At 62.8% G+C, this 57,372-nt stretch carries 51 protein-coding genes, 2 tRNA genes and 2 pseudogenes (1 of these 55 only partly in view); 42 read left to right on the top strand and 13 right to left on the bottom strand.

Going from position 1 to position 57,372, the window contains the following annotated elements:
• From recC to WBF69_RS09505, 8 genes and pseudogenes are all read left to right on the top strand, one after another.
• A protein-coding gene (gene recC / locus WBF69_RS09540; protein WP_424263544.1) for an exodeoxyribonuclease V subunit gamma crosses the window boundary here: on the top strand, positions 1-1,450 show its 3' portion. It extends 2,117 nt beyond the left edge of the window; only the last 1,450 of its 3,567 coding nucleotides appear in the window; the start codon falls outside the window, past its left edge; its stop codon occupies positions 1,448-1,450.
• Positions 1,447-5,139, top strand: a complete 3,693-nt coding sequence (gene recB / locus WBF69_RS09535; RefSeq protein ID WP_424263542.1) for an exodeoxyribonuclease V subunit beta — start codon at positions 1,447-1,449, stop codon at positions 5,137-5,139. The genes recC and recB overlap by 4 nt, the downstream gene beginning before the upstream one ends.
• The gene (gene recD, locus WBF69_RS09530) at positions 5,132-7,111 is read left to right on the top strand and encodes an exodeoxyribonuclease V subunit alpha (protein ID WP_424263540.1); all 1,980 of its coding nucleotides are present in this window, start codon (positions 5,132-5,134) and stop codon (positions 7,109-7,111) included. The genes recB and recD overlap by 8 nt, the downstream gene beginning before the upstream one ends.
• Positions 7,112-7,181: 70 nt before the next feature.
• Complete coding sequence (locus tag WBF69_RS09525; protein ID WP_424263538.1) at positions 7,182-8,828, top strand: acyl-CoA synthetase; 1,647 nt, start codon at positions 7,182-7,184, stop codon at positions 8,826-8,828.
• Positions 8,825-10,318: an NAD(P)H-hydrate dehydratase gene (locus WBF69_RS09520; RefSeq protein WP_424263536.1), complete on the top strand. Its 1,494-nt coding sequence runs from the start codon at positions 8,825-8,827 to the stop codon at positions 10,316-10,318. The genes WBF69_RS09525 and WBF69_RS09520 overlap by 4 nt, the downstream gene beginning before the upstream one ends.
• 3 nt (positions 10,319-10,321) lie before the next feature.
• The gene (locus WBF69_RS09515; protein ID WP_424263534.1) at positions 10,322-11,170 is read left to right on the top strand and encodes an HAD family hydrolase; all 849 of its coding nucleotides are present in this window, start codon (positions 10,322-10,324) and stop codon (positions 11,168-11,170) included.
• Positions 11,163-11,696 (top strand): annotated as a pseudogene (tadA, locus tag WBF69_RS09510) (tRNA adenosine(34) deaminase TadA); the annotation flags it as partial. The gene WBF69_RS09515 and the pseudogene tadA, both read left to right, overlap by 8 nt.
• A 42-nt stretch (positions 11,697-11,738) precedes the next feature.
• Positions 11,739-12,746 (top strand): LD-carboxypeptidase, encoded by a 1,008-nt coding sequence (locus WBF69_RS09505; RefSeq protein ID WP_424263594.1) that lies wholly within the window; start codon positions 11,739-11,741, stop codon positions 12,744-12,746.
• A 19-nt stretch (positions 12,747-12,765) separates the two neighbouring features.
• Here WBF69_RS09505 and WBF69_RS09500 read toward each other — a convergent pair whose 3' ends face one another.
• Positions 12,766-13,173, bottom strand: coding sequence for a DUF2231 domain-containing protein (locus WBF69_RS09500; protein ID WP_424263532.1), 408 nt, complete (start codon positions 13,171-13,173; stop codon positions 12,766-12,768).
• A 4-nt stretch (positions 13,174-13,177) separates the two neighbouring features.
• Positions 13,178-13,516, bottom strand: a complete 339-nt coding sequence (locus tag WBF69_RS09495; protein WP_424263530.1) for a hypothetical protein — start codon at positions 13,514-13,516, stop codon at positions 13,178-13,180.
• Positions 13,517-13,702: 186 nt separating this feature from the next.
• Between WBF69_RS09495 and WBF69_RS09490 the strand changes: the two genes are divergently transcribed.
• Complete coding sequence (locus tag WBF69_RS09490) at positions 13,703-15,304, top strand: ABC-F family ATPase (protein WP_424263528.1); 1,602 nt, start codon at positions 13,703-13,705, stop codon at positions 15,302-15,304.
• 16 nt (positions 15,305-15,320) lie between these two features.
• Entirely contained in the window at positions 15,321-15,911 is a 591-nt protein-coding gene (locus WBF69_RS09485) for an IMPACT family protein (RefSeq protein WP_424263526.1), read from the top strand.
• Between the two features lie 15 nt (positions 15,912-15,926).
• Here WBF69_RS09485 and WBF69_RS09480 read toward each other — a convergent pair whose 3' ends face one another.
• A complete protein-coding gene (locus tag WBF69_RS09480; RefSeq protein ID WP_424263524.1) occupies positions 15,927-17,240 on the bottom strand; it encodes an arsenic transporter in 1,314 nt (437 codons plus the stop codon).
• Between the two features lie 44 nt (positions 17,241-17,284).
• Positions 17,285-18,019: an ABC transporter substrate-binding protein gene (locus WBF69_RS09475; protein ID WP_424263522.1), complete on the bottom strand. Its 735-nt coding sequence runs from the start codon at positions 18,017-18,019 to the stop codon at positions 17,285-17,287.
• A gap of 176 nt (positions 18,020-18,195) precedes the next feature.
• Here WBF69_RS09475 and WBF69_RS09470 point away from each other — a divergent pair, with 176 nt between their 5' ends.
• The 3 genes from WBF69_RS09470 (at position 18,196) to WBF69_RS09460 (ending at position 21,319) form a co-directional block, all read left to right on the top strand.
• Positions 18,196-19,173: a chemotaxis protein gene (locus WBF69_RS09470; protein WP_424263520.1), complete on the top strand. Its 978-nt coding sequence runs from the start codon at positions 18,196-18,198 to the stop codon at positions 19,171-19,173.
• A gap of 178 nt (positions 19,174-19,351) precedes the next feature.
• Positions 19,352-20,533 carry a beta-ketothiolase BktB gene (gene bktB, locus WBF69_RS09465; RefSeq protein ID WP_424263518.1) on the top strand — a complete coding sequence of 394 codons (1,182 nt, stop codon included), beginning with the start codon at positions 19,352-19,354 and terminating at the stop codon, positions 20,531-20,533.
• A 15-nt stretch (positions 20,534-20,548) separates the two neighbouring features.
• Positions 20,549-21,319 (top strand): spermidine synthase, encoded by a 771-nt coding sequence (locus WBF69_RS09460; protein ID WP_424263516.1) that lies wholly within the window; start codon positions 20,549-20,551, stop codon positions 21,317-21,319.
• Positions 21,320-21,408: 89 nt separating this feature from the next.
• On the opposite strand, the gene WBF69_RS09455 is transcribed toward WBF69_RS09460, so the two are convergent.
• A tRNA-Val gene (locus WBF69_RS09455) sits at positions 21,409-21,485 on the bottom strand.
• Positions 21,486-21,763: 278 nt separating this feature from the next.
• Between WBF69_RS09455 and thrS the strand changes: the two genes are divergently transcribed.
• The 7 genes from thrS to WBF69_RS09420 all read left to right on the top strand — a co-directional run bounded on the left by thrS (position 21,764) and on the right by WBF69_RS09420 (position 29,698).
• On the top strand, positions 21,764-23,710 hold the full coding sequence (gene thrS / locus WBF69_RS09450; protein ID WP_424263514.1) for a threonine--tRNA ligase: 1,947 nt from the start codon (positions 21,764-21,766) through the stop codon (positions 23,708-23,710).
• Positions 23,710-24,288 (top strand): translation initiation factor IF-3, encoded by a 579-nt coding sequence (gene infC, locus WBF69_RS09445; protein ID WP_424263512.1) that lies wholly within the window; start codon positions 23,710-23,712, stop codon positions 24,286-24,288. The genes thrS and infC overlap by 1 nt, the downstream gene beginning before the upstream one ends.
• A gap of 61 nt (positions 24,289-24,349) precedes the next feature.
• A complete protein-coding gene (gshB, locus tag WBF69_RS09440) occupies positions 24,350-25,312 on the top strand; it encodes a glutathione synthase (RefSeq protein WP_424263510.1) in 963 nt (320 codons plus the stop codon).
• Complete coding sequence (locus tag WBF69_RS09435) at positions 25,309-25,722, top strand: PTS sugar transporter subunit IIA (RefSeq protein WP_424263508.1); 414 nt, start codon at positions 25,309-25,311, stop codon at positions 25,720-25,722. Before gshB ends, WBF69_RS09435 begins: the two co-directional genes overlap by 4 nt.
• A gap of 15 nt (positions 25,723-25,737) precedes the next feature.
• The gene (locus WBF69_RS09430) at positions 25,738-26,007 is read left to right on the top strand and encodes an HPr family phosphocarrier protein (protein ID WP_424263506.1); all 270 of its coding nucleotides are present in this window, start codon (positions 25,738-25,740) and stop codon (positions 26,005-26,007) included.
• A gap of 91 nt (positions 26,008-26,098) precedes the next feature.
• Entirely contained in the window at positions 26,099-27,802 is a 1,704-nt protein-coding gene (gene ptsP, locus WBF69_RS09425) for a phosphoenolpyruvate--protein phosphotransferase (RefSeq protein WP_424263592.1), read from the top strand.
• 201 nt (positions 27,803-28,003) lie between these two features.
• A complete protein-coding gene (locus WBF69_RS09420; RefSeq protein ID WP_424263504.1) occupies positions 28,004-29,698 on the top strand; it encodes a diguanylate cyclase domain-containing protein in 1,695 nt (564 codons plus the stop codon).
• On the opposite strand, the gene WBF69_RS09415 is transcribed toward WBF69_RS09420, so the two are convergent.
• Complete coding sequence (locus WBF69_RS09415) at positions 29,686-30,915, bottom strand: ammonium transporter (RefSeq protein ID WP_424263502.1); 1,230 nt, start codon at positions 30,913-30,915, stop codon at positions 29,686-29,688. The genes WBF69_RS09420 and WBF69_RS09415 overlap by 13 nt on opposite strands.
• Positions 30,916-30,932: 17 nt before the next feature.
• Complete coding sequence (locus WBF69_RS09410) at positions 30,933-31,271, bottom strand: P-II family nitrogen regulator (protein WP_424263500.1); 339 nt, start codon at positions 31,269-31,271, stop codon at positions 30,933-30,935.
• A gap of 459 nt (positions 31,272-31,730) precedes the next feature.
• Between WBF69_RS09410 and WBF69_RS09405 the strand changes: the two genes are divergently transcribed.
• The 9 genes from WBF69_RS09405 (at position 31,731) to WBF69_RS09365 (ending at position 39,106) form a co-directional block, all read left to right on the top strand.
• Entirely contained in the window at positions 31,731-32,138 is a 408-nt protein-coding gene (locus WBF69_RS09405; protein WP_424263498.1) for a hypothetical protein, read from the top strand.
• Between the two features lie 116 nt (positions 32,139-32,254).
• Positions 32,255-33,769 (top strand): YifB family Mg chelatase-like AAA ATPase, encoded by a 1,515-nt coding sequence (locus tag WBF69_RS09400; RefSeq protein WP_424263496.1) that lies wholly within the window; start codon positions 32,255-32,257, stop codon positions 33,767-33,769.
• Positions 33,770-33,808: 39 nt separating this feature from the next.
• Complete coding sequence (locus WBF69_RS09395) at positions 33,809-34,057, top strand: accessory factor UbiK family protein (protein ID WP_424263494.1); 249 nt, start codon at positions 33,809-33,811, stop codon at positions 34,055-34,057.
• A 209-nt stretch (positions 34,058-34,266) separates the two neighbouring features.
• Entirely contained in the window at positions 34,267-34,464 is a 198-nt protein-coding gene (gene rpmI, locus WBF69_RS09390; RefSeq protein WP_424263492.1) for a 50S ribosomal protein L35, read from the top strand.
• 13 nt (positions 34,465-34,477) lie between these two features.
• Complete coding sequence (gene rplT, locus WBF69_RS09385) at positions 34,478-34,837, top strand: 50S ribosomal protein L20 (RefSeq protein ID WP_322998929.1); 360 nt, start codon at positions 34,478-34,480, stop codon at positions 34,835-34,837.
• A 78-nt stretch (positions 34,838-34,915) separates the two neighbouring features.
• Positions 34,916-35,938 carry a phenylalanine--tRNA ligase subunit alpha gene (pheS, locus tag WBF69_RS09380; protein WP_424263490.1) on the top strand — a complete coding sequence of 341 codons (1,023 nt, stop codon included), beginning with the start codon at positions 34,916-34,918 and terminating at the stop codon, positions 35,936-35,938.
• Between the two features lie 26 nt (positions 35,939-35,964).
• Positions 35,965-38,370 carry a phenylalanine--tRNA ligase subunit beta gene (gene pheT, locus WBF69_RS09375; RefSeq protein ID WP_424263488.1) on the top strand — a complete coding sequence of 802 codons (2,406 nt, stop codon included), beginning with the start codon at positions 35,965-35,967 and terminating at the stop codon, positions 38,368-38,370.
• A gap of 11 nt (positions 38,371-38,381) precedes the next feature.
• Positions 38,382-38,690, top strand: a complete 309-nt coding sequence (locus tag WBF69_RS09370; RefSeq protein ID WP_424263486.1) for an integration host factor subunit alpha — start codon at positions 38,382-38,384, stop codon at positions 38,688-38,690.
• The gene (locus WBF69_RS09365) at positions 38,687-39,106 is read left to right on the top strand and encodes a MerR family transcriptional regulator (protein ID WP_424263484.1); all 420 of its coding nucleotides are present in this window, start codon (positions 38,687-38,689) and stop codon (positions 39,104-39,106) included. Before WBF69_RS09370 ends, WBF69_RS09365 begins: the two co-directional genes overlap by 4 nt.
• Before the next feature lie 9 nt (positions 39,107-39,115).
• Here WBF69_RS09365 and WBF69_RS09360 read toward each other — a convergent pair whose 3' ends face one another.
• Together WBF69_RS09360 and WBF69_RS09355 are read right to left on the bottom strand one after the other, a co-directional pair.
• The gene (locus WBF69_RS09360) at positions 39,116-39,589 is read right to left on the bottom strand and encodes a hypothetical protein (RefSeq protein WP_424263482.1); all 474 of its coding nucleotides are present in this window, start codon (positions 39,587-39,589) and stop codon (positions 39,116-39,118) included.
• Positions 39,586-40,113 carry a sigma factor gene (locus WBF69_RS09355; RefSeq protein ID WP_424263480.1) on the bottom strand — a complete coding sequence of 176 codons (528 nt, stop codon included), beginning with the start codon at positions 40,111-40,113 and terminating at the stop codon, positions 39,586-39,588. The genes WBF69_RS09360 and WBF69_RS09355 overlap by 4 nt, the downstream gene beginning before the upstream one ends.
• A gap of 113 nt (positions 40,114-40,226) precedes the next feature.
• Here WBF69_RS09355 and WBF69_RS09350 point away from each other — a divergent pair, with 113 nt between their 5' ends.
• The 9 genes from WBF69_RS09350 (at position 40,227) to WBF69_RS09310 (ending at position 48,648) form a co-directional block, all read left to right on the top strand.
• Positions 40,227-42,029: an ABCB family ABC transporter ATP-binding protein/permease gene (locus WBF69_RS09350; RefSeq protein WP_424263479.1), complete on the top strand. Its 1,803-nt coding sequence runs from the start codon at positions 40,227-40,229 to the stop codon at positions 42,027-42,029.
• 115 nt (positions 42,030-42,144) lie between these two features.
• The gene (locus tag WBF69_RS09345) at positions 42,145-42,579 is read left to right on the top strand and encodes an RrF2 family transcriptional regulator (protein ID WP_424263477.1); all 435 of its coding nucleotides are present in this window, start codon (positions 42,145-42,147) and stop codon (positions 42,577-42,579) included.
• A complete protein-coding gene (sufB, locus tag WBF69_RS09340; protein ID WP_424263475.1) occupies positions 42,576-44,024 on the top strand; it encodes a Fe-S cluster assembly protein SufB in 1,449 nt (482 codons plus the stop codon). Before WBF69_RS09345 ends, sufB begins: the two co-directional genes overlap by 4 nt.
• Positions 44,025-44,036: 12 nt before the next feature.
• Positions 44,037-44,858, top strand: coding sequence for a Fe-S cluster assembly ATPase SufC (gene sufC / locus WBF69_RS09335; RefSeq protein ID WP_424263473.1), 822 nt, complete (start codon positions 44,037-44,039; stop codon positions 44,856-44,858).
• On the top strand, positions 44,855-46,162 hold the full coding sequence (gene sufD, locus WBF69_RS09330) for a Fe-S cluster assembly protein SufD (RefSeq protein WP_424263471.1): 1,308 nt from the start codon (positions 44,855-44,857) through the stop codon (positions 46,160-46,162). Before sufC ends, sufD begins: the two co-directional genes overlap by 4 nt.
• Entirely contained in the window at positions 46,159-47,448 is a 1,290-nt protein-coding gene (locus tag WBF69_RS09325; RefSeq protein ID WP_424263469.1) for a cysteine desulfurase, read from the top strand. Before sufD ends, WBF69_RS09325 begins: the two co-directional genes overlap by 4 nt.
• A 3-nt stretch (positions 47,449-47,451) precedes the next feature.
• Positions 47,452-47,904: a Fe-S cluster assembly sulfur transfer protein SufU gene (sufU, locus tag WBF69_RS09320; RefSeq protein ID WP_424263467.1), complete on the top strand. Its 453-nt coding sequence runs from the start codon at positions 47,452-47,454 to the stop codon at positions 47,902-47,904.
• Positions 47,905-47,927: 23 nt separating this feature from the next.
• A complete protein-coding gene (sufT, locus tag WBF69_RS09315) occupies positions 47,928-48,485 on the top strand; it encodes a putative Fe-S cluster assembly protein SufT (RefSeq protein ID WP_424263465.1) in 558 nt (185 codons plus the stop codon).
• An 86-nt stretch (positions 48,486-48,571) separates the two neighbouring features.
• Positions 48,572-48,648, top strand: a tRNA-Pro gene (locus WBF69_RS09310).
• A gap of 773 nt (positions 48,649-49,421) precedes the next feature.
• Here the strand turns inward: WBF69_RS09310 and WBF69_RS09305 are convergent.
• Entirely contained in the window at positions 49,422-49,601 is a 180-nt protein-coding gene (locus tag WBF69_RS09305) for a hypothetical protein (RefSeq protein WP_424263463.1), read from the bottom strand.
• Between the two features lie 874 nt (positions 49,602-50,475).
• Here WBF69_RS09305 and WBF69_RS09300 point away from each other — a divergent pair.
• Positions 50,476-51,894 carry an aspartate ammonia-lyase gene (locus WBF69_RS09300; RefSeq protein ID WP_424263461.1) on the top strand — a complete coding sequence of 473 codons (1,419 nt, stop codon included), beginning with the start codon at positions 50,476-50,478 and terminating at the stop codon, positions 51,892-51,894.
• A 102-nt stretch (positions 51,895-51,996) separates the two neighbouring features.
• Here WBF69_RS09300 and WBF69_RS09295 read toward each other — a convergent pair whose 3' ends face one another.
• Positions 51,997-52,569, bottom strand: coding sequence for a YceI family protein (locus tag WBF69_RS09295; RefSeq protein ID WP_424263459.1), 573 nt, complete (start codon positions 52,567-52,569; stop codon positions 51,997-51,999).
• Between the two features lie 240 nt (positions 52,570-52,809).
• On the opposite strand from WBF69_RS09295, the gene WBF69_RS09290 reads away from it, so the two are divergent.
• Entirely contained in the window at positions 52,810-53,160 is a 351-nt protein-coding gene (locus WBF69_RS09290) for a GFA family protein (protein ID WP_424263457.1), read from the top strand.
• 35 nt (positions 53,161-53,195) lie between these two features.
• Here WBF69_RS09290 and WBF69_RS09285 read toward each other — a convergent pair whose 3' ends face one another.
• Together WBF69_RS09285 and WBF69_RS09280 are read right to left on the bottom strand one after the other, a co-directional pair.
• Positions 53,196-53,786, bottom strand: coding sequence for a response regulator transcription factor (locus WBF69_RS09285; RefSeq protein ID WP_424263455.1), 591 nt, complete (start codon positions 53,784-53,786; stop codon positions 53,196-53,198).
• Positions 53,787-53,833: 47 nt separating this feature from the next.
• A complete protein-coding gene (locus WBF69_RS09280; protein ID WP_424263453.1) occupies positions 53,834-55,846 on the bottom strand; it encodes a sensor histidine kinase in 2,013 nt (670 codons plus the stop codon).
• Positions 55,847-56,049: 203 nt separating this feature from the next.
• Here WBF69_RS09280 and WBF69_RS09275 point away from each other — a divergent pair, with 203 nt between their 5' ends.
• Positions 56,050-57,042 (top strand): TRAP transporter substrate-binding protein, encoded by a 993-nt coding sequence (locus tag WBF69_RS09275; RefSeq protein WP_424263451.1) that lies wholly within the window; start codon positions 56,050-56,052, stop codon positions 57,040-57,042.
• A 127-nt stretch (positions 57,043-57,169) separates the two neighbouring features.
• A pseudogene (locus WBF69_RS09270) lies at positions 57,170-57,372 on the top strand (C4-dicarboxylate ABC transporter); the annotation flags it as partial.

Here is a 57,372-nt window from a genome sequence, read left to right as displayed (position 1 = left end):
GATGCAGGATGGTGCCTTTCCCCGGATCCGGCCGCCATCCGATATGGATCTGATGGCGACGCATCCCCGGTCGGGGGATCGATCGCGCCGGGAAGACGACCGCTATCTGTTCCTGGAAGCCCTGTTGTCGGCGCGCGAACAGCTCAGCATTTCCTGGGTCGGACACAGTATTCAGGATAATGCCGAGCAGCCGCCGTCGGTGCTGGTCGCCCAGCTGCGCGAACACCTGGATCGGGGGTGGCGCGGGGCGGATGCACAGTCTTCGCTGGCCGAGGCGCTGACCTGTCATCACCCGCTGCAGCCGTTTAGCCGCCGTTATTTTCCCCTGCAGCCGGCGCGGGGGCCGCAAGGCCTGTTCACTTATGCCGTCGAATGGCGCACGGCGCAACAGGACGCGGTTGGGCGGACGCAGGCGGCAGCGGATGCCCAGGCCGATCTGCCGCCCCTGCCGCCGTCTGACGCACCGCTGAATCTGGGCCGGCTCAGCGCCTTTCTGGCGCATCCCATTCGGCATTTTTTCCAGCAACGGCTGCAAGTCAGCTTCCAGGATGCTCGCACGGCGCTCGACGAAGACGAGCCCTATGTGCTCGATCAGCTCGAACGCTGGCATGTGTGTCAGGAATTGATGGACGCGGCAGCAGCGGCGCAACAGGGCGTCTCGGCCCAGGATGCCCGACAGGATTTACTGGCGCCCAGGATCGAAGAGGCCGTGGAACAGGGCCTGCAGCGTCTGCAGCGCCGTGGCGATCTGGTGGACGGGGCCCTGGGTCGCGTGGCCGTCGATGTCTTGCGCCGCACCCTGGACCAGCCGTTGACGGCCTACGCGCAGGCCTGCGAAGACTGGCCCATCCAGACGGCGGAATCCTTGCGCCTGCAGACGGCGCCGGAGGGCGGCATGTCTTTCGAAGACACACTCGGCGGCTGGCGGTGCAATGCGCAGGGCGACTGGTGTCGCGTGCTGCTGCAGGCCAGCCAGTTGGTCAACGATAAGAACCGCTATCGTTTCAAGGCCCTGCTGCGGGCCTGGGTGGAACACGTGGCGGCGCATGCCTTGGGCGGTCGCGCGCTGACGACGCGGCTGATCAGCCCCAAGGGACAGCTCAGTTTCGCGCCCCTGCCGATGGACGTGGCGCAAGCCGTCTGGCGCGATTGGCTGCGATATGAACACCTCGGCCTGCAGACAGGATTGCCGGTCGAAATCCACGCCGCCGGCGCCTGGCTGCGTTCGGGGGCTGATCCGCATGACGACAGCGCCGCCTGGCAGGTGGCCCAAGAAGCCTATGCCCAGGCCGTCGAGCGCGATCTCTACCTGCGCCGCAGTCATCCCGATTTCGATTCCCTGACCCGCGACCGGCAGTTCTTTACCCTGGCCCAGGCGCTGTATGGCGCACTGTCCGACAGTCTGCCCTCGGATACCCGTCAGCGGGCGCCCAGGAAAAATTCGACATGACAGCCGGTTCTTCTCTGATTCCACGCGCATTGCCCCAGGTAGATCCCTTGCGGTTTGCGCTGCAGGGCAGCCATCTGATCGAGGCCAGTGCCGGCACCGGCAAGACCTGGACGATTGCCGCGCTGTACACGCGCCTGGTGTTGGGCCACGGAGGCCAGCCAGCCTGCCTGCCCGGCCAGATCCTGGTGCTGACTTTCACAGACGCCGCCGCTCAGGAATTGCGTGACCGTATCCGCCGTCGCTTATCCGAGGCGGCAGCCGGTTTTGCCGTCAGCGCACAGGCGGCCCCGGTGCAGGATGATCCCTTCCTGGATGCTTTGCGGGCCGATTATCCGCAGGATCTGTGGCCCGCCTGCGCCCGCACCCTGGATCTCGCAGCGCAGTCCATGGACGAGGCCGCGATTTCCACCATTCACGCCTGGTGCGCCCGTGTGCTGAAAGAACACGCTTTCGATAGCGCCAGCCAGTTCGAGCAGGAATTGTTGACCGACCTGAGCGAAGCCAAGCGCCAGGTGGCCTGGGATTACTGGCGGGCCTGCGTGGCCGCGCTGGACGACAAGGCGTTGAGCGAGCTGTTGACGATCTGGGCCACTCCGGATGCGCTGCATCAGGCCCTGTCCCACGTGCTGACGCAAGAAGGTCTGCCGGTCCCCTCAGGCGATACGCTGGCGCAGGTCTGCGAGCAGGCGCTGGCGGATCGTCTGGCTGCGTTGCAGGCCTTGAAAGCGCCGTGGGCCGATCTGGCGGACGCCTTGCAGGATTGGCTGGCATCCCAGGGCAAGCAGATCAAGATCCGGTCCAATGATGCGAACAATTGGCTGCAGACCTTGCGGGACTGGGTCGCGCAGCCGGAGCAGATCGAACCGGCGCTGAGCAAGACGGCCTGGACGGCACTCTTGCCCGAGGGGCTGCAGGCGCGCTGGCAGGGAGACGGCCCGGCGCCGGAGCCGCCGGCAGCCAGTGTGGCCTTGGAACAATTGCAGCGGGATCTGCAGGGTTTGCCGGGTGTCCAGCTGCCGGCGCGCCGGCATGCGCTGGCCTGGATGGCGGATCGCTTGCAACAGACCCTGAGCCGCCGTGCCGCGATGGGCTTCGACGGCTTGTTGACTGGCCTGGACGCCGCCTTGCGGGGCGCGCGCGGCGAGCCGCTGGCGCAGACCTTGCGGCAGCAGTTTCCCGTGGTGCTGATCGACGAATTCCAGGATACGGACCCCGTCCAGTACCGGATCTTTGATCGCATCTACCGTGTCGCGGCGCCGCAGCCCCAGACGACGCTGATCTTCATCGGCGATCCCAAGCAGGCCATCTATGGTTTCCGGGGCGCTGACGTGCAGACCTATCTGCAGGCGGTGCAGGCCTGCGGCGACAGGGTGCAGACCCTGGATTGCAATTACCGCTCTGCGCGCGAACTGGTGCAGGCCGTCAATCACTGCTTTGACCGGCAAGGCGGCGAACCCGTGTTTCCCACCGGACAGAAAGGCGAAAGCATCGCCTTTCATCCGGTGCGGGCACAGGGCCGGGATGAGCGCTGGACGATAGCCGGCCAGGTGCCGCCCGCCCTGCAAGCCTGCTGGATCGAGGCCGATGACGAGGGGCCCGTGGGCGTCGGCGCCTATTGCGCCCAGGCGGCGCAGGCCTGCGCCCGGCAGGTCGCCGCCTGGCTGCGGCTGGGGCGGCAGGGGCGGGCGGGATTCCGCTCGGCTCAGGGACTCAGAGCGGTTCAGCCTTCGGATATGGCCGTTCTGGTCAACAGCCGGGACGAGGCCGGCTTGATCCGGGATGCCCTGGAAGCGCTAGGCGTGCGCAGCGTCTATCTGTCCGACCGGCGTTCCGTCTACGAATCCGGGACCGCCCTGGAATTGGGTTTCATCCTGAAGGCCTGCGCGCATCCGGATGATGAGCAGGCCATTCGCGCCGCGCTGGCCACGCCTTTGCTGGGGCTGGATATTGCCCGCCTGGCGGCGCTGGCCGAGGACGAATGGGTGTGGGACGAGCAGGTGGAACGCTTCCAGGTCTATCACCGGCGCTGGCAGCAGCGCGGCGTGCTGCCGATGTTGCGCCAATTGCTGCATGATTTCACCGTGCCCTCGCGCCTGCTGGCCCAGGGCGCGTCTGGAGAGCGTCAACTGACCGATTGCCTGCACTTGGCCGAATTGCTGCAACAGGCCAGCGTGCAACTGGATGGGGAAGAAGCGCTGCTGCACTATCTGGAACGGCAGCGCGAGTTTCTGGATGCCGACGCCGATGCCGAAGGCGCCCGCCGCTTGCGGCTGGAAAGCGACGAGGCGCTGGTGCGCGTGGTGACGGTCCATAAATCCAAAGGCCTGGAGTACCCCCTGGTATTTCTGCCTTTCGTCTGTCGCGGTCGTTCCGCCAAGCCCAAAGCCGGGCCGCACGTCCTGCACTGGGAAGGGCGGCGCCAGTGGTTGCTGCAGTTGGATGCCGAGCAGACGCAGCAGATGTTGCGCGAGCAATTGGGCGAGGAAACCCGCAAGCTGTACGTTGCCTTGACGCGCGCCCGGCACGCGGTCTGGTTGGCCTTGGGCGATACCGGTCGCGAGAGCGGCATGTCGCACGTGCTGGGGGGCGATGTGCAGCAAGCCTGGGCGCAGCGCTGTGACGATTATCCGGCGCAGTTCGCCTGGGAGGTGGCGCACGCGGATGAGCCGCCAGCGGCAGAGGGCATGACCGACGCGATATCCACCCTGTCTGATGAGATCGGTCCGGCTCGGCGTCTGTCGGGATTTGCCGTGGACGAGTCCTGGTGGGTCGCCAGCTATTCCGCCCTAGCCCTGGCGGATCGGCCTGCGCAGCACGCGGATCATTCGGAAAGAACATCGGATACGGCTCTGGAGGACGTGTTGCGGGAAGAGCAAGGCGCTCGTCTATCCGAGGCATTCGGGGCGCGCCTGCTGCAAAATGGGGTGGAGGATGACACGGCGGCGGCGCTCTTGCCGCCGGACGGACTGTCCGGATTCCCTCGGGGCAGCGAGGCGGGTACCTTTTTGCATAGCCTGCTGGAATGGGCTGCACAGCGGCGTTTTCGCCATCTGGAGGGGATGCGGGACATGATTGCGCGCCGCTGCGCGGTGCGCGGCTGGGAATCGCAGATCGACGACTTGCATGCCTGGCTGTCGCGTTTCGTGCAGATCGACTGGCGACCGCCGCTGTCCGGCGATCCCGTCATCCGCTTGGATGATTTGTCCGCCAGCCTGCCTGAAATGGAGTTCTGGCTGCCGGCGCAGCAGGTGTCGGTTGCCGAACTGGACCGCCGGATCACGGCGGGGGTATTCCAGGGAATCCCCCGGCCCGCCTTGGCGGCGCAGACTTTGAATGGACTCTTCAAGGGCTTCATCGACCTCAGCCTGCAGGTCGGCGAGCGCTATTACTTGATCGACTACAAGTCCAACGACCTGGGGCCGCGTTTGGGTGACTACGCATTGCCGGCCTTGCAGCAAGCGGCGTGCGCCGCCCGTTACGATGTGCAGATGCTGATGTACGTGCTGGCCTTGCACCGGCAGCTGCGCCTGCGATTGCCCGATTACGACTATCAACGCCACATGGGCGGCGCGGTCTATATGTTCCTGCGCGGTCAGGACGCGCCGGGGCAGGGGCTGCTGTCCCTGTGTCCGCCGCAAGGTCTGATCGAATCTTTGGATGATCTGCTGGCAGGAGCCGGACATGACTGATCGGACACGGACCTGGCCAGCCTGGCTGTCCTATGGGCAGGCGAACGCCGTTCAGGATCTGGATGTGGCCTTGGCCCGCCTGCTGCTGGAACAATGCCCGGATGCGCCGCAGTCGGCGGTCCGTCTGGCCATGCTGTGCTGCGCGCAACTGGCCCAGGGCCATCCCTGCCTGGACTTGCAAGTCATGCAGGATCGGCTGCCTCTGCCGCTGGACGAGTGTCTGGCGCAACTGTCCGATGCCCCGTTCGTCGGCGAGGGGCAGGGCGCCGAGCCGCTGGTGCTGCATGGCGCCCGCCTGTACCTGGCCCGCTATTGGCGGGCCGGTGAACGCATCCGCCAGGCGGTCTCCGAGCGCCTGGATGCAGCGACGGATGCGCTGGCAGATCCCTCGCTGGCGCGGCACTGGCTGGATCTCTTGTTTCCGCCCGAAGCCGGCGTCGTGCTGGATTGGCAGAAATTGGCCTGCGCCGTGATGCTCAGACGGCGATTTGGCCTGATCACCGGAGGGCCGGGTACCGGCAAGACCACGACGGTGGTCCGCCTGCTGACCTTGCTGCAAGGGCTGGCGCAAGCCAGGGGCCTGGCTCAGGGTCTGCGTATCCGCCTGGCTGCGCCGACGGGCAAGGCGGCGGCGCGCTTGAATGAATCCATTGCGGGCAAACTTCGAGAACTGGACGACGAGCGCGCGCCGGCGCTGCATGCCGCGCTGGCCTGCGTGCCGTCGCAGGTGGTGACGCTGCATCGCCTGCTGGGCAGCCGCCCAGGGTCGCGGCGCATGCATCATCATGCAGGACGCCCGCTGGACCTGGATGTCCTGGTGATCGATGAGGCCTCGATGATGGATATCGAGATGGCGGATGCCGTGCTGGCGGCCTTGCCTGTCACCGCGCAGCTGGTGCTGCTGGGGGACAAAGATCAGTTGGCGTCGGTCGAGGCCGGCGCCGTGCTGGGGGAACTCTGCGCCCGCGCCGAAGGCGGCCACTACACTCCCGCTACGTGTGAACGATTGGCGGATCTGTGCGGCCAGGATCTGCTGGCCGCTGCGGCCAACCCTGCCCAGGCCGATGTGGATCCCCATGCGCTGCGTTGGCCCGATCCGGCGGGCACCGCGCTGGATCAAACGGTCGTCATGCTGCGTCGCAGCCGGCGCTTCGGCATGGACAGCGGCATTGGTCGCTTTGCCGAAGCCGTCAACCGGGGACAGACCGCGCAGGTGCGCACCTTGTTGCGCGCCGGATTGCCCGATCTGACTTGCATCGCCCTGGCCGATGTTCCTCAGGATGGGCGGGCCGCCGGCCGGGATGGCTGGCTGCAGGACGCGGGGATTCTGGCTGACGCCGGCTATCCGGCGGTGTTCGCCCATGTGCGGACCCGGCGGCCCGCACCGGCGGCACCGCAGCCGGATTGGGATCAGTGGGCGCTGGATCTGCTGCGCATCCAGGCACGCTTTCAAGTGCTGTGCGCCGTGCGGCAGGGACCTTGGGGCGTTCAGGGGCTGAATCGTTTGATCGAGTCGCGCCTGCGGTCAGCGGGCCTGATCCAGACCGCGCCCGGACTCTGGTATCCAGGGCAGCCGGTGCTGGTGCGCCGCAATCTTCCTGTTCTGGGCTTGGCCAACGGCGATATGGGGGTGGTGTTGCCCGTACCGGGCTCCGGCAAGGCGGGCGATCGCCTGCGGGTGGCTTTCCCCGGCGCCAGCCAGGGAGAAGTCCGCTGGGTGTCTCCGGCCCGCCTGGGGGATGCCGAGACTGCCTATGCCCTGACCGTGCATAAATCCCAGGGTTCCGAATTCGAGCGGGTAGTGCTGGTGTTGCCGGATCGGCCTGGACCTTTGGTGACGCGGGAATTGCTGTATACCGGCGCCACCCGGGCGCGTCGATCGCTGACGCTGGTGCTGCCGCATGACGAGGCCATCATCCATCACGCCGTGCGCCACCCGACCCAGCGCGCCGGCGGCGTCTGGAATCCCTGACGATTTGCGCCAGCGCAGATGGATCATCCGCGTCGCGCCGCTAAAATGACGCTAGCTGAAGGAGACCGTCATGACTTCAATCTACGATCAGGATCTGCCACAAACCGCCGCCAATTTCTCGCCCCTGACGCCGCTGCTGTATCTCGAACGCGCCGCGGATATCTACCCGCAGCGCCTGGCGGTGGTGCATGGCCTGGGCGCATCGACCATCCGCCGTACCTGGGCCGATCTCTACAGCCGCTGCCGCCGCCTGGCCAGCGCGCTTCAGGGCAGGGGTATCGGTCGCGGGCAGACGGTGGCCGTCATGCTGCCCAATGTGCCGGCTATGGTCGAAGCCCATTTCGGGGTGCCTATGTGCGGGGCGGTGCTCAATACGCTGAATACCCGCCTGGATGCCCAGGCTCTGGCCTTCATGCTGGATCACGGAGAAGCCCGCGTCGTCATCGTGGATCGGGAGTTTTCCCGTGTCATGGCACAGGCGCTGGCGCTGCGCACGCGCGCTGACCCCATCCTGGTCATCGACGCCGATGATCCCCTGTACGACGGTCCAGGCGAGATCATCGGCTCGCTGGATTACGAGACACTGCTGGCCGGGGGCGATCCCGCATACGCCTGGCATATGCCCATCTCCGAATGGGATGCGATTTCCCTGAATTACACCAGCGGCACCACTGGCAACCCCAAAGGTGTGGTTTATCACCACCGGGGCGCCGCCATCAATGCGGTCTCGAATATCCTGGAATGGGACATGCCCAAGCATGCCGTCTATCTGTGGACGCTGCCCATGTTCCATTGCAATGGCTGGTGCTTCCCCTGGACCGTGGCTGCCCGCGCCGGGGTCAATATCTGCTTGCGGCGGGTGGAAGCCGCCGCCATGATCGATCGCATGGTGGAACATGGCGTCACGCATTATTGCGGCGCCCCCATCGTGCAGAGCATGCTGGTCAATGCCCCGCAGGCGCTGCGGGACCGGATTCCCGCCGGCATCAGCGCCATGGTGGCCGGCGCTGCGCCGCCCGCGTCGATGATCGAGGGCATGGAATCCCTGGGCATCGATCTGACCCACGTCTACGGCCTGACCGAAGTCTACGGGCCGGCGACTGTGTGCGCCAAACACGCGGATTGGGATGCGCTGGATATAGGCGAACGGGCGCGCCTGAATGCCCGCCAGGGGGTGCGCTACCACCTGGAAAAAGCCGCCAGTGTGCTGGATCCGGCCACGCTGCAACCGGTCCCTGCCGATGGACAGACCATGGGCGAGATCATGTTCCAGGGCAATATCTGCATGAAAGGCTATCTGAAGAATCCTCAGGCCACCCAGGAAGCCTTCGCGGGTGGCTGGTTTCGCAGCGGCGATCTGGCCGTCATGGATCCGGATGGCTACATCAAGATCAAGGACCGGTCCAAGGACATCATCATTTCCGGAGGGGAAAACATTTCCTCGATCGAAGTCGAGGACGTCCTGTACCGGCATCCCGCCGTACTGGCCGCTGCCGTCGTGGCGCGGCCCGACGAACGTTGGGGGGAAACGCCCTGCGCCTTCGTCGAGCTCAAGGCGGATGCGCAGGTCAGCGCCGAGGACATCGTGGCGCATTGCAAGGCCCACCTGGCGGGCTACAAGGTGCCTAGGCTGGTGATCTTCGGCGAATTGCCCAAGACATCCACCGGCAAGATCCAGAAGTTCGAACTGCGTCAGCGAGCCGTCGGCGCCGCATGAATACGCCCGCTGACTCTGCCGGCATCCTGCTCAGTCCCACCCAGATGACGGCGGCGGACCGGGCGGCTGCGGCTGCCGGGGTGCCGGGGACGCGTCTGATGGAGGCTGCCGGCGCCGCAGTAGCGCAGGCGATCCAGCGCCGTTGGCAGGCAAGACCGGTTCTCGTGCTGTGCGGTCCCGGCAATAACGGCGGCGACGGTTTCGTCGCCGCCCGGCTGCTGCAGGCGGCTGGCTGGCCGGTGCGCGTCGCGTTGATGGGGGACCGCGCTGCCTTGCGGGGGGATGCAGCCTGGGCGGCTCAGCGGTGGACCGGGCCGGTCGACGCTATCGATCCCGCTGTCGTGGCGCAGGCCGGGCTGATCGTCGATGCGCTCTTGGGGGCGGGGCTTAGCCGTGCGCCCGACGCCGCGCTGGATGCGGTGATCCAGGCCGTCAATGCCTCCGGCGCGCCGGTGTGCGCGATCGATGTTCCTACGGGCCTGGACGGCGCCACCGGCCAGTGCCCAGGCGCGGCCATTCGGGCCGACCTGACCGTCACTTTTTTCCGCCGCAAACCCGGCCATTTGCTGCTGCCGGGCCGCACGCTGTGCGGCGAGCTGCATTGCGCCGACATCGGCATCCCCGACGCAGTGCTGGGACCGATTGCCGCGCAGGTCTGGGCGAATGCCCCCGATCTGTGGCTGTCGCGCTTTCCCTGGCCGGGGGCGGGCGATCACAAATACCGGCGCGGCCATGTGCTGGTGATCGGCGGCGCCGTGATGCTGGGCGCCAGCCGCCTGGCTTGTCTGGCGGCTGCCCGTATCGGCGCCGGCCTGGTGACGCTGGCCGTGCCGCCGGCAGGCTGGGCGGTGCAGGCGGCGGCGCTGACGTCCGTGATGGTGGAACCCCTGCCTCAGGACGAGCGCCTGGATCAGGCCTTGGCCGACCCCCGGCGCAATGCGCTGCTGATCGGCCCCGGCCTGGGGCGCTCCGATGCGGCCAGGCGGCAGGTTCTGGCGCTGCTGGCGACCGGGCGGCCCTGCGTGCTGGATGCGGATGCGCTCAGTGTGTTTGCGGATCATCCTGCCGTGCTGCTCGACGCGCTGCATGCCCGGTGCGTTCTGACGCCACACGAAGGCGAATTCGCCCGCCTGTTTGCCGTGTCTGGTGACAAGCTCAGCCGCGCACGCGCCGCCGCGCAGCGCAGCGGCGCTATGCTGGTACTCAAGGGCGCCGACACCGTCATTGCCGCAGCAGATGGGCGGTGCGCGATCAATGACAATGCGCCGCCCACGCTGGCGACAGCGGGGGCGGGGGATGTGTTGGCCGGTTGCATTGCGGGCTTGCTGGCCGCCGGCATGCCGGCCTTCGAGGCGGCGTGCGCTGCCGTCTGGCTGCATGGCCTGGCCGCCGATCAATTGGGCTGGGGGCTGCTGGCGGAAGATCTGCCCGCTGCGTTGCCGTCCGCTCTGGCATCCCTGGCGCGGCTGGCCGACTATCGAACGGAATGACTCATGGCTGATGTGATTGCACTGGTTTTCGATTTCGACGATACCTTGGCGCCGGACAGCACCTCGGGGTTTCTGCAGGAAATGGGGGTGGATGTCACCGCTTTCTGGCGTGACAGCGTGGGGCCCTTGTTAAGCCAACACGACTGGGACCCGGTCCCTGCCTATCTGTACCGCATGCTGGAACTGTCCCGCACCGATCCGCAGCATCGCATTACCCGCGAGCGCTTGCAGGACTGGGGGCGCCGCCTGCCGCTGCACGAAGGGGTGGAAACCTTGTTCGAGCGGCTGCGCGTGCGCCTGCGCCAGGCGCACCCCACGGTGCAGCTGGAGTTCTACCTGATTTCCAGCGGCATTGGTGATGTGCTGCGCAGCACCCGGATTGCCGGGCAGTTTGCCGACATCTGGGCATCCGAATTCCACTATGATGCAGCGGGCGCGATCGATTTTCCGCGTCGCATCGTCAGTTTCACGGACAAGACCCGCTACCTGTTTCACATCCAGAAGGGCATGATCGGGCCGGGATCGCGCAATCAACCTTTCGAGGTCAATCGCAAAATCGACGCCGACAAGCTGCGCGTGCCGTTCGATCAGATGATTTTCGTGGGCGACGGCTATACCGACATTCCCTGCTTTTCCCTGATCCGCCGCTCGGGCGGCGTGGCCTTCGGCGTCTGGGACCCGCGCCACAAGGAAAAGCGCAGCCGCGCCTGGGGGTTCATCGAAGACGGTCGGGTATCGAATCTGAATCAGGCCCGCTTCGGCGAAGACGCCGAACTCTATCAATGGCTGGAGGCCGCCGTCGAAAGCCTGGCGTCCAAGATCGTGCTGAAGGCGCGCACCTATCGTGGCTAGGCATCCTGCTCGAACCGCGTCGGACGTGGCCGTCGTCGCAGCCAGCGGCGGCCCTGGCGAAGTCGGCCCCCTGCTGGATGATGCCGCCGCCATGTCTCTGGCCCTGGGGCAGGCCCGTTTGGCCGCCGATCTGGGCGAGGTCCCGGTCGGGGCCGTGGTGCTGGACGCGGAAGGCCGTCTGCTGGCGATCGGCCATAACCGCACCATCCTGGATCGCGACCCGACGGCGCATGCTGAAATCGTCGCCTTGCGGGCTGCTGCCCGCAGCCTGGATAATTACCGTTTGTCCGGCGCGCGGCTGTTTGTCACGCTGGAACCCTGCGCGATGTGCCTAGGCGCCATGTTTCATGCACGGCTGGCGGACATCGTCTATGGCGCTGCCGATCCCAAGACAGGCGCCTGCGGCGGGGTCGTGGATCTTAGCCAGCAGTCGCGCTTGAACCATCATGCCGTCGTGCGCGGTGGTATCCAGGCCGATGCCTGCGGTGAATTGCTGCGTGAATTCTTTCGCGTTCGGCGCAAAGCTGCCCGCGCGATCCCTTCTTCTCCTTCCCAGGATCATTCTGATATGCCCAAACAGAAACCAGCGCCCGCCCAGCCGGCGTCCAGTCCGGTCATTGCTAGCGAACACACGCACCTGGTCTGTGGCGATCCCGATTGTGGCGAACATCACGTGCACGAACAACCTTCGGGTATTTATCTGTTCTCGCCCTCCGGCGCCGTCGCCGATCCCGCCATGCTGGATCTGGCCATGGAGCGGCTGCGCGCCATGGGCTTTCGCGTTGCAGTCGACCGCACGGCCCTGGCTGTACACGAACGCTTCGCTGGCACTGACAACCAGCGTCTGGCTTCCATCCAGCGCGCCCTGAAGCAGAAGCATCCGGTCGTCATGGCGACCCGGGGCGGCTATGGCCTGAGCCGTCTGCTGCCGTACATCGACTGGCAAGCCGTGGCGGACAGCGGCAAGACCTTCATCGGCCAGAGCGATTTCACCGCCTTCAGCCTGGCCTTGCTGGCGCGCACCGGCGCGGTCAGCCTGGCCGGTCCGACGGCGATCTTCGACTTTGGCGGCAAGAAAGTGGACGATCTGACCCAGGCTCTGTTCCAGGAGACCCTGTCAGGTGAACTGGAAATTCTCAGTTTCGAATCTCCGGACGCTGATCCGGTGGATGCGCGCGGCATCCTGTGGGGCGGTAATCTGGCCATGGTGGCCTCTCTGATCGGCACGCCTTATCTGCCGGACATTCAAGGCGGCATCCTGTTCCTGGAAGACGTCGGCGAACACCCTTATCGCATCGAGCGCATGTTGACCCAGCTTTGGCACGCCGGCGTGTTGGAAAAGCAGCGCGCCATCGTGCTGGGCCAGTTCACGGACTATCGCCTTGCACCGCACGACCAGGGCTACGACATGCATTCCGTCGTGCGCTGGCTGCGCGCCACGGTCAAGGTCCCCGTCATCACCGGTCTGCCATACGGGCATGTCAAAGTCAAAGCTACTTTGCCGGTGGGCGCCCGCGTCGGCATCGCGACCGAAGATGGCATGGCGCATCTGGTGCTGCAGGAACACGAGCACTGATCGCAGCCAGGCCTTGTAGTTAGCGTCCGATGCCGTGGCCGTACACCAGGCGGCCTCCGAGCCACCCGCCGATGGCCAGTGCGATGAAGCCGGCCACGTCCAGCAGCAGCGCCGGCCATCCCGGCGCCAGCGGCTGCAATTGATCCAGCCCGGTCAGCAAGCGAGCGGTGAACAGGGCGAACGCGGCCAGCATGATGCCCATGTGCCAGTAGGTGTCGCGCAGCGCGGGACCATCGGGTATGCGGGCAAGCTCCATGAGACCGGCCAGCATGGCGGCCAGCGCCGTGACGCAGCCGATCGCCAGCAGGCCTGCCGACCAACGCCAGGCGGCTTCGCCCACCCACAGGCTGGCCAGATCGCTGACGACGGCCAGCGACCAACAGGCCACAGGGAAGTGGACCAGGGCGGGGTGCAGAGGATGGCGCATGGCGTTACAGCACCAGGCTGAACAAGGTCAGGAAACCGATGACGGCCAGCGCGGCGTGCAGGATGACAACGGCTTTCGGCGGCAGCTGTTTGCGCAGGTGGAAGGACGCCAGGAAAAACCCGCCCAGGGCGGCGATCAGCAAAATGACGAAACCTGCGAGAACCTGTTGGGCGGTGTTGCCCTGCACCAGCATGATGATCAACAGGATCAGGCCGATGGCGCCCAGCAGCGCGTGCAGCGCTGATAGGGCCCAGGGAGCGAATTTGTTGCGCAGCACGTGCGCGGCAAGCACCAGGCCGCCCAGAGCGGCAATGGCGAAAATGATAAGGGCGGCAGTCAGCATGTGAAATCTCCTGAGTCGGGTTTATTGAGCGGCACACTGCTCGGCGCCGCGTTCTTGCACAATAGATGCAAGATGAAGCCGAAATGTTTCAGGATTCCAGCCTTGGCTGCGGTTTGTGCTGGGGTCTGTAGAATCGTCAGTTAGAATGCCAGGTTATCTTGATTCTTATTTTCCAAGCCATCCACCGTGATCTCCACCAATAATCTCACCATTCAGTTCGGTTCCAAACCCCTGTTCGAGAACGTCAGCGTCAAATTCGGCGACGGCAACCGTTATGGCCTGATCGGCGCCAACGGCTCGGGCAAATCCACGCTGATGAAGATCATCGGCGGCGATCTGGAAGCGTCTGCCGGCAACGTCGCGCTGGACCCTGGCGTGCGCCTGGGGAAATTGCGCCAGGACCAATTCGCCTTCGAAGAAGTGCGCGTGCTGGACGTCGTCATGATGGGGCACGTAGAAATGTGGCAGGCCATGGCCGAACGCGATGCGATCTATGCCAATCCGGATGCCAGCGAAGACGATTACATGCGGGCCGCCGAACTGGAAGGCAAATTCGCTGAATACGACGGTTACACGGCTGAAGCGCGGGCGGGGGAACTGCTGCTGGGTCTGGAAATTCCCGTCGAGCAGCATCAGCTGGCCATGAGCGAAATCGCTCCTGGCTGGAAACTGCGCGTGCTGCTGGCTCAGGCCCTGTTCTCCAACCCCGACGTGCTGTTGCTGGACGAGCCCACCAACAACCTGGACATCAACACCATCCGCTGGCTGGAAAACGTGCTGAACGGCTACGACAGCACCATGATCATCATCAGCCACGACCGCCACTTCCTGAACCAGGTCTGCACTCATATGGCGGATCTGGATTATGGCGAATTGCGCGTCTATCCGGGCAATTACGACGAATACATGCTGGCTTCGACCCAGGCGCGCGAGCGTCAGGTGGCCGCCAATGCCCGGGCCAAGGATCGCGTCGTCGAATTGCAGGATTTCGTGCGCCGTTTCGCCGCCAACAAATCCAAATCCCGCCAGGCCACGTCGCGCCTGAAGCAGATCGACCGCATCAAGTCCGAGACCGTGCAGGTCAAGCCGTCCTCGCGCCAGAATCCCTACATCCGCTTCGAGGTCAACAAGGTCCTGCACCGCCAGGCCGCCCATATCGAAGACCTGTCCAAAGCCTACGACCGCCCCATCATCAAAGGCCTGAGCACCATGATCGAGGCCGGCCAGAAGGTCGCCATCATCGGCGCCAACGGGGTCGGCAAGACCACGCTGCTGCGTCTGCTGGCGGGCAATCTGGCGCCGGACGACGGGCATGTGCGCTGGTCTGAAAACGCGGATATCGGCTATATGGCGCAGGACGTGTCCGATCAGTTCGATTCCGACCGCGACCTGTTTGACTGGTTGACCGATTATCGTCAACCGGGCGACGAGGACCAGTCCATCCGTTCCGTATTGGGCCGCCTGCTGTTTTCGGGCGACGAGATCACCAAAGCCGTCCGGGTGCTGTCCGGGGGTGAAAAAAACCGCATGAGCTTTGGCCGCCTGATGCTGGGCCGGCACAACGTCATGCTGATGGACGAACCCACCAACCACCTGGACATGGAATCCATCGAATCGCTGCAGTATGCGATGGAACAGTATCAGGGCACTTTGGTGTTCGTGTCGCACGACCGGCAGTTCGTGTCCGGCGTGGCCACCCGCGTGATCGAGATCCTGCCCGATGGTCGCCTGAACGACTATCCGGGTACCTACGAGGAATATCTGGCCTCGCAGGGCATCGAGGTCTGACGCTCGTCGGGCCACGATGTCCTATGTGCTGACCGGCTCCGCCAGCCACGAAGCCGACATCCGCAAGAGCCGGTTTCTGGCCTTGGCCGCGCCCGTCGATTCTCCGCAATCGGCGCTGGCGTTCCTGGATGCGCAGCGGGATGCTCAGGCCACGCATAATTGCTGGGCCTGGCAGATTGGGGACCAGTACCGATTCAATGACGATGGCGAACCCGGCGGCACTGCCGGGCGGCCCATTTTGCAGGCCATTCAGTCGCAAGCATGCGATCGCGTGGCGGTGCTGGTGATCCGCTGGTTCGGCGGCATCAAACTAGGCACCGGCGGGCTGGTGCGGGCGTATGGCGGTGTTGCCGCCGAATGCCTGCGGCTGGCTGAAAAGGCCGTCTTGCGCGAAGAATGCCGTGTGCGCTGCACCTGCCCCTATCCCGATATGGACCGCGTCCAGGCGCGCCTGCTGGCCGCCGGCGCGCGCGTCGATGCGGCGCAGTTCGATGCGCGCGGCGTCATCTGGGATCTGGTGATGGCCAAGGCCGATGCGGCGGGCATCGAGGCGCTCTATGTCGATCAGACCAGCGGGCAGGGCGATTGGTCGATCCTGACGGAATAGCACGGATCTGCCGGTTCAGTTGAGAACCGGCAGCACCTGTTTCCAGCCGACCAGCGCGACCAGGGTCGCCAGCAAGACGGGCGGGGTGATCAGCAAGCCGATCTTCATGTATTGCCCCCAACTGATCCGGTAGCCTTTCCGGGCCAGCACGTGCAGCCAGAGCAGAGTCGCCAGGCTGCCGATAGGGGTGAGCTTCGGCCCCAGGTCGTTGCCGATCACGTTGGCATAGACCATCAATTCCTGGGTGCCTGCCGGCAGATGCGCCTGTTCGATCGCCAGGGCGCCCAATAGCGTCGACGGCAGATTGTTCATCACCGAGGCGATCAGCGCCGCCAGGAATCCGGCGCCGATCGTGGCGATGAGGTCTCCTTGTCGCGCCAGCCATTGCAGCGCGTGGGCGCCGGCGTCGGTCAGGCCGGCCTTGCCCAGGCCGTAGACCACCAGATACATGCCGATGGAAAACAGCACGATCTGCCAGGGTGCGTGGCGCAGGGTCGCGGCGACGGGGATGACGGCGCCGCGTCCTGCCCGCCACCAGCGGCCCGCCAGCGCCGTCAGCAAGAGGGCGGCAGCGCCGGTCACCAGCGAGACGGGGACGCCGAATGGGGCGGTGGCGAAATAAGCCAGCAGCAGGATCGCCAGCAAGGGAAAGGCGGCGCGAAAGACACCGTGGTCGCGGATCGCGCTGGCCGGGTCTTGCAGCCCTGCAATCGGGTATCGAGTGGGGATATGCCGGCGAAACATCAGCCACAGCACGATCAGCGTCGCGGCCAGCGAGACCAGGTTCACGGGTGCCATCACCAAGGCGTAGTGGCCGAAACTGATCTGGAAATAATTGGCGCTGACGATGTTGACCAGATTGGAGATGATCAGCGGCAGGCTGGTGGTGTCGGCCACAAAACCCGTGGCGATCAGAAAGGCCAGCGTCGTCCTGGTGGGAAAATCCAGGCGGGCCAGGATGGCGATCATGATGGGGGTCAGCAGCAGCGCCGCGCCGTCGTTGGCGAAAAAGGCCGACATCGCGGCGCCCAGCGCCAGGATCAGGAAAAACAGCCTGTGTCCGCAACCCTTGCCCCAGCGCGCGACGTGCAGGGCCGCCCAGGAAAAAAAGCCCGCCTCGTCCAGGACCAGCGAAATGATGATCAGAGCGACGAACGTGAACGTCGCATCCCAGACGATCTGCCAGACCGTGGCAATGTCAGTCCAGTGCACCACGCCGGTCAGCAGGGCGACGCCGGCGCCGGCCAGCGCGCTCCAGCCGATGCCCAACCCGCGAGGCTGCCAGATCACCAGCGCCAGCGTGGCGACGAATATTGCGAATGCCAGCATGTACGGAATCTGGATCGACTAGCCTGCCAACGAAGGCAGGAACATCAGGCAGCCGGGGCGACAGCCGCCCCCTGGATGCCGTGGCGGGTCAGGGCCTGGGCGACGAACCCGGACGCCTTGGCGTCTTCCAGAAAATCCGTCAGGAATGCCGCCTGCTGCGCGTCGCGGCTGCGCGCGACGCCCATCGCCTGACGGATCACCATGAAGTGCCCGTCCAGCAGGCGCAGCCCGCCGAATGTCTGCGCATCGGCTTCCAGCTGCTGCCGTACGCCGGCGGCGACGTCGGCCCCGGTCTCCAGGAAGGTGCTCACCACGGCGGGCGAGGAGGGCGCCCGGGCGATGGTGGCATGCTTCAGTTCGCGCGACAGAAACAGGTCGTAGGCGCTGGCCTTGCCCACGACGACGGTGCGGCCGTCTTGATCGACTTCAGCGTTATTCGTCAGCGGGGAATCCTGGCGCACCAGGTAGCTGCCTTCGATGAGGACGTACGGCGTGGTGAAAGCGATCTGCTCCCCCCGGGTGGGGTCAATGGCGAAAAAGCCGACATCCGCTTCGCCTTGTGTGACGCCCGCCACGGATTTCCCTGCCGTGTCATAGATCACCAGTTGCAGCTCCAGCCCCAGCAGCTCGGCCAGACGGCGGGAAATGTCGATGGAGACGCCTTGCGCTTGCCCTGTGGCCGGGTCCAGGCCCGCCAGAATCGGGTTGCCGGTATTGATGGCGGCGCGCAGCACCCCGGTGGGCGCCAGTGCGTGTTTATCGATGCGGGACGTGTCCATGTGCTTTTCCTTTCCGGTCAGAGTCTGGACTTTACGGGATGGAAGAGCAGGCAGGCAAGCGGCGCCTGGCGGTTTGGTTCGGAATAGGCTGCAGGGTACTGGCGTATTGTCCCGATTGCCCTGGTTGGCTTTCCTTTAAACTGCTCTTTTTAGCCTATTGATAGGAAGAGGTTCTCATGAGCCCCAGCCAACATGCCGTGGATGACCGTGCCAACCTGACAGGCACCAACCGGTTCGAACTTTTGCTCTTTCGTCTGGGCGCCAACACGGAATCCGGCAAGTCCGAACTGTACGGCATCAATGTGCTCAAGGTGCGTGAAATTGTCACCATGCCCACGGTCACCGCCGTGGCGGGAGCGCCGAAATATTCCCTGGGCGTGGTGCAGCTGCGCGATCAGGTGATTCCGGTATTCGACCTGCCGGCCATTATCGGCTGCACGCTGCCGACGGCGCCGACCTTGATGCTCGTCACCGAATTTGGCCGTACGACGCAGGCCTTTACCGTGGAATCGGTCGATGACATCGTGCGTCTGGATTGGAACGATGTGATTTCCGCAGAATCCAGCGGTACTTCCCAAAGCCTGGTCAGCAGCATGGCGCGACTGGAAGGCGCCGCCGGCGATGCTGCGGACGAGGTGCGCCTGGCCCAGGTGCTGGACGTCGAGGCCATCTTGCAGATGGTCACGCCCGAAAAAGACCGCCATCAAGTCGAAGAAAAAGACGTTGGCGAGAAGCTCACGCTGCGACCGGGGTCGGTGGTGTTGGTGGCGGATGATTCCTTTGTGGCGCGCTCACTCCTGGAACAGGCGCTGAAAGCCATGCAGGTGCCCTATGAAATGGTCAAATCGGGGCGCGAGGCCTGGGATCGGCTGAATGTCCTGAAAGCCGCCGCGGAAGCCGAGGGAAAAACCATCCTGGACAAGGTCGCCCTGATGCTGACCGATCTGGAAATGCCTGAAATGGACGGCTTCACCCTGACGCGCAACATCAAACAGGACACTCGTTTGCGCGCGCTGCCGGTGGTGATCCATTCGTCTTTGTCGGGGTCGGCCAACGAAGCGCATGTGCGCAGTGTCGGGGCCGATGGTTATGTGGCGAAATTTTCCGCAGAAGAACTGGCCGAGGCCCTGCGCAAGGCCTTGTCGCGTCGTTAGGGGCGCAGCGAACCATCCCTGTGTTTTTGGCGGCCCACCTTCTGGTGGGCCGCGTCGCTTGACGCCGGCGCTCATTCAGGCAGGCCCGCTGCGCGGGCCTGCCTGAAACCGGCGCAGTGCGCTACTATGCTTTTAGATTTATGTGCTGCGATGCAGCATTTCTCATGGAGACATCATCATGCAGGATATCGTTGTCGTACAGGCATGCCGCACCGCGGTGGGGGATTTCGGTGGCGGGCTGAAGGACGTAGCCCCCTGCGAACTGGGTACGCTGGTGGTCAGCCAAGTGCTGGAACGCGCCGGCGTGGCCGCTGCCGACGTGGGCCACGTGGTATTCGGCCATGTGATCAATACCGAACCGCGCGACATGTACCTGTCGCGGGTGGCCGCTCTGAATGCGGGGCTTCCACAGGGTGTGCCGGCCTTTAACGTCAATCGCTTGTGCGGGTCGGGGCTGCAGGCCATCGTATCGGCGGCTCAGACGCTGATGCTGGGCGACGCGGAAGTCGCGATCGGCGCTGGCGCCGAGAGCATGAGCCGCGCACCCTACGTTGCTGCCGGTCAGCGCTGGGGTTCGCGCATGGGGGATGCGCGTCTGGTGGACATGATGACGGGCGCCTTGTCCTGCCCGTTTGAAAAGTATCACATGGGGGTGACGGCTGAAAACGTAGCCCAGAAATACGGCATCAGCCGCGAGGATCAAGACGCGCTGGCGCTGGAATCCCATCGCCGCGCCGCGCATGCCATCGAGCAGGGCCATTTCAAGTCGCAGATCGTGCCGGTGGTGCAAAAGACGCGCAAGGGCGATGTCGTTTTCGATCGGGACGAACATGTGCGCTTCGATGTCACCGCCGATAGCTTCAGCAAGCTCAAGCCCGTTTTCGCCAAGGAAAACGGCACGGTGACCGCCGGCAATGCGTCCGGTCTGAACGACGGCGCCGCTGCCGTGCTGTTGATGACGGCTGGCGCGGCCCAGGCCCGGGGCCTGAAGCCGATGGCGCGGCTGGTGTCCTACGGTCATGCCGGGGTGGATCCCCAGTACATGGGCATCGGTCCGGTGCCGGCGACCCGCCAGGCTTTGCAGCGCGCAGGCCTGACTTTGGACCAGATCGACGTCATCGAGGCCAACGAAGCCTTTGCCGCCCAGGCCTGCGCGGTGGCGCGGGAACTGGATTTTGATCCGGCCAAGGTCAACCCCAACGGCAGCGGCATCAGTTTGGGTCACCCCATCGGCGCCACGGGCGCCCTGATCACCGTCAAAGCCTTGCATGAGCTGGAACGTATCCAGGGCCGCCATGCCTTGGTCACCATGTGCATCGGTGGTGGGCAAGGAATCGCCGCCATTTTCGAGCGCTTGTAAGGCATCCGGTTTTTCATGACACGAGTTCGTCACGACGCGGCGGCGCGACAGGCTGCCATCGACGCCGATCTGCCCACCCTGTCCGAGCTGGACGGGGTGCGTTACCTGCATTTCAATTCCGAATGGGTTCAGGGCGCCATGCGCGTGGCCCGGCCGTCCGAGCTGGTGCTGTCCTATACGCAGCAGATGATGGCCTGGCTGCTGTTCGTGCAGCCCGGTGGGCGCGATACCTTGGGAATCCTGGGGCTGGGGGCGGGGTCGTTGCTGCGTTTCAGCCTGCGCCACACCAGATCCCGGGTGGAAACGGTCGAGCGCAATCCCGGCGTCACTGCGATGTGCCAGGCTTTCTTTCGCCTGCCGGGCAGCGCGCGATCCGTGATCGAGCATGCCGATGCGCGCGATTGGGCTGCCGAACCTGGGCGGGCGGGTCGCTATCGCGCCCTGATGGTGGATCTGTACGACAGCGAAGCCCAGGGGCCGGTGTGCGACGAGGCGTCTTTTTATCGGGACTGCTACAGGATCCTGGATGAACCAGGCGTCATGGCGGTCAATCTGTTCGGCAATCATGACAGCTTTGGACGCAATCTGGAACGCATCCGCGCTGCCTTCAATGGCCGGGTGCTGTGTCTGCCGGAAATCGACGAGGGCAATACCGTGGCGCTGGCCTTTAAAGGTCACGCGCTGGATGGATCGGCGGCGGATCTGCTTGGCCGGGCGGAACAAGTCGAATCCGGCACCGGCCTGCCGGCCCGGCGCTGGGCGCGGTCGCTGCTGGCCTTGATGTAGGGTTTTCAAAGCGCTGGAAACAAAACAGCCGCAAAACCTGAGGTTTTGCGGCTGTTTTGCCTGCCCTTTGGCAAGTCGGGCAAGAATTCTGGTAGGCAGTACTGGATTCGAACCAGCGACCTCTACGATGTCAACGTAGCGCTCTAACCAACTGAGCTAACCGCCTGAAGAAAGAACGTGATTGTATGGGTGATTTTCCTGCCTGTCAAATGATCCTCTGCCGAATGTGAGGCGGGGCGGGGGAGAATGCCGTGATTCATTCAGATGTGATGTTTTTGTCCTGATTTGGCCGGTTCTGCGGCAGATTGTCTCTATTTAGGTGTCAGATAAATTGATTGTTGACGGCCCGGTTGCTAAACTGTAGGCATATCCTTCCTGCATGGCTAATCTAGACTTTTACCGACGCGGCGCAGGCCGCGTTTTGTATTTTCGGGACATACATTCATGGTTTGCATCACCTTGCCAGACGGCTCACAACGTGAGTTCGATCATCCTGTTTCCGTGGGCGACGTCGCGCAGTCGATCGGGACCGGGTTAGGCAAGGCCGCCTTGGGGGGCAAAATCACGGTGGACGGCCAAGACGCCCGCCTGGTTGACACCAGCCATGTCATCGACCGGGATGCCGCGCTTAGCATCATCACGGACAAAGACCCCGAAGGCCTGGACCTGCTCCGGCATTCCACCGCGCACCTGCTGGCCTATGCCGTGAAATCCCTGTTTCCCGATGCCCAGGTCACGATCGGCCCGGTGATCGACAACGGCTTCTATTACGATTTTTCGTATAAACGGCCCTTCACCCCCGAAGACCTGCAGGCCATCGAAAAGAAAATGGCCGAACTGGCCAAGCGCGACGAAATCGTCGTGCGCGAAGAATGGGATCGTGACGAAGCCGTGAAATTCTTCCACGGCATCGGCGAGGCCTATAAGGCCGAGATCATCGCGTCCATTCCCAGCAATGAAAAGATCAGCCTGTACCGCGAAGGCGACTTCATCGACCTGTGCCGGGGGCCGCACGTGCCGTCCACCGGTCGCCTGAAAGTCTTCAAACTGATGAAGGTCGCGGGCGCCTACTGGCGTGGCGACAGCAAAAATGAAATGCTGCAGCGCATTTACGGTACCGCGTGGGCGCGCCAGGCTGACCAGGATGCTTACCTGCACATGCTGGAACAAGCCGAATTGCGCGATCACCGCCGCATCGGTCGCGAACTGGACCTGTTTCACTTCCAGGACGAAGCCCCCGGCCTGATCTTCTGGCACCCCAAGGGCTGGACCGTCTGGCAGCAGGTGGAACAATATATGCGCCAGGTCTACCGGGACAACGGCTACCAGGAAGTCAAGGCCCCGCAGATTCTGGACCTGTCTCTGTGGAAAAAGACCGGCCACTGGGACAACTACCAGGAAAACATGTTCACGACGGAATCCGAAAACCGCGTGTACGGCCTCAAGCCCATGAATTGCCCCGGCCACGTGCAAATCTTCAATGCCGGCCTGCATTCCTACCGCGAACTGCCGCTGCGCTACGGTGAATTCGGTCAGTGCCATCGCAACGAACCGTCCGGTTCTCTGCATGGCATGATGCGTGTGCGCGGCTTTACCCAGGACGATGGCCATATCTTCTGCACCGAAGACCAGCTACAGGAAGAATGCGCGGCATTCACCCGCCTGTTGCAAAAAGTCTATGCCGACTTCGGTTTCACGGAAATCCTCTATAAAGTCGCGACTCGCCCCGAAAAGCGCATCGGCGCCGACGACGTCTGGGACAAGGCTGAAAAGGCGCTGATGGACAGCCTGGATCTGTCGCACTGCACCTACGAAGTCTCCGAAGGCGAGGGCGCATTTTACGGCCCCAAGATCGAATACACTCTGAAGGACGCCATCGGTCGTCATTGGCAGTGCGGCACGATTCAGGTCGACTTTTCCATGCCGGCGCGTCTGGGGGCCGAATACGTCGATGCCCAGGATCAGCGTCGCACCCCTGTCATGCTGCATCGCGCCATTCTGGGTTCGCTGGAACGCTTCATCGGGATGCTGATCGAAAACCACGCCGGCGCGCTGCCCGCCTGGCTGGCGCCCCAGCATGCCGTGGTCTGCTGTATTTCCGACAGTTCCGCCGATTATGCGGATCAGGTCGCTAAAACCCTTGTTAAACAAGGGTTTAGAGTTCAGTCCGATTTGCGTGGCGAAAAAATCACCCGTAAAATCCGCGAACACAGCTTGCAGAAAATTCCGTATATTCTGGTCGTGGGCGATAAGGAACGCGAATCCGGCGCCGTGGCCGTGCGGGGGCGGGGGAAACTCGATCTGGGCACCATGCCGGTCGCCGATTTCGCCGCTCGCCTGCAGCAGGACATTGAAACCCGCCACCCAGGAGGCGATTCAGGCCAGGCCTGATGCCTTCGTTTTATCAACTCACTGGAGTCTTAGACATCGCAACCGAAAAGAAACACCGTATCAACGGTGAAATCCGTATCCATGAAGTCCGCCTGCTGGGCGTGGACGGTGAACAGTTAGGCATCGTGCGCACTGCCGAGGCCCTGTCCCTTGCTGAACAGAACGACGTTGATCTGGTCGAGATCTCGCCGACGGCGGATCCTCCCGTTTGCCGGCTGATGGACTACGGCAAGTTCAAATATCAGGAACAAAAGCGCCAGGCCGAGGCCCGCGCCCGCCAGAAGATCATCCAGGTCAAGGAAGTCAAATTCCGACCGGGTACCGACGAAGGCGATTATCAGGTGAAACTGCGCAATCTGCGCCGCTTCATCGAGGACGGCGACAAGGCCAAGGTCACATTGCGTTTCCGCGGTCGCGAAATGGCTCACCAGGAACTCGGTATGCGGGTGCTGGAACGGGTGCGTGACGATCTGGGTGAACTGATCCAGGTCGAAGCGATGCCCAAGCTGGAAGGTCGGCAGATGGTCATGGTGTTGGCGCCGCGCCGCAAGGCCGGCAAACAAGGCGATGCCGCCTGATCATGGTTCCTGATCGATAGCGCCCGCCCGGCGGATCGATCGTCATTGGATGAGTTCATTCATGCATGTCCTGTTTGTCATCGATCCGCTGCCCGGCCTGAAAGCCTGGAAGGATTCGTCCGTCGCCATCATGCGCAGCTTGGCTGCGCGAGGCCATGCTTTCAGCTTCGCCACCATGGGCGATCTGTACATCGACCAAGGTCGGGTCAAGGTCGCCGCGACTGCTTTGCGTTTGCGCGCGGATGCGGATTGGCACGGCCACGATTGGTGGACGCAGGACACCGCTGCGCGCGACTGCGATCTGGCTGATTTTGACGCCGTCCTGATGCGGAAAGATCCGCCCTTCGACATGGAATACGTGTATGCCACGCATCTGTTCGACTATGCGGCGCAGCAGGGGGCGAAGATCTTCAATGCCGGATCGGCTATCCGCAATCATCCGGAAAAGCTCGCGATCACGGAATTTGCGCAGTACACGGCGCCGACGCTGGTCAGCCGCGACATGGATCGTTTGCGGACCTTTCATCAGCAACAGGGCGATGTGATCGTCAAGCCACTGGACGGCATGGGGGGCAGCGGCATTTTCCGCCTGCGCCAGGACGAACCCAATTTGGGCGCCATCCTGGAATCCCTGACCGATCTGGGTACGCGCACCATCATGGCGCAGCGCTATATTCCCGATATCGTGCACGGAGATAAGCGCATCCTCATCGTCGGCGGGGAACCCGTTCCGTTTGCGCTGGCGCGGATTCCCTTGCAGGGCGAAACCAGGGGCAATCTGGCGGCGGGCGGGCGCGGGCTTGCCCAGCCGCTGTCGGCGCATGACAGAGAGCTGGCCCAGGCGGTCGGTGACCGACTGGCGGGGCGTGGTTTGCTGTTGATCGGCCTGGACGTCATCGGCGACTACATCACGGAAATCAATGTGACCAGCCCCACCTGTTTTGTGGAAATCACAGAGCAGACCGGCTTTGACGTCGCTGGCCGTTTCGTCGATGCCTTGCAACATGCCGTGGGATCGGCATGAAAACCCGCCTGGCCCTGGTCATGCACGACCCCTTGGGGTCGGCGTTTAGCGCCTGCGCCCAGCACGTGTTGGGCCGGGTGCCCGACCTGCAGGTCTTCGACATTGCGCCCGATGCGCCGCCCCGGGAACAGACCGAGCGGGTGCTGGACTGGGTGCGCGCCGGCGAACCCGCAGAACCCGTGCTGATCCTGTGCGATCTGTACGGCGCCACGCCGTTCAATATTGCCGCCCAGGCGCTGCGCCAGGCACTCGGAGAAGGCTATATCATTCATTTGCTGACTGGTACCAATGCCTGCATGGTGCTCAAGGCGCTGACCGATCAGCAGGAAAACCCGGAATCTCTCAGCGAACGCGTGCGGCAGGGGGCGCTGCGCGGGATCGTCAATGCAGACCCCCCTTCAGACTGTTAGCTAGGAGCTTTCTCCATGCCCATGATCGACCTGGTGATTTCCAACAAGCTCGGCTTGCATGCACGTGCGGCGGCAAAGCTGACTCAGCTGGCGGGCCGGTTCAAAAGCGATGTCTTCATTTCCCGGGGGGCCCAGCGCGTCAATGCCAAGAGCATCATGGGTGTCATGATGCTGGCGGCAGGCTTGGGTGTGACCGTCAAGATCGAGGCGGTTGGCGCCGACGAGGACCAGGCGCTGAGCGATATCCGCGCACTGTTCGAAGGCAAATTCGGAGAAGCCGAATGACGCTGGACGCCGTATCCCGCGTATCGGCCTAGATGCCATGAGCGTGCCCGATGCAGCGGCTTCCCCGGCCTTGAAGTCCACCCTGTGCCTGATGGGGCAGGGGGTGGTGCGCGGATATGCCATCGGCCATGCGGTCGTCATGAGCGCCGCCGCACTGGAAGTGGCGCACTACCGGATTGCGAACGAGGACGTCGCCGCTGAAAAACAGCGCCTGTGTCAGGCGGTCGATTCCGCAGTCCATGACCTGCATCAGATGGTCGAGACCTTGCCCGATGACGCCCCGCGCGAACTGGGCGTGCTGTTGTCGGTGCATGCCATGCTGCTGCAGGACCCGATGCTGGTGCAATCCGTCTGCCAGTTGATCGACGAACGTCAGGTCAATGCCGAATGGGCCTTGACCACTCAGGGCCAGATGCTGGCCGAACAATTCGCGCTCATGGAAGACGCCTACCTGCGCGAACGCAGCGCCGACGTGCGCCAGGTGATCGAGCGGGTCTTGCGTGTGCTGTCGGGCTCGGCCCAGTGGCTGCCCGATCTGGATCAGGTAGAGACCGACGGCAGCCTGATCGTCGTGGCGCGCGATATCTCGCCGGCGGACATGATGCGCCTGCGCGGTGGAAAATTCGGCGCCTTTCTGACCGATCTGGGCGGGGCGACCTCGCATACCGCCATCGTGGCGCGCAGCATGAACGTCCCCGCCGTGGTCGGCATGGGGCTGGTGCGCTCGCTGGTGCGCGATGGCGATCTGCTGATCGTGGACGGCATCAATGGTGTGGTGGTGGTCAATCCCTCGCCCGCCATTTTGCGCGAATACCAGGACCGGCAGGCGGAATTTCTACGTGAACGCGGCGAGCTGCAGTCTTTGTGTTTTGCACCGGCCATGACGCTGGACGGCATCCAGATCCGCATGGAAGCCAATATCGAATTACCCGAAGAGGCCGCCGACGCGCTGGCCGCCGGAGCCGAAGGCATAGGGCTGTTTCGCAGCGAGTTCCTGTTCATGGGGCGGACCGAACTGCCCGGCGAGGACGAGCAATATGAAGCCTACGCCACTGTCGTGCGCACCATGGCAGGGCGGCCTGTCACGATTCGCACGCTGGATATCGGGGCAGACAAAACGCTGGACGGCGAGGCGACCGTCGCGACCAATCCGGCCCTGGGCTTGCGGGCGATCCGTTACTGCCTGGCCAATCCAGAACTATTCAATACGCAGTTGCGGGCCTTGTTGCGGGCGGCGGTACACGGCCCGGTCCGGATTCTGGTGCCGATGGTGTCGCACATGCACGAGGTCGTGGCGACGCGCCGCGCCTTGGCGCGCGCAGCGGAAGAACTGCGTGTCGCAGGCGTGGCCCACGAAACCCAGGTGCAACTGGGGGCAATGGTCGAAATCCCCGCCATGGCGATTGCCATCGAACCCTTTGCCGAAACCCTGGACTTTCTGTCCATCGGCACCAACGACCTGATCCAGTATGTCCTGGCCATCGACCGGGGCGATACGGACGTGGCCTCGCTGTATGATCCCATGCATCCTGCCGTGCTGCGCCTGATCGCCCATACGATCAATGTCGGCGAACGCGTGGGCAAGCCGGTGTCCGTCTGCGGGGAAATGGCGGGGGACGTGCGCGTCACCCGCATGCTGCTGGGACTGGGGCTGACAGGGTTTTCCATGCATCCGCAGCAATTGCTCGATGTCAAAAAAGAAATCCGTAAGGCGCATTCCAACGCCTTGCGCGTCAAGGTCGCCTCGGCGCTGAATCGTGCCGAGCGCATCGATCTGGCTGCTTTGTCTGCTTGATCAGAATCAACTTTCCAGCAGTTAGTGTATGGGTTCCGATATCCATCTCTGTAACATGGGTATGACACGGAACTAGTTCAGTGACCAGGGTGGTAGCGACCTGGATAGCAGCGGCCTGTTAGCGAGACCGAGATGACTTCCTTCTTACTTGCCGGACGACGGCTACGCTCCTTCCCCTGGCTTCGGTCGTTGAAGCACAAGGTGCTCCTTGCTTTTGCGATGGCTGCCGTGCTGGCTGTGGTCAATGTGCTGTTGGTTCGTTCTCTGCTGAGTGAATCCGATGGCGTGGCCGCGACCGTCAATGTGGCGGGCAAGATGCGCATGCTCAGTCAAAGGATCGCCCTGGAGGCGCTCTCCGGGGCTTATCGGGCAGAGCCACAGTCGTCCGCCACCCTGGCGCAGCAGGAAAAGCTGTTCGAGCAGGCGTATCAGACGCTCAGTTCGGGCGGTTTTCTGTACGGTCAGTTCGTGCCGCCGGTCGGCAGCGCCCAGCTTGATCATCTGGCGGCGGTTGGCCGCGACTGGAAAGCCTACCGGCAAGTCCTGGGTGGATTCGTGGGTTCCATTCTGGCCGCAGGAGACGAGCCCTCGCGCCCGTTGCCGGATCCCAGCAGCGTGAGTCAGGAAGCCGGTCGTCTGCTGAGCAGCGCCGAATCCTTGCTGGATGCTTTGGTGCAAGAGGCGCGCAAGGTCCAGGAAAAGGCGCTGGGTAATGCCTATGCTTTGTTCGGCCTGGACCTGGTCCTGTTGCTGCTGGCGTATTGGCTGGTGTCGCGGCAGGTTCTGCTGCCTATCGGCAGACTGGCGCAACAGTGCCATGAATTGGCAGCAGGCAATTTTGCGGTGCGTTCGAGCCTCAGGAACCGTGACGAATTAGGACGCCTGGGCGAGGCTCTGAACGAATCGGCTGCCCATATCGAACGCCTGGTTGCCGAAATATCCCGCGAGCGGGCGTCTCTCAAACTGGCCGAGGCCTCGACCCGTCGTGCGGCGCTGGTCTACGAACACACCAGCGAGGCGATGGTCGTTACGGATGCCAATGGCTGGGTGCAGGACATCAATCCGGCTTTCACGGCGATCACGGGGTATTCCGTGTCGGAGATCGTCGGCAAGCGCATGAGCGTCCTGAGTTCCGGGCGCCACGGCAAGGATTTCTATCAAGCCCTGTGGCAGTGCCTGGCAGAAACGGGCCGCTGGAGCGGTGACGTGTGGAATCGGCGCAAATCCGGCGAAGAATATGTTGAGCGCCTGACGATCAATACTTCTTACAACGAAGACGGCAGCGTGAACTGCCGCATTGGCCTGTTTTCCGATGTGACGAAAAAACGCCGACGCGAGGCCTCGATCTGGCGGCAGGCCCACTATGATCACCTGACGCAATTGCCCAACCGGCAGATGTTCCAGGCCAATTTGCTGGGCAGCATCGAGGCGTCTCGAACCAGTGGCCTGCCTTTTGCACTGGTGTTTCTGGATCTGGATCTGTTCAAGGAAGTCAACGATACCTTTGGGCATGATCAGGGTGATGAACTGCTGCGTCAAGTCGCCCGGCGTTTGATGAACTGCATGCGCGGGTCGGATCTGGTGGCGCGTCTGGGTGGTGATGAGTTCACCCTGATCATTCGCGACCTGCCGCATTGCGAAGATGTGCACGCGATTTGCCGCAAGGTGCTGGACACCCTGGCCGAACCTTATGACCTGGACGGTCATGAGGCCCGGATTTCCGCCAGCATGGGCGTCACGTTCTACCCTCGAGATGGCGCCGATGCGGCGGAATTGCTCAGGCATGCCGATCGGGCCATGTATGCCTCGAAAGAAAAGGGCCGCAATCAGTACTGCCTGTTTTCTCCGGTGATGCTGGAATCACCGGAGAGCCGCGCCGAGGTTCAAGCGGGATAGGCGGTTTCGCCGTGATCCGTCTGGTCCAGCCCCTGGCTTTCCTGCTCGCTGCTGGCGCGCAGACCGATCAGGCGGTCAGCGGCCCAGATCGATACGATCGCCGTCAGGCCGGCCCATGACAGGCTGATCAGGACGGCTTCCGTCTGCAGCCAGACCTGCCAGAACAATGCGCCCCCGCCAGCGGGACCCGGGCCGCCCAGGCTGCCGGAATAGAACACGCCGGTCAACAGGGCGCCGATGATCCCGCCCACGCCGTGAATCCCGAACACATCGAAGGCGTCGTCGATGCCCAGGCGCTGCTTCAGATGGTTGACGCCGAACCACGCGGCCCAGGCGGTCAGCGCGCCGATCAGGGGCGCGGCGGCGGGGGCGACCAGGCCGGCAGCCGGAGTAATGCCCACCAGGCCGGCAATGGCGCCGGACATGGCGCCCAGCAAGGACGCCTTGCCCTTGAACAGTTTTTCCACCAGCGCCCAGGCCAGGACGCCGCTGATGGCGGCCAATAAGGTGTTTGCCAGTGCCAGGACAGCCTGTTCATTGGCGGCCAGGGCCGAGCCCCCGTTGAAACCGAACCAACCGACCCAGAGCAGGGCGGCGCCCAGCAGGTTCAGCGGCAGGCTGTGCGGCGGCATGGCCTGACGACCATAGCCGCGGCGCGGACCCAGATAGCGGGCGGCCACCAGGCCGGCTGCGCCGGCGCTGATGTGGACTACGGTGCCACCGGCGAAATCCAGGGCGCCGCGCACGTGCAGCCAACCATCACTGGCCCAGACCATATGGGCGATCGGCAGGTAACCCAGGGTGAACCACAGGCCGATGAAACACAGCACGGCGCCGAATCGCGCCCGCTCGGCAATGCTGCCGGTGATCAAGCCGCAGGTGATGGCGGCGAACGTGGCCTGAAACAGGGCGAACAGCAGTTCCGGGATCGAGCCCAGCAGCGGTAGCGTGGTGGTTGCGTCAGGCTGGTACAGGCCCGCCAGCCCCAGGCGGCTCCAGCCACCCAGTCCCCCGAAGCCGGGGGTGAAGGCCAGGGAATAGCCGTACAGAAACCACAGCAAGGTAGCCAGAGCGCAGGCCGCGGACACCTGGCTCATGACGGATAGCGCATGGCGTCCGCGCGCCAAGCCGCCATAAAACAGCGCCAGCCCCGGCATGCACATGAGCCAGACCAGCAGGGTAGAGACCATCATCCAGACAACGTCGGTTTTATCCATGGTGTGTGCTCCGGGGCTTAGAGGGCGGCTTCGCCTGTTTCGCCGGTGCGGATGCGCACGGCCTGCTCCAGCGGCGTGACAAAGATCTTGCCGTCCCCGATCTTGCCGGTGTGGGCGGCCTGGCTCAGGCATTCCAGTGTCAGTTCAAGCCAGTCGTCGGGTATGGCCACCTGGATCTGCAGTTTGGGCAGAAAATCCACTTGGTATTCGGCGCCCCGATACAGTTCGGTGTGGCCTTTCTGGCGCCCGAAGCCGCGCGCTTCCGTGACAGTCATGCCCTGGATGCCGGAGGCGACCAGTGCGGCATGCACTTCCTCCAGCTTGAAAGGCTTGATGATGGCTGTGATGAGTTTCATGAGCGTTCCTTGTTCTGCGGGATGCACAGGACTCAAAGCAAAAGCCGTGCCAGCCATCGCCTGCAGAGAGGCGTAGAGCGCATCCCAGCCGGGCAGGAGAGGCGAGAGGCTGCCGCCGCCGTCCGGCGAGGATGGCGCTTGCCCCATCCTGAGGCATAACAGCCGGGCGCATGCCCCATGCTGGAGCACGCTGCGCCGATGCCGTTGGCGCCGGGATGTTTTGTGTCGAGTTGTTCACCGCCCGGAAGGGGGATTTGTCTTGGAATCAGGCGGGTTTTCGCTGGGGAGCCGGCGGTATTGGGATTCGAATGCGGTTTGTGCATCTGAAATCAGTCATTACAAGTCAGGGTTTACCCTGTTTAAAGCGCCGCTAAAATTGTAACTGACCAGGTTGTAACGAACCGGTCTTCGACAATGATCCGCATGATGTTGATAGCGGAATTTTGAATAGGGAAGATCATGAATACGATGCGCAAAACGCTGATGACGGCTGCTGTAGTAGCTTCTTTGGGCCTGCTGGCGGCTTGCTCCAAGAGTGACGAGCCCGCTGCTCCGCCGGCAGATTCTGCCCCCTCCACGGCTCCCGCCCCCTCCACGACTCCCACTCCGAATCTGGTGCCGCCTGCGCCGCAAGACCAATCGACGGTACCGCCCGCTGACCAGCAGTCCATGCAGGACAAGCTCAAGGATTCCGCTGCGGCTGCCAAGGACAAGGCAGTGGAAGTTGGCCAGGCAGTGTCCGACAAGGCCGGCGAGTTGGCTGACGAGGCGGGCAAAGCCGCCGAAAGCGCCCGAGAATCCGTGAAGGAAGGCGCCACCAAGGCGGATGCCGCGATTCAAGGCGCCGTGGGCAACGGCGGCAAATAAGTACGGCAGTTCCCCGCTTGCTGGCGGGGGGGTAGGGCAAAAAGGGCGCGTTGGCGCCCTTTTTGCCCTATTGGCCCCGTATAGTGCGATGCATACGCATCTGCTCGGGGGAAGCAATGTCGCTTGCGGTGCTGGCTAGCCGGACGCTCTTTGGACTGCATGCCCGCGCGGTGCAGGTCGAGGTGCATGTAGGCAATGGCTTGCCCAGTTTTCAGATCGTGGGCTTGCCGGGGGCCGGTGTGCGGGAAAGCCGGGAACGCGTGCGCGCCGCCATTCTCAATTGCGGCTTCGATTTTCCCGCTGGACGGATCACGGCCAATCTGGCCCCTGCCGATCTGCCCAAGGATTCGGGGCGCTTCGATTTGCCCATTGCCCTGGGGGTGTTGCTGGCGTCGGGGCAGGTGGCGGACAAACAGGGCGGCAGCCCGGATGTGCGTCATTACGTCCTGGCGGGCGAGCTATCCCTGACCGGCGCCCTGATGCCGGCGGATTCCGCTTTGGCGATTGCCTTGGCGGTGGCGCGGGATGATCCGGGGGCGATCCTGGTGATGGCGCCGCCGGCTGCCGGGATCGCTGCGCTGGTGCCCAGCCTGAGTGTCCTGGCGGCTGGCAGCCTGGACGAGGTCGTCGCGCATTTCTCTGAACGTCAGCCCCTGCCTGTCGCCGCTCCGGCCCTGCTGCCTGTCGCCGCAGGCAAGGCGCTCTGCCTGGCGGATGTGCGCGGCCAGGCGCTGGCGCGGCGGGCTTTGGAAATCGCCGCCGCCGGCGGGCATAGTCTGCTGATGTGCGGGCCGCCCGGCGTGGGTAAAAGCATGCTCGCCCAGCGCTTGCCCGGCCTGTTGCCGCCCTTGACGCAGCGCCAGACGCTGGAGCTGGCGGCGATTCAGGGCCTGGTGCAGTCCTTGCAGACGCTGTCGGGTACGCCGCCATTTCGGGCGCCGCATCACGGGGCGTCCCGTTCCGCGCTGGTCGGCGGGGGCGCCCATCCCCGACCGGGAGAGATCAGCCTGGCGCATCATGGGGTGCTGTTTTTAGATGAGCTGCCTGAATTCGAACGCAGGGCGCTGGAGGCCCTGCGAGAGCCGCTGGAGACCGGCATGGTGACGGTGGCGCGGGCAGCCGGCAGCTGTCATTTTCCGGCGACATTCCAGTTGGTGGCAGCCATGAATCCCTGTCCTTGCGGCTGGCTGGGTCATCCGCGCCAGACTTGCCGGTGTCCGCCGGATCGCATCTCGCGCTATCGTTCGCAGGTGTCGGGGCCGTTGCTGGATCGCATCGACCTGCATGTCTCCCTGTCTGTCGAGGGCGCTTGGCATGAGGCCCCCGCCGGCGAGTCTTCCGAGCAGGTCAGGTCGCGTGTCGTGGCCGCGCGCGAGCGGCAGCTGAAGCGCCAGGCTTGCCTGAATGCCCATCTGGACGCGGCGGCCTTGGCCCAGCACGCCGGCCTGGATGCGGCAGGGCGCGATCTGCTGGCGCGAACCGTGGCGAATTGGGGTTGGTCCGCCCGGGCCACGCAACGGGTATTGCGCGTGGCGCGCACCCTGGCCGACCTGCGGGACGAGCCCAATGTGGAGCGGGTTGCGCTGGCTCAGGCGATTCAGTTCCGGCCGGATGCGGGCTTGTCGTCCTGAGCCGTTAAAATATAGTTTTATCCGCAGCAGGAGGCCGCGATGATCGCCCCCAATCAGTGGTTCGATGATTTTCAGAAAAACATGTCGGACTTGCTCGCCAAGACGCCGGCAGCCGATATCGAACGCAATATGAAAGCCTTGATGGCACAGACCTTTGCCCGCATGGATTTGATCACGCGCGAAGAATTCGACGTGCAGGCCGATCTGCTGGCCAGGGCGCTGGAGCGTGTCGAATCCCTGGAGGCCCGCGTGCAGGCTTTGGAACAGCAGTTCGACAAAGCTGAGTAAATCGCTCTATAATCAAGGGCTTTTCCCAGTGTCGGCAGGTCTTATACGGATCGGTTTGCGCCGGGGGTAAAGAGAATCCTGCTATGCAGGAGGGAATCCGGTCATGCAGGTTGCGCATGACGGATTCAATAGATAGGCGGATATCAGGTCAGACAAGCGCCCGATGTGTCGGGACACCTGGGTTCGCCCAAGCCAACAGAGTAATCGTCATGCCCAAGATGAAGAGCAAAAAAGGCGCCTCCAAGCGCTTTAAGGTGCGCGGCAGTGGTTCCATCAAGCGCGGCCAGGCTTTCAAACGTCATATCCTGACCAAGAAAACCACGAAAAACAAGCGTCAGCTGCGTGGTTCGGCTGCAGTCCATGAATCCGATGTCGCCTCCGTAAAGGCGATGTTGCCTTTCGCCTGATCGGAGATCTCTCATGCCTCGCGTAAAACGCGGCGTCACAGCACGTGCACGCCATAAAAAAGTCCTCAAGGCCGCCAAAGGCTACCGCGGTCGTCGCGGTAATGTGTTCCGGGTCGCCAAACAGGCGGTCATGCGGGCTGGTCAATATGCTTATCGTGACCGCCGCAACAAAAAGCGCACCTTCCGCGCTTTGTGGATCACCCGTATCAATGCCGGCTGCCGTGAACTCGGCGTGACCTACAGCGTGTTCATCGCTGGCCTGAAAAAGGCCTCGATCGAACTCGACCGCAAGGTCCTGGCCGACATGGCTGTCAAGGACAAGGCCGGCTTTGCCGCCATTGTGGCCCAGGCGAAGTCCGCACTGGCAGCCTAATCGATACAGTTTCGTTTTCGATTCTGTCTCATCGCAAACGGAGCTCTCTTGGGCTCCGTTTGCGTTTTGGAAGGAACTATGGACACGACGCTCGACAAGCTGATCCATCAGGCACAGGGCCGTTTCGCCCAGGCGCATGATGCAGCCACGCTGGAAAATGAAAAAGCGGCCTTTCTGGGCAAACAGGGGTCCCTGACGGCGCTGCTCAAAGGCCTGGCGGGCCTGCAGGGCGAAGAAAAGCGCAGCCGCGGGGCGCAGATCAATCAGGCGAAACAGCAGGTCGAATCCCTGCTGAACGCGCGTCGCGCCGAATTGGCCCAGGCGGCGCTGAATCAGCGGCTGGCGGCGGAAACCATCGACGTGACGCTGCCGGGCAGAGGGCGGGGCATGGGTGGTATCCATCCCGTCATCCGCAGTTGGCAGCGTGTCGAGCAGATCTTCCGTTCCATCGGTTTCGACGTGGCCGACGGCCCCGAGATCGAGAACGATTGGACCAATTTCACGTCGCTGAACAATCCCGAAAACCACCCGGCCCGATCCATGCAGGACACGTTTTACGTAGACATGCAGGATGCCGGCGGGCTGCCGCTGGTGCTGCGCACGCACACCAGCCCCATGCAGGTGCGCTACGCCCGCATGAACAAGCCGCCCATCAAGGTCATCGCGCCGGGACGCACCTATCGCGTGGACAGCGACGCCACCCACTCGCCCATGTTCCATCAGGTCGAAGGCCTGTGGATCGCGGAAGACATCTCCTTCGCCGACCTGAAGGGCGTGTATACGAATTTCCTGCGAGCCTTCTTTGAAACCGACGACCTGACGCTGCGCTTCCGTCCGTCGTTCTTCCCGTTCACCGAACCCTCTGCCGAAATCGACATGATGTTCACGTCGGGGCCGAACCAGGGCCGCTGGCTGGAAATCTCCGGCTCGGGCCAGGTGCACCCCCAGGTGGTGCGCAATTTTGGTCTGGACCCGGAACGCTACATCGGTTTTGCCTTTGGCTCGGGGCTAGAACGCTTGACCATGTTGCGCTATGGCGTCAACGATCTGCGCCAGTTTTTCGAGGGCGATCTGCGCTTTCTGCGTCAGTTCAACGCCTAGTGTCCCCGCGAAACGGAATCTGAATCATGCAATTTCCAGAATCATGGCTGCGGGCCTGGGCTAATCCCGCCATCGACAGCCAGACCTTGTCTCATCGCCTGACCATGGCTGGCCTGGAGGTCGAGGAAGCCGAACCCTATGCGCCCCCGTTTACCGGGATCGTGGTGGCGCGGATCGAATCCGCCGAACCGCATCCGGATGCCGACAAGCTGCGGGTCTGTCAGGTGAATGACGGCTCGGGCAGTCCGCTGCAGATCGTCTGTGGCGCCCCCAATGCCGCTGCCGGACTGCTGGTCCCCCTGGCGCGTGTCGGGGCCGAACTACCGGACGGCATGAAGATCGGTCCGGTCAAGATGCGCGGCGTCGAATCTCGGGGCATGCTGTGCTCCGCGCGTGAACTGGGCCTGTCACAGGATCATGCCGGCTTGCTGGAATTGCCTGCCGATCTGACGCCCGGCACGGATTTGCGCCAGGCCTTGGATCTGGATGACACGATCCTGACGCTGAAGCTCACCCCCAATCGGGCGGACTGCTTGTCGATTCTGGGCGTGGCGCGAGAAGTCGCCGCCCTGACGGGGTGCGCCCTGCAGACGCCCTCCGTGCCGTCCGTGCCGGTGTCGATCCCGGATCGCCTGTCGGTCCAGGTGCAGGCGCCCGATCTGTGCGGTCGTTTCGCCGGGCGCATCGTGCGCGGCGTCAATGCCAGGGCGGCCACGCCCGACTGGATGAAATCCCGGCTGGAACGCGCCGGTCAGCGCTCTGTGTCCGCGTTGGTGGATATTTCCAACTACGTCATGCTGGAACTCGGGCGGCCTACGCACGTGTTCGATTTGCAGCGCATCCAGGGCGGCTTGACCGTGCGTTGGGCGCGCGAGGGCGAACAGCTCGAACTGCTGAACGATCAGACCGTGACCTTGTCTTCGGACGTCGGGGTGATCGGCACCGATCAGGCGCTGGAAAGTCTGGCGGGCGTCATGGGCGGGCAGGCGTCCGCCGTGACGCTGGACACCACGGACGTGTTTCTGGAAGCCGCGTTCTGGTGGCCAGAGGCCATCATGGGCCTGACGCGCCGCTTCAAGCTCGCGTCCGAGGCGGCGCACCGCTTCGAGCGCGGCGTCGACTTTTCGACCATCCCGGCCCACCTGGACATCATGACGCAGTTGATCCTGGACATCTGCGGTGGCCAGGCCGGTCCGATGGATGATCAGATCATCAATCTGCCTGCCCGCGAAGCCGTGCGCATGCGCCTGTCGCGCTGCACCCGCGTGCTGGGGGTGGCCTTGTCGGCGGAGCAAGTCGCCGGCGTGTTCACCCGCCTGGGCTTCCATTTCGAGCAGCAGGGCGATACCTTTGTCGTGACGCCGCCCGCCGCGCGCTTTGATCTGACGATCGAGGAAGACCTGATCGAGGAAGTCGCCCGGATCTATGGCTTCGACCAGATTCCCGACCAACCGCCGGTGGCGCCTGCGCGCATGCTGGCGCAGCCCGAAATCCTGTACGGTCCGCATGCCATGCGGGCAGCGATGGCGGCGTTGGATTTTCAGGAAGTCATCAACTTTTCGTTTGTCGAAGAAGCCTGGGAACGCAATTACTGCGGCAACGAGCAGCCCATCCGCCTGTTGAATCCGATTGCCAGCCAGTTGGCGGTCATGCGGTCCAGCCTGATCGGTGGCTTGCTGGCCAACATCGCGCATAACGCCAAGCATCGTCAGACCCGCGTGCGGGTGTTCGAACTGGGCCGCGTCTTTGCGCGGGATGCCCAGGTGGCCGATGGCGATCTGTCCGTGGCCGGTGTGGCGCAACCTACGTACCTGGCCGCGGCAGCCTGGGGTCCGGCCTTGCCCGAGCAGTGGGGCGAAGCCACCCGGGCGGTGGATTTCTTCGATCTCAAGCGCGATCTGGAATCCTTGCTGGGCGCCAGGGCGGCTGGTCTGCGGTGCGAGGCCGCCAACCATCCGGCCCTGCATCCGGGCCGCAGCGCCCGCTTGCTGCTCGATGGTCAGGCCATCGGCTGGCTGGGCGAAGTTCATCCCCGCTGGGCGCAGGACCTGGATCTGCCCCATGCGCCCGTGGTGTTCGAACTGGATGCCCAGGCGATCGCCGAACGGGTCTTTCCGCAGCCTGCCGAGCTGTCCCGCCAGCCCGTCGTGGTGCGGGATCTGGCAATCTGGGTGGATGCCGATCAGCCGTGGCAGTCGCTGCTTGATACACTTGAACACCAGATTGCAAGTGATGCAGCACTGGCAGTCGTCAAAGACATTAAACTGTTCGACATTTGGCGTGATGCGTCGTCGGGGAATCAACGCAGCCTGGCCCTGCGGTTTTGGTTCCAAGGACAAAACGCCACGCTCGATGAACGCCAGATTGAATATTGCATGCAGGGTCTGACGGATGCTTTGGCAAAGCATCATGGGGCTCGTTTGCGCACATAGGAGACTTTCGGGTGAATACGGACCGGACGCTGACCAAAGCCCACTTGGCCGAACTGCTGTTCGAGCAGGTGGGATTGAATAAACGCGAAGCCAAGGACGTGGTCGACACGTTTTTTTCCGAAATCCGAGATGCCCTGGTTCAGGGCGTCGAGGTCAAGCTGTCCGGGTTCGGCAGCTTTCAGGTGCGCAACAAGCCGCCACGGCCTGGGCGCAACCCGAAAACCGGCGAAGTGATCCCGATTTCCGCCCGGCGGGTCGTGACATTCCATGCCAGTCAGAAACTGAAGGACGGTATTGAAATGGCCGGAGGTTCCGCATGACGACAGCCGCCACACCCGCGCTGCCGCCCATTCCCGCCAAGCGCTACTTCACCATCGGCGAAGTCAGTGAATTGTGCGGGGTCAAGCCGCATATCCTGCGTTATTGGGAACAGGAATTCGCTCAGCTCAAGCCGGTCAAGCGACGGGGCAACCGCCGTTATTACCAGCATCACGAAGTCCTGCTGGTGCGCCGCATTCGCGATCTGTTGTACGAACAGGGCTTCACCATCGCCGGCGCCCGCAATCGTCTGGGCGAGGGCGGCGACATCCCTCACGACCAGGACGCCGCCGTGCGGCTCAGCGGGGCGGAATTGCAGGCTCTGCGGGCAGATCTGCTGGCCATTCGCGACCGGCTGGGCCAGGCGCTGGGGCAGACCCGCCAGCCGAATCAGGCCGACGGTTTGCTGAATCTGTAGGGCGCCTGCTTATTTGGGTTCCAGGTGCAGCGGCTGCTGCACTGTGGTGCTGGCGGGTAGCGGTTTCAGGCTGGCCCAGATCAGCACCACAGCCACCAGCACGACCAGAACGGCCCCTACGGCAAGCGCCACACGGCGCTTGGACAGGCGCCGGGTGCGAGAGCGTGTGGTCGGCTTGTCGGCGGCTGCGGCGTCATCGCTGGATTGGGCATTGGGATCCTGGGCCTGACGGGATTCTCTCTGGATCGGTGCGTCTTCCATACCCAGCGTGGCCTGAATCTGCGCCAGCAATGCGGCGGGCGGCGGCGACGGGGGCAGGGCATCGGCGATGCCCAGGAAATAGGCTTCCCATTTCAGCGCCCGTGCAGCCGCCGCATCATCGTGGGCCAGTCGGGCCTGGATGTCGACGGCGTAGTCGGGCATGTCCAGGCCCAGGACATAGCTGGCGATGTCGTGATCGGAATAAGAACGGTGCGTTTTCATGCGTGCACCGCCTCGTTGATATGCGTCAGGACGGACTCGATCGACGCCCGGATGTCGGGTTCCGAGCGATCCAGCAGGTCGGCGATGCGGGCTGGATTGCCGCCGTGAAGATAAGCCTGCAGCAGGACGTCGAGCTGCGGCGCGGGCAGAGCGGCCAACACTCCCTGGATGGTATCTGGCGCGGCGCCGCTGGGCAGTGACAGATCGGGCAACGGTTGCTGTTCCGCTGTCACGTCGCCCGTTGCGCGCAGGCGGCGCAGGTGAGCCAGCGCGCGGTAGCGCAGAATGCTGTACATCCAGGCCCTGGCGGTGCCGATGCGCGGGCTGTAGCCGGCGGCGTTGCGCCAGATCAGCACAAAGGCCTCGTGCAAAACGGCATCGGCTGAAGCGGGCACGCCCAGCATCGCCAGGGCCAGCGCCCGCATGGTGGGTGCTTCGTGCTGATACAGCGCGTGAAAGGCTGTGCTATCCCCGGCTGCGCAGGCGGTGAGCTCCGCCTCGTAATCGAATACCGAAACAGTCATACAATCTTTCCGGCTTTGCCGGGTTTCCGTCGATCCCCCATTGTATGCGCAGCCATCCGCTTGTTCAGACAGGCGGACGGACAGATTGTCACCCCCGATTTCCGGACGTTTCCATGCGGCTTTCCCATACCGGCCCCGCGCCCGCGCGGCGCGATGACTGGCAGACACTGAAGAATCTTTGGCCTTATGTGTGGGCATTTCGCGGTCGCGTGCTGCTGGCCTTCGGCTGTATGGTGGTCGCCAAGGTCGCCAATGTCCTGACACCGATCTATCTGAAAGACATGATCGATGCGCTGGGCGCGGCGCCGGCCTTGCTGACCATCCCCCTGGCGGCGCTGGCCGGCTATGGCTTGGCCAGATTATTGACGGGCGTATTTGGCGAGCTGCGCGATGCCCTGTTTGCGCGCGTCACCCAGGGCGCCATCCAGCAGGTGGCCAGCCAGTTGTTCGCCCATCTGCTGTCGCTGTCATTGCGTTTTCATCTGGGGCGTCGCACCGGCGGCCTGACGCGCGATATCGAGCGCGGCACCAAGGGCATCGGCTTTCTGCTGAACTTCACGGTCTTCAACATCCTGCCCACCTTGCTGGAAATCGCCATGGTGACCGGGGTGCTGCTTTGGCGCTATGACTGGCCGTTTGCCGTCCTGACGCTGGGCACGATCGCTGCTTATGTGCTGTTTACCTTGCTGGTGACGGAACGGCGCATGGTGTATCGGCGCACCATGAATACGCTGGACAGCCAGGCCAACGGCAAGGCCATCGATGCCTTGCTGAACTACGAGACCGTCAAATACTTCGGCAACGAAACCTACGAGAGCCGGCGCTATGACGGGGACATGCGCAGCTGGGTGGATTCCGCCGTGCGCAATCAGGTGTCCCTGAATCTGCTGAACATGGGGCAGGGGCTGATCATCACGATCGGCATGACGGCCCTGCTGTGGCAATCGGCACAGGGGGTCGTGCAAGGGAACATGACCGTGGGCGACGTGGTGCTGGTCTCGGCCTATCTGACGCAGTTGTATGCGCCCTTGAATTTCCTGGGCTTTGTCTATCGGGAAATCAAGCATGCCTTGGCGGATATGGAACGCATGTTCGACCTGATGGGCCATCAGCAGGAAGTCGCCGACCGACCTGACGCCGTCGCCTTGCAGGCGGCGCAAGCCAGCCTGAGCTTCGATGCCGTCGATTTCGGCTACCAGCCGGACCGGCAGATTCTGCATGAGGTCAGTTTCAGCGTGCCAGCCGGCGGATCGCTGGCGGTCGTGGGGGCGTCCGGGGCGGGGAAATCCACTTTGTCGCGCTTGCTGTTCCGTTTTTACGATCCCGGGGCCGGCGCGGTGCGCATCAATGGCCGTGACATCCGCGACTACACGCAGGACAGTTTGCGCGCCCATATCGGCATCGTGCCCCAGGATACGGTGCTGTTCAATGATTCCATCGGCTACAACATCGCCTATGGCCGCACGGACGCGACTCAGGAAGACGTCATCCGGGCGGCGCGCGCCGCTCATATCCATGATTTCGTGTCGTCCCTGCCACAGGGCTACGAGACGCCGGTGGGCGAGCGCGGGCTGAAGCTGTCCGGCGGGGAAAAGCAGCGCGTCGCCATTGCGCGCGCCTTGCTGAAATCGCCCCCGATCCTGGTCTTTGACGAAGCCACCAGCGCCCTCGATACCCGCACGGAACGGGCAATCCAGGATCAGCTGGAACGCATCGCCCAAGGGCGCACCACCCTGATCATTGCGCACCGTCTGTCCACGATTGTGCATGCCGATCATATTCTGGTGCTGGATGCGGGCCGGGTGGTGGAGCAGGGGACGCATGCCGATCTGCTGGCGCAACAGGGTCGCTACGCCCGCATGTGGGCTTTGCAGCAGTCCCGGGTGGATACCAGTGCTCCGGATGACGTGTATTAGGGTTTGACCTATACCGTACCAAAGCAGTACTATTTGGTTTCTCGCATTCACTTTGGGACAGCCGATGCTGCGGATCAGCAAAATCGTCGATTACGGAATCCTTGTGCTTACGCACATGGCGGCCCGTCCGACGCATGTTTGCAGCGCAGCCGAACTTGCCGCCGCCCTGGGCCTGGGGCAGCCGATCGTCAGCAAGGTCCTGAAATTACTGGCGCAGCATGGTCTGGTTGCCAGCACCCGGGGCGCGCACGGCGGTTATCGCCTGGATCGCGAACCGGATCAGATCCACGTGGCCGCCATCATCGACGCCCTGGAAGAACAGCCCTTCGGCCTGACCGAATGCACCGCTATGCCGGGAGCCTGCAGCGTCGAGGGCGCTTGTCACATCCGCCCCCACTGGCAGCGCATCAATTTGATCGTGCGCAACACGCTGGAATCCGTCACGCTGGCCGATATGCTCAGTCCATTGCCTGTGCCGGTCTCCATGCCGTCTGCTGCAGGGGCGCGCCAGCCCATCCCGAATATCCCGAACTGGAGTCTGTCCAAATGAGTACTGTCAACGACAAGCTCGATTCCTTCCTTGACCGCGAATACGACGCCGGTTTCGTCACCGAAATCGAAGCCGTGACCTTTCCGAAAGGCCTGGACGAGGACGTGATTCGCCGCCTGTCCGCAGTCAAGCGCGAACCGGAATTCATGCTGGAATGGCGCTTGAAGGCCTATCGCGAATGGCTGAAGATGCCACGCCCAAAATGGGCCAAAGTCGATTTCCCGGAACCCGATTTCCAGGACATCAGCTATTTTTCGGCCCCCAAATCGAAAAAAGACGGTCCCAAGAGCCTGGACGAAGTCGATCCCGAGTTGCTGCGCACCTATGAAAAATTGGGTGTGCCCCTGCACGAACGGGCGAAACTGGCGGGGGTCGCGGTGGATGCGGTGTTCGACTCGGTGTCTGTGGCGACGACCTTTCGCAAACAACTGGCCGATGTCGGCATCATCTTCTGTTCGTTCTCCGAGGCGCTGCGCAGCCATCCCGAGCTGGTGCAGCAATACATGGGCACGGTGGTGCCGCCCAGCGACAATTTCTACGCTGCGCTGAATTCGGCGGTCTTTTCGGATGGGTCTTTCGTGTTCATCCCGAAAGGCGTGAAATGCCCGATGGAATTGTCCACGTATTTCCGCATCAACAATCCCGACACCGGGCAGTTCGAACGTACTTTGATCATCGCCGAAGAAGGCGCCAGCGTCAGCTACCTGGAAGGCTGTACGGCGCCCATGCGCGACGAAAACCAGTTGCACGCCGCCGTGGTGGAACTGGTCGCGCTGGATGACGCCAGCATCAAATATTCCACGGTGCAGAACTGGTACCCCGGCGATGAAAACGGCGTGGGCGGCATCTACAATTTCGTCACCAAACGTGGCGACTGTCGCGGGCCGCGGTCGCATATTTCCTGGACTCAGGTGGAAACCGGGTCGGCCATCACCTGGAAATACCCCAGCGTGATTCTGCGCGGCGACGATTCGACGGGCGAATTTTATTCCGTGGCCTTGTCCAATCACCGTCAGCAGGCCGATACCGGCACGAAAATGGTGCATATGGGCAAGAACACCCGCAGCACCATCATTTCCAAAGGCATTTCAGCGGGCTACGGCAGCAATACCTTCCGTGGTCTGGTGCGCATGACGCCCAAGGCTGACAACGCCCGTAACTACACGCAGTGCGATTCCTTGCTGATCGGCAAGAAATGCGCCGCGCATACCTTCCCGACCATCGAGGTGCAGAATCCCAGCGCCAGCGTCGAGCACGAAGCCACGGCCTCGCGCATCGCGGAAGACCAGTTGTTCTATGCCATGCAGCGCGGCCTGTCGGCCGAAGACGCCGTGTCGATGATCGTCAACGGCTTTTGCAAGGAAGTTTTCAAGGAATTGCCCATGGAGTTCGCCGTCGAAGCGCAGAATCTGCTCGGCGTGAGCCTGGAAGGCAGCGTCGGTTAAGGAGCCTATCTCATGCTGAAAATCAATGATCTGCACGCCTCGATCGAGGACAACGAAATCCTGCGCGGCCTGGACCTGGAGGTCAAGCCCGGCGAAGTTCACGCCATCATGGGCCCCAACGGGGCAGGCAAGAGCACGCTGTCGCAGGTGCTGACCGGTCGCGACGACTACAAGGTCACGAGCGGCACCGTCGAATTCGACGGCCAGAACCTGCTGGATCTGCCTGTCGAAGACCGCGCCCGCGCCGGCATTTTCCTGGCTTTCCAATACCCGATTGAAATCCCCGGCGTGTCCAATGCCTATTTCCTGCGCGCCGCCGTCAACGCGGGCCGCCGCCATCGGGGCGAGCCGGAACTGGACGCGATGGACTTCGTCAAAAAGGCCAAAGCTGAAATGAAGCTCGTCGGCATGCGCGACGAATTCCTGTACCGCTCGGTCAACGAAGGCTTTTCCGGCGGCGAAAAGAAGCGCAACGAAGTCCTGCAGATGGCTTTGCTGGAACCCCGTCTGGCCATTCTGGACGAAACCGATTCCGGGCTGGACATCGACGCCCTGAAGACCGTGGCCGACGGCGTGAACCGCCTGCGATCCCCGGACCGTGCCATGATCGTCATCACGCACTATCAGCGCCTGCTGGATTACATTGTGCCGGACTTTGTGCACGTGCTGGCGCACGGCAAGATCGTGCGCTCCGGTGGTCGCGAACTGGCCCTGGAACTCGAAGCCAAGGGCTATGGCTGGATCGAGGGCGTCAACCTGGCCCCGTCCGCCGCGCGCGCCAAACCAGCGGACGCCGGCAAGAAAATCGGCGTCAAACCAGGGGCGCGGGCATGAGTGTGAATCTGCAAGCTTGGGCCGATGTGTTCGCCCAGCGGGCAGGGAATCTGCCCGGCGCCCGGTTGCCGTGGCTGGCCGGTTTGCGCCAGCAGGCCCTGGACCGTTTCATGAGCGAAGGCTGGCCCACGACCAGGATCGAAGCCTGGCGGCATACCTCTTTGTCGCCGCTGGCGGCGGCCACGTTCACCGACGGCGGCGCCCAACCGGTGGCCGATCTGGTGGCTGATCTGAAGGCCGGCGAATCCGGCCATTGGCTGGTGTTTGTCGATGGCGCGTTTGATGCCGGTCTGTCCGACGTGGGGGCTTTGCCGGATGGGGCCACCGTGCTGCCGCTGTCGCAGGCCTGGTCCAAGCACGCCGATGCCATCCAGGCCGCCTACGGCCAGGCGGATCAAGGACACAGCACCAGCGCTCTGAATCTGGCCCTGGCCAGCGACGGCGCCTGGATCAAGCTGGCGCGGGGTGTGGCAGTCGAACAGCCGATTCATGTGGTGTGCGCAGCCGCGTCGCCGCAGGCGGCGCACTTTGTGCGGCACCTGATCCAGGCGGCTGCCGGCGCACAGGCGACGGTCGTCGAACACTACATCGGCGTGGCCCAGGCCACCAATTTCCGTCATGCGGCCACGCGCCTGAATCTGGATCAGGACGCTCGCGTCACGCACCTGAAATTGCAGCAGGAAGCCGCTCAGGCCTGGCACCTGGGGGATATCGACGCCGTGCAGTCGCGCGGTTCGTATTTTGCGTCGCACTCGGTATCGCTGGGCGCCCGCCTGGCCCGTCACGATATCAGCACGCATTTTGCTGACGAACGCTGCGAGACCCTGTTCAACGGCTTGTATTACGTGGATCAGCGCCGCCATGTCGATCACCACACGCTGATCGGCCATGCGAACCCCCGTTGCGTCAGCCATGAAAGCTATCGCGGCATTCTGGCCGATACGGCCCACGGCGTGTTCAGCGGACGCATCCTGGTGGCGCCGGGCGCCGATGGCACCGATGCCGTCCAACGCAACGACAGCCTGTTGCTGTCGCGTCTGGCGAAATCGGATTCCCGTCCGGAACTGGAAATCTACGCGGATGACGTCAAATGCGCCCACGGCGCGACGGTCGGCCAGATCGACGCCGACAGCCTGTTCTACCTGCGCACGCGCGGTCTGGATGAAGCTCATGCGCGCGATATCCTGACCTATGCGTTTGCTGCCGCCAGCGTGGCCCGGATCGAAACGCCGGCGCTGCGTCAGCGCGTCGAACAGGCGATCCGGTCCCTGCTGCCCGGCGGCATGTTGCTGGAGGCCGCATGAACGCTCCGCTGCCGTCTTCCGAGGCTGTCAGCCTGGCGCAATCCAGCCAGGCTGCGGGCGCGCTGTTGCATGCCGATGGCCGGCCTGTCGCCGATGATTTCCCTATCCTGGCCCGCCCGGTGCGCAAGCGCCGCCTGACCTATCTGGACAATGGCGCGACGACCCAAAAGCCGCGCGCCGTCATCCAGACCCTGGATCAGTTCTACGAGCAGTCCAATGCCAACATCCATCGCGGTGTGCACTGGTTGTCTCAGCACGCCACCGATCTGTACGAGCAGGCGCGGGACAAAGTCCGCGAGCTGCTGAATGCGCCCGATAGCCAGCACGTGATTTTCACACGCGGCACCACCGAAGCCATCAACCTGGTCGCCCAGACCTGGGGGCAGGGCCTGAAGGCGGGCGACGAGATCCTGGTCACGGGGATGGAGCATCACTCCAACATCGTACCCTGGCAGCTGCTGTGCGCCCGCACCGGCGCCGTGCTGCGCCATGCCCGCATCACCGACACCGGTGAATTGGATCTGGCGGATTTCAAGGCGCAGCTGAATGACCGCACCCGCCTGGTCGGGGTGGCGCACGTGTCGAATGCGCTGGGCACCGTGAATCCGGTGTCCGAGCTGATCCGCCTGGCGCACCAGGCCGGCGCCCTGGTGCTGGTCGACGGCGCCCAGGCCGTGGCCCATGCCACGGTGGACGTGCAGGCGCTGGACTGCGATTTCTACGCGTTTTCCGGTCATAAACTGTATGCCCCCACCGGCATCGGCGCCCTGTATGTGCGCGGTTCCATCCTGAAAGACCTGCCGCCCTGGCAGGGTGGCGGCGACATGATCCGCACCGTCAGCTTTGACGGCAGCACCTGGGCCGACGGCCCGCAGCGTTTCGAGGCCGGCACGCCCAATATCGCCGGATCGGTGGCCCTGGGGGCCGCTATCGACTACGTGCGCGGCATTGGTTTGGACCGGATTGCCGCCCATGAATCCGCCCTGTTGGCGCAGGCAACCGAGGCCATGCAGGCCATCCCCGGTGTGCGCCTGGTCGGCACCGCACCCGACAAGGCCGGCATCCTGTCCTTTCTGATTGATGACATCCACCCGCATGATCTGGGCACGATCTTGGACACCGAAGGCGTGGCCATCCGGGCAGGGCACCATTGCGCCATGCCGCTGATGTCGCATTTCGGCATCCCTGGCACGGCACGGGCCTCGTTTGCTTTGTACAACGACCTGCGCGATGTCGACGCCCTGGTGGCCGGCGTGCGCAAGGCCCAGAAACTGTTTGGGGTGTAAAGCATGAGGGACACCGACGACGGCCTGCGCGAACTCTATCAGGAAGTCATCTTCGATCACAACCGTAATCCGCGCAATTTCCGTGCGATGGAAGACGCCTCGAACCGCGCCGATGGTCACAACCCCCTGTGCGGGGATCAGTTGACCGTCTATGCGCGGGTCAGCGACGGCGTCGTGCAGGAAGTCAGCTTCATCGGCCACGGCTGTGCGATTTCCAAGGCGTCCGCCTCGTTGATGACCGAAGCCGTGCGCGGCATGCGGATCGACGAAGTCGAGACGCTGTTTGGCAATATCCACGCCATGCTGACCGAAGCGCACCCGGACTGCGATTTGGGCAAACTCGAAGTTCTGTCCGGGGTGCGCGAATTCCCCTCGCGGGTGAAATGCGCCACCCTGGCCTGGCATACCCTGCATAACGCCATCATTCAGGCGCAGGATACGGCTGTCACCGAATAATGCGATGAACCAGAGGTAACCACATGAGTTTCAATCGTCAGGAAGTGATCGTGAACCGGGATTGCCCGGCGGTCACCGTCCCTTACGGCTCGCCCGTCACCATCGAGGCCGGCTGCGAGGCCGTCATCACCCAGCAGCTGGGCGGCACCTATACCGTCATGGTAGAAGGCAACTTGTATCGCATCGAAGGGGCGGACGGCGATGCTTTGGGCTTCGAACCCACCGAAGACGTCAAACACGTCCACGATGGCCCCGCCACCCGGGAATCCGTCGAAGAAGCCGCCTGGACCATGCTGTCCACCTGCTACGACCCGGAAATCCCGGTCGACATCGTGAATCTGGGCCTGGTCTACGAATGCAAGGTGCTGCCGGCCAGCACCCCCGAACGCTTTCGCATCGAAATGAAGATGACGCTGACGGCGGCGGGTTGCGGCATGGGCACCATGATCGCCGACGAGGCGCGCAACAAGCTGCTGAACATCGAAGGCGTGGACGAAGCGAGCGTCGACCTGGTCTGGGATCCGCCCTGGAGCCGTGAAATGATCAGCGAACCGGCCCGCTTGCAGTTGGGCCTGCTGTAGAGAACGGCTGGCTGGGCGGTGCTCGACACGCGATCCAGCCAGCGCTCTGCAGACGTTCCAATTTCTATGCTAGAATCTCGTTCTTTCGGGGCGTAGCGCAGCCTGGTAGCGCACTTGCATGGGGTGCAAGGGGTCGCGAGTTCGAATCCCGCCGTCCCGACCAGCATTACCAAGGGTCTACAGATTTCGGTCTGTAGGCCCTTGTTTTTTGCGTAACCTCCATCCCATCGTTGCGTCCTTTCGAGAGCCTGTGCATGCGTGAACATGGCCGCCTGTAGGCTGCCTCCACGCGTGCCGCCTGGGAACGTCGCCAACTCGGCGTAGCCATCTGGGCGTCGGTCATCGGCAGGCTGGAAGCCGCCGCTGCGCCTGTCTTCCAGAAATGGGCCGATTCACTTCGAGGATGAATCGCGAGCAATCCAAGACATCTTGCACGTTTAAGCCTCTCGATACTCGTGCTGAGCATGACAGGATGCGCAACCACGCAAACGCGTTGGCTCGCGCCGCAGCCGCTCGAGATTTCACCCTTGCTGACGGAAGCTCGGCAGGGGCCGTTGCGGTGGATCGAGACTGAGGCGGTTATGTGGCAGAAGGTGCGCCGGCAGAGTGATGAGGGCGAAGAAGAGCCGCCCGTAGGCGGCTGGTAGCGCAGATGAGGGAAGGGTTGCCGAGCCTTCCTTCAGTAGCCTTTTGGCTACCGTTACTTTTTCGGCGCTTGATCCCTGGGCTCATGCCCAGTGGGTTCCTGAGGTCCGCCCTTGGGGTTGGACTTCGGTTGCAATTCATCCTTCTTCTGGTTGACGGAAGGGGTATTGAGGGGTCTGATTTGTTCCATGGTGTGCTCCGAGATTTCGGTTGCCATTGCCCAAAATTGGTCGATGACAGGGTTGTTGGGTTAGAAGTTGAGCAGTACCGCTGCGTGGCCGGATTGCAGGTTTAGTATGGCAATCCAGGAAATTTTTCTTTCATCAGCTTGAGAAAATGGGCGCGGTGCTTAATGCGCCGCCTGTTGCGCTCGATCTCGTCGAACGGCGAGGGTGGCGAAGGCGGGCAATCCATGTCTGCTGCCTGCAGTTTCGGTGCGAAAAGGCCATCGGGCGAGAGGTAAAGGATCATGAGGGCTCCAAGTAGCCTGGCCGGGTTTGTTGTGTGCATCTGAGCCAGGATTGCCCATCGCGAAACGTTCCGATTTCGACGAAATCAGTGTGCAAGGGGCCGCATGTACTGAACATGCGATTTTGACGGAGGCGGTGGCGCAACCCGTTGAGTCTGGGATCGGCCTTTTGAATGACTTCTGCCTCGTTTCATTCAGTCTGGGGCACGTAGGAGCGGATAGCCAGCTTTACTTTGTATCTATTGTCGCCGGGTTTGATCAGGGCCGCGAAAGAGGGCCCGACCCCCGATCCCGGCGGCTTGCTGCATTGGAGCGATGCTCAGATCGAACGTGCCATCCGCTACGAGGTGGATAAGGAGGGTCGGGCGCTGGTGCAGGTCATGGCTTTCGATTGGTGCCGAAACATCAATAGTACGGATATGCAAGCCCTCATCGCTTAGCTGCGATCGCTTCCCGCGCAACCCTCACTCGCCCAATGACCTTGCTCATCCGGTATCCAGTACGTCGAATGGCCGTGCTGCGAACGCTGTGCGAAACAGGCCGGGTTCCTGGCTTCGCGTGCCAGAGCAACCGGGATCTGATGCCATGCCGGAAGGCAATGAAGTGTGCGGCGGCGGGGTAGTGCCGGGCGTTGATCGTTTCTTGCTCCGTCCACTGCAGACCCGCGTCAATTCAGGCTGTCACAGATCTGTCATAGGGTTTTCCAGAGGGTTATCCACTGTGGGTGTGGGTAAGTCACGCCTATGTGGTACCGCCTGCGTTGTCGAAAAAGCAACGATTCAGGTTTTCATTGCCTGGCAACTATCGTTACACTCGAAGGCTTGCCTGGCGACAGGCATACACCGTTATTCCCACATTCTCTTACTTGGAAGAAGCATGGCAGCATCGCGAATCGAGCACGATCTCATCGGAGATCTCGCAGTACCTCAGGACGTTCTTTACGGGGTTCACACCGAGCGGGCTCGAAAAAATTTCCAGATTACCGGGACTCCTATTTCCAGTCTGCCCGATCTGGTGATTGCGCTGGCCAGCATCAAAAGCGCAGCCGCTCAGGCCAATGCCGATCTGGGCTTGTTATCGCTGGAAAAACGCGATGCTATCGTGCAGGCCTGCGAGGAAATCCGGGCCGGGCAGTGGCACGATCATTTTGTGGTCGACGTGCTGCAGGGCGGGGCGGGTACGTCCACCAACATGAACGCCAACGAAGTCATCTGCAATCGGGCGCTGGAAATTCTGGGCCATCAGCGTGGCGAATTTCAGTATCTGCACCCGAATGAAGACGTCAATATGGCGCAAAGCACCAATGACGTGTATCCCACGGCGATCCGTCTGGCGCTCTGGTTCGCGATCGGGCGTCTGCAGGGGTCGATGCAGGTGCTGTGCGATTCCTTCGCCCGCAAAGCAACAGAATTCGCCGATGTGCTGAAGATCGGTCGCACGCAATTGCAAGACGCCGTGCCGATGACGCTGGGTCAGGAATTAGGCACTTTTGTCACCATGCTGCAAGGCGACCAGGCCCGCTTGAGCGGATCGGCTGTGCTGATGCAACAGATCAACTTGGGCGGCACCGCGATTGGCACCGGTATCACGACGCATCCGGAATATGCCCGCTTGGCCAGTGCGCATCTGGCACGGATCAGCGGGGTGCCGGTCACCCTGGCAGACGACCTGATTTGCGCCACTCAGGACTGTGGCGATTTCGTGCAGGTGTCCGGGATGCTGAAGCAGATTGCCGTGCGGCTTTCCAAAATCTGCAACGACTTGCGTTTGCTGTCCAGCGGCCCGCGCGCCGGTCTGGGCGAAATCAATCTGCCGGCCGTGCAGGCGGGTTCATCCATCATGCCGGGCAAGGTGAATCCGGTCATCCCCGAAGTCGTCAGCCAGATCGCTTTCGAAGTCTTTGGCACCGATGCCACCGTCACCTTTGCCGCCGAGGCCGGTCAGCTGCAGCTCAATGCCTTCGAGCCGGTGATCGCCTGTGCTTTGCTGCGCAGCTTCAAGCACCTGGGCAATGGCTGCATCACGCTGGCGGAAAATTGTGTGGATGGCATGACGGCCAATCGCGAGCTGCTGGGCCGAAATCTCGAGTGTTCGATTTCTTTGGTGACGGCGCTGAATCCGGTCATTGGCTACAAGATGGCGACGGCGGTGGCCGCCGAAGCCTTTCAGAAAGGGCTGAATGTCCGTGACGTGGTGCTGGCCCGTCAATTGCTTAGCGCCGAGGAACTCGACGATCTGCTGCAGCCCGCCGAACTGCTGCAGCCGCGTGAATATCCCGAAGTCGCTCAGCGCTGAGCTTAAGCGAAATGGGATGCGGAGCTCGTGTTCCGCATCCCTTGACTGTCATTTTTGGCGCCGGTGCGTGAAGGCACCGGCGCCTTGTCAATTTACAGCTATTTACTGCTTGATCGCCTCGATCTGAACCACCATCCGCACCGTATCGGGAATGCCGGGCAGACCGAAATTCATACCCCATTCGCTGCGCTTGATCGTGGCTTCGAAATCCCCGCCGCAGACGTCTTTCTGGATGCGTTTGTTCGTGTAGCAATTGAAGTGATTGGCCGTCAGGACGACTGGTTTTTGCACTCCGAGCAGTGTCAAAGTGCCGGATACGCTGCTGACTTTGTCCCCTTCAAAGGCAAATGCGCTGCTCTGAAAGGTGACTTCCGGAAAGGCGGCGACGTTGAAGAAGTCCTGATTGCGCAGGTGCTCGTCAAAGCCCTTCGATCCGGTATTGATGGAAGCCGGGTCGATCTGAATGGCGGCCTGGCCTTTTTTGGCGACCGGGTCGAATGCCACGGTGCCTGTGATGGTGTCGAAGCGACCGCGGGTGGTGGATGTTCCGTTATGGACGACCTCAAAAGTGACGAAGCTGTGATCAGGTTCGACTTCGTAGGTAGCGCTCTGTGCGTGTACGGGGATTGCGTAGGCGGACAAGCCCAACAGGGTGACGGCTAGCAGTTTCGACATGAGAATCCTTGTAATGGAAAGTCTGTGCAGCTCGCGGGTCTGGAAGCAAGCTGATATCTGCCAGTCTATGGGATTCGCAAATGCCTGGTAATGGGGATCCTGGGGTTCGTCTGATTTACGTCAAATAATGTTATTTAACAAAAGATGCTGTTCATATGAATAAAAATAACTGCATTTTGAATAAAAAAATATTATTATTCCTAGCTGAACCAGAGATGAATATTCTTCCCAGGAGATCCCATGTCTTTCCAAGGCCAATGCCATTGCGGTTCAGTAAGATTTTCCGTCGACGCCCCGTTGCCGGTGCAGGCGATTAGTTGTAATTGTTCTCATTGCCGCGCCAAAGGCTTTCTGCTTGCCTTTTTCCCCGTGCAGAAATTCAGCCTGACGCAGGGCCAGGACGTCTTGCGCACCTATCGGTTCAACACGCACCAGATCGAGCATCAATTCTGTACCGTGTGCGGCACTCAGGCGTTTGCGTTGGGGGCGCTACCCGATGGCACGCCCTCGCGCGCGATCAATCTGCGCTGCGTTCCACAGGCGGATCTGGATGCATTGGAACTGATCCCCTACGATGGGGCCAGCCGCTAGGCGGATGCCCGCCTATAGAACATTCTAGGTGGGCCTTATTTCAGCAGGCGCGCCAGCTCGACGGCGGTGCGGACGTGCATTTTGGCGAGAATATGCGCCCGATGCACCTCGACCGTGCGCATGCTGATGCCCATCAGGTCGGCGATTACCTTGTTCATCTTGCCTTCCAGGATCAGGTCCATGACCTCGCGCTCGCGCGATGATAGCGATGCCAGACGCGCCTGCACCAGCGCCTGATCGCCGGCATCCAGAGAAGCCTGCAAGGCTTCCTGGACGCGGTCCATCAGTTTGTTGTCATTGAACGGCTTTTCAAAAAAATCGAAGGCGCCGCGCTTCAGGCTGTCGACCGCCATCGGCACGTCGCCGTGGCCGGTCAGGAAGATGACCGGCATGCGCTGGGTCAGGCCTCGCGAGGCCAGAGTGTCGAACAGCAGCGCGCCGTTGATATCGGGCATGCGCATGTCCAGCAGCAGGCAGTCGCCCTCGGGGCGGAAAGCGTAATCCGTTCCCAGCGTGTCGAGAAAGGCCTGGGCCCCGTCATAGCCTGTCGCGTCGATATGGCGGGATTGCGCCAGCCAGATCAATGAATCCCGTATGACTTCTTCGTCGTCGACGATGTGTAGCACCTTGCTGTCTCCCTCCTGGACCGCCATCTGCCAGCGGCGTGGCGGTTCTATTTTTTCATGTTTTCGGGGGTGCTGGATGCGGGCAGCGAGAAGCGGAAGATAGTGCCTCCGTCCGGGTGGTCCGCATAGCCCAGCACGCCGCCGTGAAATTCGATGACGGTACGGCAGATCTTCAGGCCCATGCCCATGCCATCGGATTTTGTCGAAAAGAACGGCGAGAACAGCCGCTCTCGGGCATCGGGCGGGATGCCGCAGCCACGATCAGCCACGCTGATGGTAACACTGCCGGGGGCGTTGGAATCCGGTCTGGCTTTGATGAGCAGAATGCGGCGTTCGGGTTCCACATCCCGCATGGCTTCAATGGCATTGCGGGTCAGGTTGAGCAGCACTTGTTCCAGCATCATGGGGTCGGCCAGCACCGCCGGGGTGTCTGCCTGGATATCGGCTTTGATGGCGATGAAATGCTGGCTGGCTTGCAGTTCGGCCAATTGGACGACGTCCGCGATCAGCGCGGGCAGGGCGACGGTTTCCCGGTGCGGTTCGCGCCGTTTGGCGAACGAATGGACGCTGCGGATCACATGCCCGGCGCGCTGGGCCTGGGCATTGGCCTTTTCCAGCGCGTTGCGGATCCGGTCCATACCGGCCTGGTCCTGGTGGGCGGCGGGATCGCTCAGCAGATTCAGCGCGCCGGTGGTATAGCTTGTGATGGCAGCCAAGGGCTGGTTCAGTTCGTGGGCCAAGGTCGAGGCGATTTCCCCCATGGTCACCATTCTGGCGCTGGCTTGCAGTTTTTCCTGCTGGCGTCGATTCAATTCCTCGAAACGCTTGCGGTCGGAAATATCCAGAATCGAACTCATCCAGCCGGTTTGCCGCCCGCTTTCGTCGACCAGGGCGGATTCGTAGACCAGCACGGGAAAGCGTTCACCAGTGTCGCGCAGAAAAATGGTTTCAAACCCGTGGGAACTGATGGTCCCGGCCATGCGCTGCGCAAACCGTTCCTGGTATTCCTCCAGGGCTTCCGGCGCCCAATAAGGCATGGGGGGCGACAGCCCGATCAGCGTCTGGGCAGACATGCCGACCATGCGGCAAAAGGCCGGATTGACGTAGGTGATCTTGCCGCTCAGGTCGTAGACGCGCAGGCCGGTGACGAGCGAGTCTTCCATGGCGGTGCGAAAGGCGATCTGTTCGCGCAAGGCGCGTTCGACCGCCGTGCGACGGTTGACGTCGCGCCATAGGGCGCCCAGGCTCCAGAACAGACCCAAGGTCAGGGCGACCACAGCGACCACCAGCAGATTGGGTAGCAGATTCGGGGCGCCTTTGACGCTGTCGGTGCGCAAGGTGATGTCTGCGTAGGGCAGGTGCAAGTCATGCGCATATGTGTACACACCGCGCCCTGGGCCGCCGGCCCTGCGCTGTCCCAGCGCGTTTTCGTGGCGGTCGGTCAGGCGGATTTCGTTTTTCTGGGCGAACCACCAGGGCACCATCTGTTCCAGGACGCCATTCAGGGAATAGGTGGCGATCACCCAGCCGACGTGGGTGCCATCCTGCTGGATGGGAAAGAGGTAATCCATCAGCGCCGGATGCTGCGCATCGGTCGGCGGGGTGGGCTGAATGTATTCCGGCGCGCTGGTGTCGCGCACGCGCTCCAGTTTCTGACGGAGTCCTGCGGACAGCTGATTCAGGGAAAAACTGTCTTTCTGGTTCGACGCGACGCCGGCGCCATTGGCATCGATCCAGGTGATATTCACCAGTTCCGGGTGGTTGCGCATCAGAAACCGTATCCGGTTGTGCAGCTTTTCGCCGGTCAGGTGACCGGCGGCGATCTCGCCGGCCAGGGCGCGGATGTCGTCTTCGTTGCGTCCGAGCTGGAAGCGGATGGTCTGCTCAACCCACAGGGTGTCGGCGATCAGTTGTTCCTGCCGTTCCGTGGATTCCATCTGCTGCGCCTGATGCGGCAGCCAGATCACGGTCGTCAGAAACAGCAAAGCGCACAGAATCGGCACCAGCCACTGCCAAGTGCGCCGATGGACAAGCGAAGCGTAGGAGGGAAAAGGCTTCATGCCGAAGGGGATGCAAGCCGCAGTCTGCGGGCGGGTACAGGGAGGGGTTGCGCCATAGTGTAGCGTGGGCGGCAGGCGGTGCGTCGGCGCAGGCGGTGATGTCCGATTGTGGATTTCCACAGTTGAAGCGGATCCCTTGCTTGCCGAAAATGGCGACACATTTCACGACCCTGCGGCGAAAGACCCGCGCTACCGCATCCGCCATGAAGCTGTTTGCCATTCTGTTCACCTGCATGATCACGTGCTCCTCGCTCGCGTATGCGCAGCAGGAACCGATCGTCATCCGGTTCAGTCATGTGGTGGCGTCGGATACGCCCAAAGGAAAAGCGGCCACGCGGTTTCAGCAACTGGCTGAAAAGGCCACGCACGGACGCGTCCGTGTGCAGGTCTATCCGAACAGCCAGCTCTACCGGGACCGCGAGGAACTGGAAGCCCTGCAATTGGGCGCGGTGGAAATGATCGCGCCTTCTTTGTCCAAATTCGGCCCGCTTGGCGCGCGCGAATTCGAAGTGTTCGATCTGCCGTTTCTGTTTCCCGACGAAGCCGCATTGCATCGCATCACGAATGGACCGATAGGCGAGGGCATGTTGCAGCGGCTGCGGCTAAAAGGTGTCATCGGCCTGGCTTTCTGGGACAACGGCTTTAAATCTTTTTCCGCCAACCGTCCTTTGCTGGCGCCTTCGGACCTATCGGGCTTGCGCATGCGGATCCAGCCATCCAGGGTGCTGGACGCGCAGATGCGGGCGCTGGGCGCCCAGCCGATGGCGATGCGCTTTGGCGAGGTGTATGCCGCTCTGGAAGCCGGTGTGGTGGATGGTACTGAAAACCCGCACTCCAATTTCTATACGCAAAATCTTCAGGATGTGCAGTCGCATTTGACTGTGTCCAATCATGGCTATTTGGGCTATGCCGTCATCGTCAACCGGAAATTCTGGGAAGGACTGCCTGCCGATGTCCGCCAGGCGCTGGAAGCTGCGATGCGGCAGGCGACGGCTTACGCCAACTCGATTGCGCAGGAAGAAAACGATCAGGCCTTGCAGGCCATTCGCGATTCCGGCAAGACCCAGATCCATGTACCGACCCCGACCGAACGTCAAGCATGGCGAAACGCCCTGGCGTCCGTCAGTGTGGAAATGGAAGACCACATCGGTGCGCAGTTGATCGCCGATATTCGACGGGCGATCAACAACTTCTGATGAATCATTCATATGGCGATCAATGGTGATCAATGCCATGCATAAAGGAGACTTTGACATGAAAATTCGTATCCCTGCCCTCAAGACGCTGGGTATTTGCGTCGCACTGGCGTTTTCCGCATCGGCGATGGCTGCTGATCAGCCCATCGTCGTGAAGTTCAGCCACGTCGTGGCCGACAAGACCCCGAAAGGCCAGGGCGCGTTGAAGTTCAAGGAACTGGCCGAAGCCGCCTTGCCGGGCAAGGTCGAAGTGCAGGTGTTCCCCAATTCGCAGCTCTTTGGCGACGGCAAGGAAATGGAAGCCCTGCTGCTGGGCGACGTGCAGATCAT

Origin of the sequence: Castellaniella sp., from assembly GCF_049673105.1 — a bacterium.
Taxonomy (GTDB): domain Bacteria; phylum Pseudomonadota; class Gammaproteobacteria; order Burkholderiales; family Burkholderiaceae_B; genus Castellaniella.
This window is presented reverse-complemented; position numbering and strand designations above follow the sequence as displayed.

Coding starts and splice junctions, on each gene's coding strand:
- recB (WP_424263542.1), top strand. CDS start 1,447: ATGACAGCCGGTTCTTCTCTGATTCCACGCGCATTGCCCCAGGTAGAT.
- recD (WP_424263540.1), top strand. CDS start 5,132: ATGACTGATCGGACACGGACCTGGCCAGCCTGGCTGTCCTATGGGCAG.
- WBF69_RS09525 (WP_424263538.1), top strand. CDS start 7,182: ATGACTTCAATCTACGATCAGGATCTGCCACAAACCGCCGCCAATTTC.
- WBF69_RS09520 (WP_424263536.1), top strand. CDS start 8,825: ATGAATACGCCCGCTGACTCTGCCGGCATCCTGCTCAGTCCCACCCAG.
- WBF69_RS09515 (WP_424263534.1), top strand. CDS start 10,322: ATGGCTGATGTGATTGCACTGGTTTTCGATTTCGACGATACCTTGGCG.
- WBF69_RS09505 (WP_424263594.1), top strand. CDS start 11,739: ATGCCCAAACAGAAACCAGCGCCCGCCCAGCCGGCGTCCAGTCCGGTC.
- WBF69_RS09500 (WP_424263532.1), bottom strand. CDS start 13,173: ATGCGCCATCCTCTGCACCCCGCCCTGGTCCACTTCCCTGTGGCCTGT.
- WBF69_RS09495 (WP_424263530.1), bottom strand. CDS start 13,516: ATGCTGACTGCCGCCCTTATCATTTTCGCCATTGCCGCTCTGGGCGGC.
- WBF69_RS09485 (WP_424263526.1), top strand. CDS start 15,321: ATGTCCTATGTGCTGACCGGCTCCGCCAGCCACGAAGCCGACATCCGC.
- WBF69_RS09480 (WP_424263524.1), bottom strand. CDS start 17,240: ATGCTGGCATTCGCAATATTCGTCGCCACGCTGGCGCTGGTGATCTGG.
- WBF69_RS09475 (WP_424263522.1), bottom strand. CDS start 18,019: ATGGACACGTCCCGCATCGATAAACACGCACTGGCGCCCACCGGGGTG.
- WBF69_RS09470 (WP_424263520.1), top strand. CDS start 18,196: ATGAGCCCCAGCCAACATGCCGTGGATGACCGTGCCAACCTGACAGGC.
- bktB (WP_424263518.1), top strand. CDS start 19,352: ATGCAGGATATCGTTGTCGTACAGGCATGCCGCACCGCGGTGGGGGAT.
- WBF69_RS09460 (WP_424263516.1), top strand. CDS start 20,549: ATGACACGAGTTCGTCACGACGCGGCGGCGCGACAGGCTGCCATCGAC.
- thrS (WP_424263514.1), top strand. CDS start 21,764: ATGGTTTGCATCACCTTGCCAGACGGCTCACAACGTGAGTTCGATCAT.
- infC (WP_424263512.1), top strand. CDS start 23,710: ATGCCTTCGTTTTATCAACTCACTGGAGTCTTAGACATCGCAACCGAA.
- gshB (WP_424263510.1), top strand. CDS start 24,350: ATGCATGTCCTGTTTGTCATCGATCCGCTGCCCGGCCTGAAAGCCTGG.
- WBF69_RS09435 (WP_424263508.1), top strand. CDS start 25,309: ATGAAAACCCGCCTGGCCCTGGTCATGCACGACCCCTTGGGGTCGGCG.
- WBF69_RS09430 (WP_424263506.1), top strand. CDS start 25,738: ATGCCCATGATCGACCTGGTGATTTCCAACAAGCTCGGCTTGCATGCA.
- ptsP (WP_424263592.1), top strand. CDS start 26,099: ATGGGGCAGGGGGTGGTGCGCGGATATGCCATCGGCCATGCGGTCGTC.
- WBF69_RS09415 (WP_424263502.1), bottom strand. CDS start 30,915: ATGGATAAAACCGACGTTGTCTGGATGATGGTCTCTACCCTGCTGGTC.
- WBF69_RS09410 (WP_424263500.1), bottom strand. CDS start 31,271: ATGAAACTCATCACAGCCATCATCAAGCCTTTCAAGCTGGAGGAAGTG.
- WBF69_RS09405 (WP_424263498.1), top strand. CDS start 31,731: ATGAATACGATGCGCAAAACGCTGATGACGGCTGCTGTAGTAGCTTCT.
- WBF69_RS09400 (WP_424263496.1), top strand. CDS start 32,255: ATGTCGCTTGCGGTGCTGGCTAGCCGGACGCTCTTTGGACTGCATGCC.
- WBF69_RS09395 (WP_424263494.1), top strand. CDS start 33,809: ATGATCGCCCCCAATCAGTGGTTCGATGATTTTCAGAAAAACATGTCG.
- rpmI (WP_424263492.1), top strand. CDS start 34,267: ATGCCCAAGATGAAGAGCAAAAAAGGCGCCTCCAAGCGCTTTAAGGTG.
- rplT (WP_322998929.1), top strand. CDS start 34,478: ATGCCTCGCGTAAAACGCGGCGTCACAGCACGTGCACGCCATAAAAAA.
- pheS (WP_424263490.1), top strand. CDS start 34,916: ATGGACACGACGCTCGACAAGCTGATCCATCAGGCACAGGGCCGTTTC.
- pheT (WP_424263488.1), top strand. CDS start 35,965: ATGCAATTTCCAGAATCATGGCTGCGGGCCTGGGCTAATCCCGCCATC.
- WBF69_RS09365 (WP_424263484.1), top strand. CDS start 38,687: ATGACGACAGCCGCCACACCCGCGCTGCCGCCCATTCCCGCCAAGCGC.
- WBF69_RS09360 (WP_424263482.1), bottom strand. CDS start 39,589: ATGAAAACGCACCGTTCTTATTCCGATCACGACATCGCCAGCTATGTC.
- WBF69_RS09355 (WP_424263480.1), bottom strand. CDS start 40,113: ATGACTGTTTCGGTATTCGATTACGAGGCGGAGCTCACCGCCTGCGCA.
- WBF69_RS09350 (WP_424263479.1), top strand. CDS start 40,227: ATGCGGCTTTCCCATACCGGCCCCGCGCCCGCGCGGCGCGATGACTGG.
- WBF69_RS09345 (WP_424263477.1), top strand. CDS start 42,145: ATGGCGGCCCGTCCGACGCATGTTTGCAGCGCAGCCGAACTTGCCGCC.
- sufB (WP_424263475.1), top strand. CDS start 42,576: ATGAGTACTGTCAACGACAAGCTCGATTCCTTCCTTGACCGCGAATAC.
- sufC (WP_424263473.1), top strand. CDS start 44,037: ATGCTGAAAATCAATGATCTGCACGCCTCGATCGAGGACAACGAAATC.
- sufD (WP_424263471.1), top strand. CDS start 44,855: ATGAGTGTGAATCTGCAAGCTTGGGCCGATGTGTTCGCCCAGCGGGCA.
- WBF69_RS09325 (WP_424263469.1), top strand. CDS start 46,159: ATGAACGCTCCGCTGCCGTCTTCCGAGGCTGTCAGCCTGGCGCAATCC.
- sufU (WP_424263467.1), top strand. CDS start 47,452: ATGAGGGACACCGACGACGGCCTGCGCGAACTCTATCAGGAAGTCATC.
- sufT (WP_424263465.1), top strand. CDS start 47,928: ATGAGTTTCAATCGTCAGGAAGTGATCGTGAACCGGGATTGCCCGGCG.
- WBF69_RS09305 (WP_424263463.1), bottom strand. CDS start 49,601: ATGATCCTTTACCTCTCGCCCGATGGCCTTTTCGCACCGAAACTGCAG.
- WBF69_RS09300 (WP_424263461.1), top strand. CDS start 50,476: ATGGCAGCATCGCGAATCGAGCACGATCTCATCGGAGATCTCGCAGTA.
- WBF69_RS09295 (WP_424263459.1), bottom strand. CDS start 52,569: ATGTCGAAACTGCTAGCCGTCACCCTGTTGGGCTTGTCCGCCTACGCA.
- WBF69_RS09290 (WP_424263457.1), top strand. CDS start 52,810: ATGTCTTTCCAAGGCCAATGCCATTGCGGTTCAGTAAGATTTTCCGTC.
- WBF69_RS09280 (WP_424263453.1), bottom strand. CDS start 55,846: ATGAAGCCTTTTCCCTCCTACGCTTCGCTTGTCCATCGGCGCACTTGG.
- WBF69_RS09275 (WP_424263451.1), top strand. CDS start 56,050: ATGAAGCTGTTTGCCATTCTGTTCACCTGCATGATCACGTGCTCCTCG.